52 protein-coding genes and 2 riboswitches (2 of these 54 running past the window's edge) are annotated in these 56,269 nt (G+C 66.0%); of the genes, 34 read left to right on the plus strand and 18 right to left on the minus strand.

Annotated features, from left to right (window positions below):
* The 3 genes in view from GT613_RS05940 to GT613_RS05950 are tightly spaced (each overlapping or abutting the next) and all read left to right on the plus strand, a layout consistent with a single transcriptional unit that may run on beyond the window.
* Positions 1 to 2,873 carry the 3' portion of an InlB B-repeat-containing protein gene (locus tag GT613_RS05940; protein ID WP_161172557.1) on the plus strand. It extends 2,632 nt beyond the left edge of the window, so only the last 2,873 of its 5,505 coding nucleotides appear in the window; the start codon falls outside the window, past its left edge; its stop codon occupies positions 2,871 to 2,873.
* Complete coding sequence (locus tag GT613_RS05945) at positions 2,873 to 3,601, plus strand: hypothetical protein (protein WP_035577314.1); 729 nt, start codon at positions 2,873 to 2,875, stop codon at positions 3,599 to 3,601. The genes GT613_RS05940 and GT613_RS05945 overlap by 1 nt, the downstream gene beginning before the upstream one ends.
* Positions 3,598 to 4,362: a hypothetical protein gene (locus tag GT613_RS05950; protein ID WP_009608884.1), complete on the plus strand. Its 765-nt coding sequence runs from the start codon at positions 3,598 to 3,600 to the stop codon at positions 4,360 to 4,362. The genes GT613_RS05945 and GT613_RS05950 overlap by 4 nt, the downstream gene beginning before the upstream one ends.
* Positions 4,363 to 4,434: 72 nt before the next feature.
* On the opposite strand, the gene queA is transcribed toward GT613_RS05950, so the two are convergent.
* From queA to GT613_RS05970, 4 genes are all read right to left on the minus strand, one after another.
* Entirely contained in the window at positions 4,435 to 5,520 is a 1,086-nt protein-coding gene (queA, locus tag GT613_RS05955; RefSeq protein WP_161172558.1) for a tRNA preQ1(34) S-adenosylmethionine ribosyltransferase-isomerase QueA, read from the minus strand.
* A 76-nt stretch (positions 5,521 to 5,596) separates the two neighbouring features.
* Positions 5,597 to 6,010 carry a type II toxin-antitoxin system VapC family toxin gene (locus GT613_RS05960; RefSeq protein ID WP_035577334.1) on the minus strand — a complete coding sequence of 138 codons (414 nt, stop codon included), beginning with the start codon at positions 6,008 to 6,010 and terminating at the stop codon, positions 5,597 to 5,599.
* Positions 6,011 to 6,019: 9 nt separating this feature from the next.
* Positions 6,020 to 6,253, minus strand: coding sequence for a hypothetical protein (locus GT613_RS05965; RefSeq protein ID WP_009608846.1), 234 nt, complete (start codon positions 6,251 to 6,253; stop codon positions 6,020 to 6,022).
* A 137-nt stretch (positions 6,254 to 6,390) separates the two neighbouring features.
* On the minus strand, positions 6,391 to 7,128 hold the full coding sequence (locus GT613_RS05970) for an epoxyqueuosine reductase QueH (RefSeq protein ID WP_009608902.1): 738 nt from the start codon (positions 7,126 to 7,128) through the stop codon (positions 6,391 to 6,393).
* Positions 7,129 to 7,207: 79 nt separating this feature from the next.
* Between GT613_RS05970 and GT613_RS05975 the strand changes: the two genes are divergently transcribed.
* The 3 genes from GT613_RS05975 (at position 7,208) to GT613_RS05985 (ending at position 12,033) form a co-directional block, all read left to right on the plus strand.
* Complete coding sequence (locus GT613_RS05975; RefSeq protein ID WP_009608879.1) at positions 7,208 to 8,017, plus strand: HAD family hydrolase; 810 nt, start codon at positions 7,208 to 7,210, stop codon at positions 8,015 to 8,017.
* 2 nt (positions 8,018 to 8,019) lie between these two features.
* Positions 8,020 to 9,165, plus strand: a complete 1,146-nt coding sequence (gene tgt / locus GT613_RS05980) for a tRNA guanosine(34) transglycosylase Tgt (RefSeq protein ID WP_009608811.1) — start codon at positions 8,020 to 8,022, stop codon at positions 9,163 to 9,165.
* 171 nt (positions 9,166 to 9,336) lie between these two features.
* Positions 9,337 to 12,033 carry a protein translocase subunit SecDF gene (locus GT613_RS05985; RefSeq protein ID WP_009608893.1) on the plus strand — a complete coding sequence of 899 codons (2,697 nt, stop codon included), beginning with the start codon at positions 9,337 to 9,339 and terminating at the stop codon, positions 12,031 to 12,033.
* Between the two features lie 47 nt (positions 12,034 to 12,080).
* Here the strand turns inward: GT613_RS05985 and GT613_RS05990 are convergent, their stop codons facing one another.
* Entirely contained in the window at positions 12,081 to 13,052 is a 972-nt protein-coding gene (locus GT613_RS05990; RefSeq protein ID WP_114516552.1) for a hypothetical protein, read from the minus strand.
* A 153-nt stretch (positions 13,053 to 13,205) separates the two neighbouring features.
* Positions 13,206 to 13,541, minus strand: coding sequence for a hypothetical protein (locus GT613_RS05995; RefSeq protein WP_139019519.1), 336 nt, complete (start codon positions 13,539 to 13,541; stop codon positions 13,206 to 13,208).
* A gap of 211 nt (positions 13,542 to 13,752) precedes the next feature.
* Between GT613_RS05995 and GT613_RS06000 the strand changes: the two genes are divergently transcribed.
* Positions 13,753 to 14,076 carry a DUF1292 domain-containing protein gene (locus GT613_RS06000; protein WP_009608865.1) on the plus strand — a complete coding sequence of 108 codons (324 nt, stop codon included), beginning with the start codon at positions 13,753 to 13,755 and terminating at the stop codon, positions 14,074 to 14,076.
* A gap of 13 nt (positions 14,077 to 14,089) precedes the next feature.
* Here GT613_RS06000 and GT613_RS06005 read toward each other — a convergent pair whose 3' ends face one another.
* Positions 14,090 to 14,284 carry a hypothetical protein gene (locus GT613_RS06005; protein ID WP_021410579.1) on the minus strand — a complete coding sequence of 65 codons (195 nt, stop codon included), beginning with the start codon at positions 14,282 to 14,284 and terminating at the stop codon, positions 14,090 to 14,092.
* A gap of 135 nt (positions 14,285 to 14,419) precedes the next feature.
* Here GT613_RS06005 and GT613_RS06010 point away from each other — a divergent pair, with 135 nt between their 5' ends.
* Positions 14,420 to 14,638 (plus strand): helix-turn-helix domain-containing protein, encoded by a 219-nt coding sequence (locus GT613_RS06010; protein ID WP_035577304.1) that lies wholly within the window; start codon positions 14,420 to 14,422, stop codon positions 14,636 to 14,638.
* Between the two features lie 4 nt (positions 14,639 to 14,642).
* Here GT613_RS06010 and GT613_RS06015 read toward each other — a convergent pair whose 3' ends face one another.
* Genes GT613_RS06015 through GT613_RS06035 form a run of 5 tightly spaced genes read right to left on the minus strand, consistent with a single transcriptional unit; the run spans position 14,643 to position 18,380 of the window.
* Entirely contained in the window at positions 14,643 to 15,062 is a 420-nt protein-coding gene (locus GT613_RS06015) for a pyridoxamine 5'-phosphate oxidase family protein (RefSeq protein ID WP_009608799.1), read from the minus strand.
* A 44-nt stretch (positions 15,063 to 15,106) separates the two neighbouring features.
* The gene (locus GT613_RS06020; protein WP_009608820.1) at positions 15,107 to 15,901 is read right to left on the minus strand and encodes an energy-coupling factor transporter transmembrane protein EcfT; all 795 of its coding nucleotides are present in this window, start codon (positions 15,899 to 15,901) and stop codon (positions 15,107 to 15,109) included.
* The gene (locus GT613_RS06025) at positions 15,894 to 16,973 is read right to left on the minus strand and encodes an energy-coupling factor transporter ATPase (RefSeq protein WP_009608831.1); all 1,080 of its coding nucleotides are present in this window, start codon (positions 16,971 to 16,973) and stop codon (positions 15,894 to 15,896) included. The genes GT613_RS06020 and GT613_RS06025 overlap by 8 nt, the downstream gene beginning before the upstream one ends.
* On the minus strand, positions 16,949 to 17,770 hold the full coding sequence (locus GT613_RS06030) for an energy-coupling factor transporter ATPase (RefSeq protein ID WP_114516553.1): 822 nt from the start codon (positions 17,768 to 17,770) through the stop codon (positions 16,949 to 16,951). Before GT613_RS06030 ends, GT613_RS06025 begins: the two co-directional genes overlap by 25 nt.
* Positions 17,771 to 17,774: 4 nt before the next feature.
* Complete coding sequence (locus GT613_RS06035) at positions 17,775 to 18,380, minus strand: ECF transporter S component (RefSeq protein ID WP_009608855.1); 606 nt, start codon at positions 18,378 to 18,380, stop codon at positions 17,775 to 17,777.
* A 138-nt stretch (positions 18,381 to 18,518) separates the two neighbouring features.
* Positions 18,519 to 18,694, minus strand: a riboswitch (FMN riboswitch).
* Between the two features lie 197 nt (positions 18,695 to 18,891).
* Between GT613_RS06035 and GT613_RS06040 the strand changes: the two genes are divergently transcribed.
* Together GT613_RS06040 and GT613_RS06045 are read left to right on the plus strand one after the other, a co-directional pair.
* Positions 18,892 to 19,389, plus strand: coding sequence for an L-2-amino-thiazoline-4-carboxylic acid hydrolase (locus tag GT613_RS06040; RefSeq protein WP_009304861.1), 498 nt, complete (start codon positions 18,892 to 18,894; stop codon positions 19,387 to 19,389).
* Between the two features lie 104 nt (positions 19,390 to 19,493).
* Positions 19,494 to 20,942, plus strand: coding sequence for a sodium:alanine symporter family protein (locus GT613_RS06045; RefSeq protein ID WP_009304860.1), 1,449 nt, complete (start codon positions 19,494 to 19,496; stop codon positions 20,940 to 20,942).
* A gap of 282 nt (positions 20,943 to 21,224) precedes the next feature.
* Here GT613_RS06045 and GT613_RS06050 read toward each other — a convergent pair whose 3' ends face one another.
* From GT613_RS06050 to GT613_RS06065, 4 genes are all read right to left on the minus strand, one after another.
* A complete protein-coding gene (locus tag GT613_RS06050; protein WP_009304859.1) occupies positions 21,225 to 21,914 on the minus strand; it encodes a membrane protein in 690 nt (229 codons plus the stop codon).
* A gap of 28 nt (positions 21,915 to 21,942) precedes the next feature.
* Complete coding sequence (locus GT613_RS06055) at positions 21,943 to 22,464, minus strand: cytochrome c3 family protein (protein ID WP_009608839.1); 522 nt, start codon at positions 22,462 to 22,464, stop codon at positions 21,943 to 21,945.
* Between the two features lie 64 nt (positions 22,465 to 22,528).
* On the minus strand, positions 22,529 to 24,814 hold the full coding sequence (locus GT613_RS06060) for a molybdopterin-dependent oxidoreductase (protein ID WP_161172559.1): 2,286 nt from the start codon (positions 24,812 to 24,814) through the stop codon (positions 22,529 to 22,531).
* Between the two features lie 13 nt (positions 24,815 to 24,827).
* Complete coding sequence (locus tag GT613_RS06065) at positions 24,828 to 25,619, minus strand: 4Fe-4S dicluster domain-containing protein (protein ID WP_009608863.1); 792 nt, start codon at positions 25,617 to 25,619, stop codon at positions 24,828 to 24,830.
* Positions 25,620 to 25,855: 236 nt separating this feature from the next.
* Here GT613_RS06065 and GT613_RS06070 point away from each other — a divergent pair, with 236 nt between their 5' ends.
* The 9 genes from GT613_RS06070 (at position 25,856) to GT613_RS06110 (ending at position 38,161) form a co-directional block, all read left to right on the plus strand.
* On the plus strand, positions 25,856 to 27,325 hold the full coding sequence (locus GT613_RS06070; protein ID WP_009304855.1) for a helix-turn-helix transcriptional regulator: 1,470 nt from the start codon (positions 25,856 to 25,858) through the stop codon (positions 27,323 to 27,325).
* 239 nt (positions 27,326 to 27,564) lie between these two features.
* Entirely contained in the window at positions 27,565 to 29,361 is a 1,797-nt protein-coding gene (locus tag GT613_RS06075; RefSeq protein WP_009304854.1) for a molybdopterin-dependent oxidoreductase, read from the plus strand.
* An 8-nt stretch (positions 29,362 to 29,369) separates the two neighbouring features.
* Complete coding sequence (locus GT613_RS06080) at positions 29,370 to 30,443, plus strand: molybdopterin-dependent oxidoreductase (protein WP_009304853.1); 1,074 nt, start codon at positions 29,370 to 29,372, stop codon at positions 30,441 to 30,443.
* Between the two features lie 130 nt (positions 30,444 to 30,573).
* On the plus strand, positions 30,574 to 32,097 hold the full coding sequence (locus GT613_RS06085) for a helix-turn-helix transcriptional regulator (protein WP_009608899.1): 1,524 nt from the start codon (positions 30,574 to 30,576) through the stop codon (positions 32,095 to 32,097).
* 207 nt (positions 32,098 to 32,304) lie between these two features.
* Positions 32,305 to 33,720: a sodium:alanine symporter family protein gene (locus GT613_RS06090; RefSeq protein ID WP_009304850.1), complete on the plus strand. Its 1,416-nt coding sequence runs from the start codon at positions 32,305 to 32,307 to the stop codon at positions 33,718 to 33,720.
* Positions 33,721 to 34,088: 368 nt separating this feature from the next.
* Positions 34,089 to 35,441 (plus strand): NAD(P)/FAD-dependent oxidoreductase, encoded by a 1,353-nt coding sequence (locus GT613_RS06095; protein ID WP_226844080.1) that lies wholly within the window; start codon positions 34,089 to 34,091, stop codon positions 35,439 to 35,441.
* Positions 35,434 to 37,140 (plus strand): NAD(P)/FAD-dependent oxidoreductase, encoded by a 1,707-nt coding sequence (locus tag GT613_RS06100; protein ID WP_009608825.1) that lies wholly within the window; start codon positions 35,434 to 35,436, stop codon positions 37,138 to 37,140. Before GT613_RS06095 ends, GT613_RS06100 begins: the two co-directional genes overlap by 8 nt.
* A gap of 236 nt (positions 37,141 to 37,376) precedes the next feature.
* Positions 37,377 to 37,673: a hypothetical protein gene (locus tag GT613_RS06105; RefSeq protein WP_009304848.1), complete on the plus strand. Its 297-nt coding sequence runs from the start codon at positions 37,377 to 37,379 to the stop codon at positions 37,671 to 37,673.
* 8 nt (positions 37,674 to 37,681) lie between these two features.
* Positions 37,682 to 38,161 carry a hypothetical protein gene (locus GT613_RS06110; RefSeq protein WP_009304847.1) on the plus strand — a complete coding sequence of 160 codons (480 nt, stop codon included), beginning with the start codon at positions 37,682 to 37,684 and terminating at the stop codon, positions 38,159 to 38,161.
* A 3-nt stretch (positions 38,162 to 38,164) separates the two neighbouring features.
* Here the strand turns inward: GT613_RS06110 and GT613_RS06115 are convergent, their stop codons facing one another.
* Both GT613_RS06115 and GT613_RS06120 read right to left on the minus strand, forming a co-directional pair.
* Positions 38,165 to 38,689 (minus strand): cob(I)yrinic acid a,c-diamide adenosyltransferase, encoded by a 525-nt coding sequence (locus GT613_RS06115; RefSeq protein ID WP_009608901.1) that lies wholly within the window; start codon positions 38,687 to 38,689, stop codon positions 38,165 to 38,167.
* On the minus strand, positions 38,686 to 39,084 hold the full coding sequence (locus GT613_RS06120; protein WP_009304845.1) for an MGMT family protein: 399 nt from the start codon (positions 39,082 to 39,084) through the stop codon (positions 38,686 to 38,688). Before GT613_RS06120 ends, GT613_RS06115 begins: the two co-directional genes overlap by 4 nt.
* 216 nt (positions 39,085 to 39,300) lie before the next feature.
* Here GT613_RS06120 and GT613_RS06125 point away from each other — a divergent pair, with 216 nt between their 5' ends.
* The 15 genes from GT613_RS06125 to GT613_RS06195 all read left to right on the plus strand — a co-directional run.
* On the plus strand, positions 39,301 to 40,779 hold the full coding sequence (locus tag GT613_RS06125) for an efflux RND transporter periplasmic adaptor subunit (RefSeq protein ID WP_009304844.1): 1,479 nt from the start codon (positions 39,301 to 39,303) through the stop codon (positions 40,777 to 40,779).
* A gap of 4 nt (positions 40,780 to 40,783) precedes the next feature.
* On the plus strand, positions 40,784 to 41,500 hold the full coding sequence (locus tag GT613_RS06130) for an ABC transporter ATP-binding protein (RefSeq protein ID WP_009304843.1): 717 nt from the start codon (positions 40,784 to 40,786) through the stop codon (positions 41,498 to 41,500).
* On the plus strand, positions 41,497 to 42,690 hold the full coding sequence (locus tag GT613_RS06135) for an ABC transporter permease (protein WP_009304842.1): 1,194 nt from the start codon (positions 41,497 to 41,499) through the stop codon (positions 42,688 to 42,690). Before GT613_RS06130 ends, GT613_RS06135 begins: the two co-directional genes overlap by 4 nt.
* Positions 42,691 to 42,923: 233 nt before the next feature.
* Positions 42,924 to 43,039: riboswitch (cobalamin riboswitch) on the plus strand.
* A 161-nt stretch (positions 43,040 to 43,200) separates the two neighbouring features.
* Positions 43,201 to 45,495: a prenyltransferase/squalene oxidase repeat-containing protein gene (locus tag GT613_RS06140; protein WP_161172560.1), complete on the plus strand. Its 2,295-nt coding sequence runs from the start codon at positions 43,201 to 43,203 to the stop codon at positions 45,493 to 45,495.
* A gap of 12 nt (positions 45,496 to 45,507) precedes the next feature.
* On the plus strand, positions 45,508 to 46,401 hold the full coding sequence (locus tag GT613_RS06145; protein WP_009304840.1) for a DUF4430 domain-containing protein: 894 nt from the start codon (positions 45,508 to 45,510) through the stop codon (positions 46,399 to 46,401).
* 140 nt (positions 46,402 to 46,541) lie between these two features.
* Entirely contained in the window at positions 46,542 to 47,417 is an 876-nt protein-coding gene (locus tag GT613_RS06150) for an energy-coupling factor transporter transmembrane component T (RefSeq protein ID WP_009608817.1), read from the plus strand.
* Positions 47,405 to 48,865, plus strand: coding sequence for an ABC transporter ATP-binding protein (locus tag GT613_RS06155; RefSeq protein WP_009304836.1), 1,461 nt, complete (start codon positions 47,405 to 47,407; stop codon positions 48,863 to 48,865). Before GT613_RS06150 ends, GT613_RS06155 begins: the two co-directional genes overlap by 13 nt.
* The gene (locus GT613_RS06160; protein ID WP_009304835.1) at positions 48,862 to 49,569 is read left to right on the plus strand and encodes an ECF transporter S component; all 708 of its coding nucleotides are present in this window, start codon (positions 48,862 to 48,864) and stop codon (positions 49,567 to 49,569) included. The genes GT613_RS06155 and GT613_RS06160 overlap by 4 nt, the downstream gene beginning before the upstream one ends.
* A 75-nt stretch (positions 49,570 to 49,644) precedes the next feature.
* A complete protein-coding gene (locus tag GT613_RS06165) occupies positions 49,645 to 50,253 on the plus strand; it encodes an L-threonylcarbamoyladenylate synthase (RefSeq protein WP_009608844.1) in 609 nt (202 codons plus the stop codon).
* Between the two features lie 358 nt (positions 50,254 to 50,611).
* A complete protein-coding gene (locus tag GT613_RS06170; RefSeq protein WP_009304833.1) occupies positions 50,612 to 51,586 on the plus strand; it encodes an alpha/beta hydrolase in 975 nt (324 codons plus the stop codon).
* Positions 51,568 to 53,070, plus strand: a complete 1,503-nt coding sequence (gene glpK, locus GT613_RS06175; protein WP_009304832.1) for a glycerol kinase GlpK — start codon at positions 51,568 to 51,570, stop codon at positions 53,068 to 53,070. Before GT613_RS06170 ends, glpK begins: the two co-directional genes overlap by 19 nt.
* A 108-nt stretch (positions 53,071 to 53,178) precedes the next feature.
* Complete coding sequence (gene rpiB / locus GT613_RS06180) at positions 53,179 to 53,619, plus strand: ribose 5-phosphate isomerase B (protein WP_009304831.1); 441 nt, start codon at positions 53,179 to 53,181, stop codon at positions 53,617 to 53,619.
* Between the two features lie 73 nt (positions 53,620 to 53,692).
* Positions 53,693 to 54,949: a serine hydroxymethyltransferase gene (gene glyA, locus GT613_RS06185; protein WP_009304830.1), complete on the plus strand. Its 1,257-nt coding sequence runs from the start codon at positions 53,693 to 53,695 to the stop codon at positions 54,947 to 54,949.
* A gap of 36 nt (positions 54,950 to 54,985) precedes the next feature.
* Positions 54,986 to 55,621: a uracil phosphoribosyltransferase gene (gene upp, locus GT613_RS06190; RefSeq protein ID WP_009304829.1), complete on the plus strand. Its 636-nt coding sequence runs from the start codon at positions 54,986 to 54,988 to the stop codon at positions 55,619 to 55,621.
* 224 nt (positions 55,622 to 55,845) lie between these two features.
* Positions 55,846 to 56,269 carry the 5' portion of a cytidine/deoxycytidylate deaminase family protein gene (locus GT613_RS06195; protein WP_009304828.1) on the plus strand. It continues 35 nt past the right edge of the window, so 424 of the gene's 459 nt are visible here — the first part of the coding sequence; the start codon lies at positions 55,846 to 55,848; its stop codon lies off the right edge, out of view.

A 56,269-nucleotide genomic window follows, 5' to 3' on the forward strand; every position in this document is an offset into this window, starting at 1 on the left:
TCGGCGGTGTATCGACTGACTATGCAATTGGGGTTGGTATCGACTTTCCTGGGGCAGGCTCCGTTGAGCTGCGTGGGGAGCCCTCGTTGACAGGGACCACGAGTGGAAGTGTCGAAGTCGAAACGAAGCCCGATTTAAGTGGGGACTACGTGTTTAGATTCTGGACAGGAGAGGGGACGAAGCTTAATCTCCAGTGGAGCGACTGGAAAGAGACGAATCGAGAAAAGACGTTTCATCCAAAGGGATCCGCTTATTCCGGTTCTCGCGCCTATTACTTTCAGGCTCACTACGCTGCAAACGTGAAGTTCGAGGGCGTGCTGAGGACCGATGGGGGTGAGTGGGCTGTTGAGCGCCGTTACGAAGAGCGGGTTCTGCTAAATCAAGACACCTCTAATGCGTACGGCTATCCGAAAGCGGGTTCGTCAACTGGGGTGTCGTTCACCTCTGCCGCTTCTCCCACGGATGCTGACATGCAGCGTGACGGGTATCGGTTCTTGGGATGGATTGACAAGTCTGCCATTGCTGCGGGCGAGATGACCCCGCAGGAATGGGGCTACGTTTTCGACGTGGCGGGCGACCAGTACTGCACCTCGCAGGCTTCCAGGGCGGTTCCCTATCTGCTGGCTGCCGATGCGGTTTGCACGCGGCCTATGGATCTGTATCCGGTGTACGTGAAGTACGACGTGACCGTCACTACGAACATCGCGCAGGCGGGCGTGCCCTCCGGCGCTGGCGTGAACATCCCGGCCGCGCCGACAGTAGCCGATGGGGGTGCGACGCCCAGCTTCAATCTGCCGTACAACACGTATACGCGCGATTCTGCCGATCCGGGCACTATCACCTTTGGACAGAACAACGCAAACGTGACTGTGAAGGACGACCAGACAATCGACCTCTCCCTGACGGCCGAAAACAACGCAACTCCTGTGGTAACGGACGGACAGGCGACGTATCTGCTGAAGTCGTGGACGATCGAGAAGACGTTCCAGGGGCAGACGCATACCGAGACGGTTCCCGTCAGCGATCCTGCCGTCGCTGGCGAAAACCCTCTGAGCTACACCATCGAGTCGGGCTCCTCGTACAAGTTCATAGCGAACTACGAGCCGCTGGTGGTGGTGTACCACGTGAACGACGGAGCTACCGAAACCGTGGTGCGCAACAACGGCCAGCAGCTGGGGAAGGGTCCCGATCCGACGTTCGACATCGCCGCCATTGATTTGACGAATGGTGGGATCCATGTGTTCGTGGGCTGGACGGCGACGCGTCCGGCGGCGGGGCAGTACGCAATCTGGAGCGAGGGCACCGCGATGGTGTCTTCGAGCACGATCGTGCATCGGTCGATGGAGCTGTGGCCGGTGTATCGCGCGGCTACGGTGAGCGTGAACTCGAACATCGACAAGGAGATTGAGGCCGCGGGCAAAAAACCCGAGAGCTACCGTTCGCTGAGCCGTTTGGACTCGATTGCTTCGGTCACCCTCGTTGCGGAGGCGAAGGACTTCCCCGGCTATCAGTTCGACCACTGGGCGACGGAGTACGACAGCACGACCGGCCAGGGTACGCCTGTGACTGACAACAACAACTTCGTGCTGAGGGGCAACAGGCCGTTCGAGAAGGACACGACGTACACGGCGGTGTACGTGAAGGTGCATGAGGTTCGCTACCACGACGCGCAGGGCAACGTGATATACACCGCCAACGTGAAGGGCAACGAGCGCACGTTCGTGCATGACGTCCTCGTTGGGACGGAGACGGCTCCCGATTCCGGCGGGGGAACGACTGCCGGCTCCGGAGGGACGACTCCGACGCAGCAGGTGCCGATCGACGTGGAGGCGTATCACAATATCGCCGTGGCCCTTGATGCTGCTGCGAACGCGGACGGGCGCGAGGCGTTCAGCAACTGGCGGTGGGACAACAACGGCACCATGGTTCCCTGGGAGCAATTCTTTGACAAGCCGATCACGACGGACATGGACTTGTACCCCGAGACTTGGCAGGTGAAGGCCACCGATGCGCAAGATGTCGCCATGACCGACCAGCTGACTTGGGCGATAGACGTGAGCGCTTTGGAAACTTCGAGCGCGCCTGCGGCGGAGGGGTCGGCCGCGACGCCGAACGCCGAGAAGCAGACCTATCCCATCCAAGCGTACTTCGGGCAGGGCAACTACTACGACCAGAAGCACCTGACGGTTCACGTGGAGAAGCGCTCCTACAAGCCTTCGAGCGAGCCGACATATCAACCGGGCAACCCGCTTCCGGCCGACCGCGATGCGTCTGCGGCGTTGGGCAAGCAGGTCGCTCTGTACGACGACAGAGCCACGGGCAACGTGTTGGCATCGCATGTCGACGCGGACGGCGGCTTCCGGGACTACCAGGAAGTGAGCACCAAGGGCACTTCGGTGTGCACGGTGGACGGCACTTCGTACACCACCCAAAACGACGGCGATGCCTTGTTCGTGTTCGGCGACATCAAGCCGCTCACCATCGTGAAGAAGACCACGGCCAAGGAGGCGGCGGGGGAGACGTTCCTGTTCACGGTGACCAACCTCAAGGACGGGTCCCTGCAGACCCGCTCGGTTTCGGTCAAGTGCCCCGACAAGCCGGACAAGGACGGGATCTACGCGGCCAGCGTGCGGTTGCAGTTGGGCCAGGGCGAATACTTCGTGAGGGAGGACAAGTCCTGGGCGTGGCGCTATGGGCAATCGTACCAGGTGAACGGCGTGACCGTCCCTTCCGGTGCCGACGGCGCGCGCGTGGTGGTCTCGCGTTCTCAGGACGGCTCGACCGTGGTGTGCGAGAACAAGCTGGAAAACGACGCGTGGCTGGATGACTCGGCTCGTGCGATCAACGAATTCGGACAGGGGGCGATCTTGTAATGGGCAGGGGAATGCATGCGAAGCCGGCTGATCGTCGGGCTGCGGCGTTCGATCTGCCGCACAAGCGCCCGGGACGCAAGCGCGCGGCGGTGGTTGCCGCGTGCCTTGCGGCCATGCTGTGCTGCGGGGGCGCGCTGGCGTGGTTCCATGCGGAGTCGGGCCTTTTCAACATGTTCAAGGCGGCGAATGTCACGCCGGGCGTGAACGAAACGTTCGACTCGCCGCACACGGTGAAGGAGAACGTGTACGCGACCAACAAGGGGAACGTGAAGGCGTACCTGCGAGCCTCGGTGTCGGTTCGCTGGGAGACCGGGAGCCAGGCTGGCGGTTCCGCCGTCGTGCTGGGCGACGTTCCGGAGCTTGGTAAGGACTACGCGATGCAGCGGGGCGCCGTCGCTTCGCCTGATGCAACCGCTCAACCTGCGGATTCCTGGATTCAGGGGACAGACGGCCTGTACTACTGGCCGAAGCCCCTTGCTCCCGAAAGCGATGCTACCGGAGGGGTTGCTCCTGAGCGAACGGCGAATTTGATCGCCAAGTGCGAAGCTTTTCCCAACACCTCGCATACGGATGGCCGCCATCTGGTCGTCGAGATCGACGTGCAGGCCGTGCAGGCCGATCCTGTTGACGCGGTTTCGGAAGCGTGGGGACCCGACCGTGGCGGCGCGGTTACGGGCGTTGCGACCGATGGCACGCTGACGGTTTCGAGCAAGGGAGGTGCTGCATGATGACGTGCAGACGTTCGAGGTGCGGCGTTCTGGCGTTCGCTGCAGCCGCGCTTGCGGTTGCAGCCGCGCTCGCCATGCCGATGTTCGCTCGGTCGGCTGCGGCCTATGCCGCGCCCGCGGGGCCGCCCACCGTGGTGTACGACAGCGCCGCACGCGAGTTCTTTGTGCGCAACGCCGATGGAGGCAGCCTGTTCGACACGCTGGAGAACCTGGTGCCGGGCGATTCGTCGTCGCACACCGTGGCGGTGCGGGTGGAGAACGCGCGCACGCCTGTTGCGCTGTACCTGCGCCCCTCGTGCGACCGTGCTGTCGCCGACGTGATAGGGCCGGTGCGCGTGGTCATGAGCGCGGACGGCCGGACGCTCTACGACGGCGAGATAGGGGAGCTGCTTCGCGAAGGGGCGCTTCCCGTCAAGATGGCCGAGCTTTCGGGCGGCCGGTCGGCGGACTTCACGCTGGACGTGCTGGTGCCCGTGACCTTGGGCAACGAGGCGGCGGGTTTGGAGAACCATGTACACTGGACGCTCATCGCCCAGGACGAGGGCGGCTCTGCGGGCGCGGGCGGTTCCGAGGGCTCGGAGGGCGAGGGCGGCTCCGGTGGTTCGAGTGGCACGTGCGGCGCGGGAACCGTGGAGGCCGACGTTTCGACGCTCACCAAAACCGGCGACTCCCCCTACGCTCTTGCGGCGTTGGCGGCGGCCGTCGGCGCGGCCGCCGTGCTGGCAGCGGTGTTCGTCCGCTCTCGCCGCGGTTCCCGGTAGCGCCGCGCCTTCGCTTTCCCGAGCGCCCTTCTTCTGCGGCTTCGGCTTGCCGCCTTCCGCCTGGCGGCGCGTCTAGCAGATGAACATGGCGTCGCCGAACGAAAGCAGGCGGTAGCGCTCTTCGATGGCGTGCTCGTAAGCGGCCATGATGTGCTCGCGCGAGGAGAACGCGGACACCAGCATCATGAGCGTGGAGCGCGGCACGTGGAAGTTCGTGACCAGGGCGTCCACCACGTGGAACTGCGAGCCGGGCAGCAGGTACAGCGACGTCGTCTCGCGATCGCGCGCGGTGACGGCGCCCGTCTCGGGGTTCCAGGCGCTTTCCAGGCTGCGCACGCTGGTGGTGCCCACGGCCACCACGCGCCCGCTGCGCTCGCGCGTCTCGGCGATGGCGTCGACGGTGCGCTGCGGCACGGTGTAGTACTCGGTGTGGATGACGTGCTTCTGGGGGGCGTCCTCATCCACGATGCGGAAGGTGTCCAAGCCCACTTCCAGCTCCACGGTTTCCCAGCGTACGCCCTGGTCGCGCAGGCGCTCGATGAGGGCGGGCGTGAAGTGCAGGCCGGCCGTGGGCGCGGCGGCCGAGCTTTCGCGGCGTGAGTACACGGTCTGGTACAGCTCCTCGTCGCCGGCGTAGTTCTTGATGTAGGGCGGAAGCGGCGTGTGGCCCACCGCGTGCAGCGCTTCGTCGAGGGAGGGCAGCGTCGTGGTCAGGCGCGCGAGGCGCTCGCCCTTCTGCGCGCCGTCGGCCCAGTCGACGATTTCCGCGGACAGCGCCACGTCGCCCTGCGCGTCGGCGAAGTCCACCACGGCGCCCGTGCCCGGCTTCAGGCGCTTGCCCGGGCGCACCAGCACCTCCCACAGCGCGCTTCGGTTCGTGCGCGGCTCGCGGTCGTGCACCTCGCGCAGCAGAAACACCTCGGCCGCACCTCCCGTGCCGCGCTTGGCGCCCAGCAGGCGGGCGGGCATGACGCGCGTCTCGTTGGCCACGAGCAGGTCGTTCGGACGCAGGTAGTCGACGATGTCGCGGAAGATGCGGTCTTCCAGCTTGCCGGTGCTGCGGTCCATGACCAGCAGGCGGCAGCCGTCGCGATCGGCGGCGGGCTCCTGCGCGATCAGCTCGGGGGGCAGTTCGTAATCGAAATCAGAGGTCTTCATGCGTGCGTCCTTCGTGCGTTGCGGTATAGGCGGTGCGAACCACTTATTATAGACCTTGATACAAGCCGACGGACGCTTATCCGTCCCACTCCATCTCGTACCAGCATTCCAAGGACAGCCCCGGCACGCGCTTGAATTCGTCCACGTTGTTGGTGACCAGCACGGCGTTGTTCGCCAGCGCCGTGGCGGCGATGAGCAGGTCGTTCGGCCCGATCTTCTTACCCGTCATCTCGAGTTCGCCGCGTATGCGCGCATAGGCATGCGCGCATTTCGAATCGAACGGCACCACTTCGAACGGCAGCGTGAATTCGTCGACGAGCCACCGGGCTTTTTCCGGCTGCTTGCTTTTTTCGATGCCGAGCCTCAGTTCGCCTTCCACGATGGCGGGAATCTTGAAGAGCTTCGGGCTGCTGTTGCGCATCATGTCGTAGGCGTAGGGAAGTTCTCCGCGCATGAAGTCGATGCAGATATTGGAGTCGAGAAGATACACGGCGTTCACCTACAGCGTTTTTCGAGGCGCGTCGAATTCCCAGGGAATCTCCGGCGGTTCGACGAACGTGTCGTCATCGCAGGCGCCGTACAGGTCGAAGAACCCATGCGGCCACAGGCCGTTCGTATCGCGGTCGCGCAGCACGCCCGCCACGAACTTCGAGAGCGTCTTCCCCTCGCGTGCGGCATCCCGGCGCAAGCCTTCCATCGTGGGCTCGTCCATGTACAGGGAAAGTTGAGGCATGGCGCGCTCCCTTCTTGACGTGCGCGGCAAATATACTTGTAAGTATACTTGCTAGATGCGCTGCACGCAAGGCGCTACGGGCGCGTGTTGTGACGCTGAGCCGACCTTGCGGCGCCATCTGCGCCGGCGTGCGAAGCCTACTTCCCGTCGCGCTCTTGCTCGCGCAGCGCCTTCAGCACGGCGCGCTTGCGGGCCTGCCTGGCGTCGTAGGCGGCGCGCTCGGCCTTCTTCGCGGCGCGTGCGGCTTCGGCGGCGGCGCGCTCCTCGGCATGCGCCGCCCGCTCGGCTTCGCGCTGGGCGGCCCGCTGTGCCTTGCGTTCGGAGCGCTCGGCGGCGGCTTCGTCATCCGAGAAGCGGCAGCCGCAGTAGTTCTGCCGGTACATGCCCATCTCGCGGCTGCGATGCGTGGCTTCGTCGTAGAAGGGGCGGTAGTCTTCGAACAGCGGCTGCACGCCCGCGGCCGAGGCGGCGCGTTCCAGCTCCTCGCGGATGACGTCGGTATATTGGTAGGGGCTCACCGACAGCGTGGTGCCCAGCGCGTCGAACCCCTGCTCGGCTGCCAGCGCGGCGGCCTCTTCGAAGCGCAGGCGGTAGCACGCCCGGCAGCGCGCCTTGCGGCGGGCGGGATCGCCCTCGGCGGCGCCCACGCGTCCGGCGCAGGTTTCCCAGGCGGCGGGGTCGTAGGCACCTTCCAGCACGTCCAGCTGCTCGCCGGCGGCCCAGGCGCGCAGTGTGGACAGGCGGTGCGCGTACTCGTCGGCGGGCGCGATGTTCGAGTTCATATAGGCTATGGTCAGGTCGTGCCCGGCGGCGCGCAGCAGGCGCACCGGTTCCAACGAGCACGGTCCGCAGCAGGCATGAAGCAGTATTTTCATCGGGTTTGCACGCTCCTTCGCAACGTGACGTATACTACCATGCCTGAGCAACCAATTCACCCGACCAAAGGATCGACGCATGGCATCTCGCACGTATCGCGCAATCTTCTTCGACTTGGACGGCACGCTGCTGCCCATGGAGCTGGACGAGTTCCTGGGCGCCTATTTCGAGGCCATCGCCGGCTTCGTCGCCCGGCAGGGACTGGACGCGAAGGCGTTCTCGGCCGGGCTCAAGGCGGGCATCGGCGCCATGGCGTCGCACGACGACGGCCGCACGAACCACGAGGCGTACTGGGAGGCGTTCTTCCGGCATGCCGATGCCGACGCGGTCGCGTGGGAGGAGCTGCTGACCGAGTTCTATGAGCACGAGTTCGGCGCTATCGGTGAGGGCTTCCAGCCCAACCCCGCGGCCGCGCGCGCCATCGAGACGCTGGCGGCGAAAGGCTACCCGCTGGTGCTGGCCACCATGCCCATGTTCCCGCGCCGCGCCGTGGAGTGGCGCCTGGCCTGGGCCGGGGTGGATGCGTCGAAGTTCGCGCGCATCACGTCGTTCGAGAACTCCACCAGCGTGAAGCCGAAGCTGGCCTACTACGCCGAGAACGTGGCGGCGTGCAGCCTTTCCGGCGACGACGTGCTCATGGTGGGCAACAACACAGTGGAGGACCTGGCCATCCAAGGGCTGGGCGCCGACGCATTCCTCGTGACCGACCATCTGCTCGATCCGACCGAGGGCTTCGATCTGGGCTCCGTGAAGCGCGGCACCATGGAGGAGTTCGCGGCCTGGGCCGAGTCGCTGCCCCCGTGCGCCGACCCCGCGCAGGGCGTCGAAGCCGGCATCGTGGCGGCCGCTGCGCGCGAGGCGGCGCTGTCCTTCGCGAAGGAGGGCTAGCCATGGCGCTGTTCGACTGCAAGATCCAAGCGACCAGCGGCCATGCCCGCGCGCTGTCCTACGAGACCGCGCACGGAACGTTTCAAACGCCCATGTTCATGCCGGTGGGTACCAGCGCCACGGTGAAGGGCGTCACCGCGGGCCAGCTGCGCGACCTGGACAGCCAGGTGGTGCTGGCCAACACGTACCATCTGTCGCTTCGCCCCGGCGCCGACGTGGTGGCCGAGGCCGGCGGCGTGCACCGCTTCATGAACTACGACGGCCCCATGCTCACCGACTCGGGCGGCTTCCAGGTGTTCAGCCTGGCCGACACGCTCAAGCTGGACGACGAGGGCCTCACGTTCCGCTCCATCTACGACGGCACGAAGGTGCGTTGGACGCCCGAGAGCAACATGGCCATCCAGGAGCAGCTGGGCGCCGACATCGCCATGCAGCTGGACCAGTGCACGCCGTACCCGTCCGAGAAGGCGTTCGTGGCGAAGGCCGTGGACCTGTCGGCCAACTGGGCGCGCCGCTGCCTGGCCGCGCACAAGCGTCCCGACCAGACGCTGTTCGGCATCGTGCAGGGCGGCATGGAGCTGGATCTGAGGCTTGAGTCCATCCGCCGCCTGCGCGAGATCGAGGACGAGAGCGCAGCCGCAGGCGGGCGCCGTTTCGGCGGCTTCGGCATCGGCGGCTACTCGGTGGGCGAGGACCACGAGGTGATGTTCCAGACGCTGGGCGAGGTTGCCCGCGCGTGCCCCGAGGATCGCCCGCGCTACCTGATGGGCGTGGGCAACCCCACCACGCTGGTGCGCGCGGTGCGCGAGGGCGTGGACATGTTCGACTGCGTGCTGCCCACCCGCACGGCCCGCATGGGCACGGCGTTCTCGTCGACCGGTCGCATGAACATGCGCAACGCGAGGTTCACGCGCGACTTCGGCCCGCTGGACCCCGCATGCACCTGCCCGACGTGCCAGAACCATAGCCGCGCCTACATCCGCCACCTCGTGAAGCAGAACGAGATGCTGGGCGGCATCCTGTTGTCCATCCACAACCTGCACTACCTCATCGACCTCATGCGCCGCGCCCGCGAGGCCGTGCTGGCCGACGCGTACGAGGAGTTCTACGAGCAGTGGATGGCAAGCTCCGCGGCGAAGGACTACTAAGGGACGAGATCGGGGAAGGGCACCGGGCTTTTCCCTGATCTTTTCAACACCCTTCCTTTCCCGTTCTCCTCGGTTGTGGCACAATAGGACAGTTAATGCGCAGAAGCCCTCGGCTTCGCGCGTCCAAGCATGCACGACAAGCGTACATAAGCGTACAAGGGAGAACGTCACATGGCGGCAACGCAGAAGACGACGAAGAAGAAACCCGCGCGGTCCACCGACCGGCGCAACATCTGGCTGCTCATCATCACGACCCTGCTGGTGTTGGGATCGGTCTTCATGTTCATGCCGCCGCAAGAGAAGATCAACCAGGGCCTCGACATCCAGGGCGGCCTGTCGGTGGTGCTCACGGCGAAGTCGACGGACGGCGCCGACGTGACCAACGACGACATGGAGAAGTCGCGCGCCATCATCGAGAGCCGCGTCAACGCGCTGGGCGCCTCGGAGGCCGTGGTGCAGGTGCAGGGCACCGACCAGATCCTCGTGCAGATCCCCGGCCTCACGAACACCGAGGACGCGCTGAACACCATCGGCAAAACCGGCAAGCTCGAGTTCGCGCGCCTCGACTCGTTCACCGACGAGGACGCGAAGACCAAGATCGAGAACGGCCAGTACGGCAACGAGGGCACGGTTTCCGACGACCTGGGCGTGCTGACGCTGCCCACGGGCGAGACGCAGCACCTCAAGGTGGAGGACGGCATGTACACGCCCATCGTTACCGGCGCGGACATCACGAAGGTGGACATCGGCAAGCCCTCCGAGACGTCCACCGACTACGCCGTGAACATCACGCTCGACGCGGAAGGCGCCAAGGCGTTCGCGGACGCCACGAAGGAGCTTGCGCCCACGAAGGGCAAGATCGTCATCATCCTGGACAACGAGGTGCAGTCTGCTCCCGCCGTCCAGTCCGAGATCCCCGACGGCAACGTGCAGATCACGGGCGGGTACTCGCTCGACGAGGCCAAGGCGATGCAGACCGTGCTGGAAAGCGGTTCGCTGCCCGTCAGCTTCGAATACGCCCAGAGCCAGACCGTGGGCCCGACGCTCGGCCAAGATGCGCTGGCGTCCGGCGTGCTGGTGGCGCTCATCGGCCTTGCGGTGGTCATGCTGTACCTGCTGTTCTTCTACCGCGGCCTGGGCCTCATCACCGCGGCGGCGATGATCGTGTTCGCGGTGCTGTACCTGGGCATCCTGGCCACGTTGTCGTCGTTCGGCCTGTTCAGCCTTTCGCTCGCGGGCATCGCGGGCATCGTGCTGACCATCGGCATGGCGGCCGACTCGTCCATTCTCACTATGGAACGCTTCCGCGAGGAGATCCGCATGGGCCGCAGCGTGCGCGCCGCGTCCGTGACTGGCGTGAGGCACGCCATCGTGACCTCCATCGATGCCGACCTCGTCACGCTCGTGTCGGCGCTGTCGCTGTTCTTCCTGGCCAGCGCGTCGGTCAAGGGCTTCGGCCTGACGCTGGCGTTGGGCATCGCGTGCGACATCGCCATGATGCTGCTGTTCAAGGCGCCGCTCATCCGTCTGCTGGCGCCGAAGGTCATTGCTCGCCATCCGGGCTTCTGGGGCATCAAGGACAGCCTGGCCGCATCGGAGGACTACGCGGCGCTCGCCGCCGCCGAGGGAACGAGCACGGCTGCGGCCGAAGCGGGCGAGGCCATCAACGCCGCCGAATCCGAAGAGGCCGCCCAGCGCGCCGAGGGCGCCGCGGGCGAGGCCGCTGCGCGTGCCGCGCGCAAGCCGCAGGGCAAGTTCATCAAGCACGACATCAACTTCTTGGGCCACCGCCGCGTGTTCTTGGGCGTGGCCGCGGTGCTGGTGTGCGTGTCGCTGGCCATCGTGGGCGTGAAGGGGCTGAACTTCGGCATCGAGTTCGTAGGCGGCACGTCGGTGTCGTTCCATAACACGGGCGACGTGAGCACCGAGCAGATGCGCACCGCGTTCGACGACGCCGGCGAGCCCGACGCCGTGGTGCAGACGACCACCGCAGACGGCGACCAGGGCTTCCTCGTGCGCACCACCACCACGAGCGCCGAAGAGGCCACGCAGCGCGCGAACCAGGTGGCGGACAAGCTGGGGCTGTCCACCGACAGCTTCGAGGTGACCACCATCGGACCCGACTGGGGCGCCAGCGTCATCCAGTCGTCGCTCATCGCGTTCCTCGTGTCCATCGTGCTCATCATCATCTACATCGCCATCCGCTTCGAGTACAAGATGGGCGTCACCGCCATCGTGGCGCTGCTGCACGACCTGGTGCTGGTCATGGGCGTGTACGCGCTGGTGGGCCGCGAGGTGAACCCGAACACCATCGCCGCGCTGCTCACCATCCTGGGGTACTCGCTGTACGACACGGTGGTCGTGTTCCACCGCATCAACGACAACATGCAGTCCGACGACATCAAGTGCACGTTCATGACGATGGCGAACCACTCCATCAACCAGGTGCTGGTGCGCACCGTCAACACGACGCTCACCTCGCTGATCCCCGTGCTGGCCATGCTGCTGTTCGGCGGCGAGACGCTGAAGGACTTCGCGTTCGCCATGGTGATCGGCCTGGTGTGCGGTTCGTACTCGTCCATCGCGGTGGCATCGCCCCTGTACGCGATGTGGAAGACGCGCGAGCCCCGCTACCAGAAGCTGGTGAAGAAGTTCGGGCCCGAGGTCGGCCGCTTCGAGTTCGGCAACCCGAACGCGATGGCGGCGGCGCTTTCCGGCAAGAAGGCCGTGAAGGCCACGGCCGCGGCTGCGTCCGCCGCGCCGGCGCCCGAGAAGCCCCAGGCCGAAGAGCCGCACGGCGCCACCGCCGCGAAGGCCGCGCCGAAGCCCCCGAAGGCCAAGCGCAAGAAGCGCCCCGAAAAGAAGTAGCGCCGAGCGGTCCCGGATATCCGGGACCGTTTTTTTGCCCGATCGGTCTAGTTCGAAACGGAGATGCGGCGTGCTTTCGTCCAGCTTGCTTTCAGGTCGTGCTCGGTGACGAGCGAGCGGAGGAGCTGTTCCCGTTCGCGAGGATTCCATCCTCGTTCGTCCCTGATGCGCACGTTCAGCATGGCTCCAACCTGATGAGCGATGCGGCTGAGCTTCCCGGCATCCATGACCTGCTCGCGCGTGGCGGTGATCGTCGTGATGCCCAAGGCGGTCAGATCGTTGCGCCGTTGGGCGTCTTCGGCGATGCGGGCGGATCCGGTGTGCTCCAAATCGCTGTCGTACTCGATGGCCACATTCGCCTCGGGCCAGAACAAGTCGCACAGGTAGTAGCGCTTGTCCGATGTGCCCCGACTGCCGCGTCGAGCTTCGATGCGGTAGTTCATGCGCGGAAGCGGAAGCCCGTAGCCTCCGAGGCGAAGGGGGAGGCAAAGAACGATGGCGAGGGCCGTTTCCATGGGCGAGCCGGAAGCGACCGCGATGTACCGAAGCGCTTTGCTGGCGACCGAGCAGCCGGCCATTCCCTCGCATCGGCGCAGGTAGGCTTCGAGCGCTCGGACGGTGGTGGGCGGCAGGACGCGCTCGTAGCCTGCTCGACCGTCGGGTTGCAGCGTGTAGAGCGCGCACAGCTCGTGACCCAGTTTCACCAGCTGGAGAAACGAAACGCGGCTCGCCATTTGGAGAAAGCACAGCTCCGGCGAGCAGAGGAGCAAGCCGTCGCTCACGCGAACGAAGGAGCCGCCGGGCAGCGCGTCGGAGCGCACATGGCACGAGGCGGATCGGATGGTGGCTGCGGCGCGCTTACCGGGTACTAGCAGATGCGTCGGATCGGACGTAAAGACGATAGCGCCTGTTCGCAGCTCCCGGACTTCGCGTGCGCTCGGCTTGCACGCGAGCGCTTCGCCTTCTCGGACGCTGCCGAACGCGAGCGCCTCGCGGTACGTGACGTCCAGGCGATCCATCGCCAGGATCGATGCGGTGTCCTCAACCTGGATCGACCCTGCCGGTCGATGCCGTTTGGAAATCGAAGGCCCGCCGAGCAGCGCGTCGAATCGTCCCGATCGCCAGCATTCCGTCGCGGTGGTATGTGAAAGGAAGATCGGCATGGTCGCATCCTAGTGTACGCGGAGGCTCGGATTGATGCCGCTTATTATACAAGCAAAAAGGTCATGGACAAAACTAGGGGCTTTTCCGTAGTTTTTCGTCCGATAACCGAATACGGGGAAATCGGAGATCGGATAATGCCTGATGAGGGGATCGAGCGTGAGGTTATACCTGATAAAGTATAAAGAATAGTCCCCATTTTTGTCCATGATGAAAACACTCATATAAATAAGGGCGGCTTCGAGGAGGCGCGGGGCGCATGAAGACGCGGTCGATGCCGGAATGCGAGTCGTCGCGAAGGGGGAGTGCGGCTGCTCGACGGCGGCCGCCGGGTCGTGGGCGGCCACGTCGATCCTCGTCATGGCCTCGGTTGAGAGGACCAGCCCGTCGCATCTGCCAAAAGCCGGGCGTGCATACGCAGCAGGAACTCATCGATCTGGTGGGGAACGGGCGCGGCTTCGTCTAACGCTTCTCTGTCGTCGGAGCCTTTGGATACGCGCGGCGTGGCGCTTGTGGTACCCTAACGCCAACGACCATGCGAGAGGTAAGGAGCACACGATGCGCGAAGGAAGCGCCCCCAATTTCTGCCCGCCGACCGAGGAGGGCATCACCCTCGTGTTCGAGGATGAGAGCGGTGATCGGACGGAGCTCGAGTTTCTCGGCCTCATCTTGCATAACGATCGCAGCTACGGCTTCTTCTTCCCGGTAACAGAGGACGAGCCCGTGGGCTCGTCCGGAGAAGTGGTGTTGCTTGAAGTGACCGAGCTCGACGAAGACGGTCAGCCTTCGGCCTTCGAGATCGTCGAGGATGAAGCCGTGGCGGCCGAAGTCTACGAGGACTTCCGCACCGCCACGAAGGATCTCTACGATTTCTCGGCGTAGGCTGCGCGCATCGCTATCGGCCGAGCGGGTCCCAGCCGCTGGGGGGCTTGACCCGCTCGGATTGGGCGATGGCTGCCACGTACATGATCTCGTGGTTGATCGCCTGCTCCAGGCGGCATACTTCCTCTTCTGTCTCGGCGTATTCGAAAATGCGCGCCGCCGTTCGTCTGATCGTGTCCATCAGTTCTTCATACTCGGTTCCGCTCATGTGCGACCTCCGGCGATCTTGCTCTCAAGCAATGACCCTCTCGATAAACTCATAGCACAAACCTCTTGTTTTATTGACGGTCTGTAAACTATAGTTTACGACTTTTCCTCCCGCCGGGACTAGCCTTTAACCGGCATGGAGAACACTTCACTAAAAACTCAGCTCGGAACCAATATCGCGAGGCTCCGCTCGGAAGCTAACGTGTCGCAAACTTCCTTTGCCCTCATGGTGGGCGTTAGCCGCAAGTACCTCATCGATATCGAAAGCGGGAAGGCGAACCCCACGGTCGACATGCTCGAACGCATCGCGGGAGGCCTCGACACTACCGTCGGTCGGCTCTTCGACGGGCTGTGAACCCCTAGCGTTCGAGATCGACGGGGTTCCAGCTACCGTCGATGTCGCACAGCCATGCCTCGGGTTCGCTCACGGTGAAGAACGTGAGCGTTTCGTCGCCCGGTCCCTCGTAGCTTTCGCCGAGCCCCGTCATATGCTCGTATCCTGCGCGACGCACGTCCTCGTTCGCCTCGTCCTTGAGGACGGCCTTGCCTCGCATGATAACCCAGCCGCTGCCCGGCTTCCAGGCGGTCAGCTCGAACTTTGGGTTGGCTTCCAGCTCGCGGTACACGTCTTTCGTGGTGGCGGTGCAGAACCAGATGTGCCCGTCCTGCACGGCGGCGAAGCTGAAGGGGCGCACGTGCGGCTGGTCGCCCTCGCACGTTGCCAGGTACCAGGCCGGGACGCTGGTCAGGTAGTCGACGATGGTGTTCGTTCCGTTCATGGGAGTTCCTTTCGGTTGGGAGATGGGGCGGTTTCGGGTCGATCTTACCAAGGGATGAAATTGGTTGCGATCACGCAGGCCAGCATCGCGACGATGACGAGGGTGCCGTTGCGATCGAGGCGCGTGAACGTTAGCGGATGCAGGCGCGTGCGGCCGATGCCGCCGTGATAGCAGCGCGCGTCCATGGCCGACGACAGCGTTTCCGCATGGCGGAACGCGCTGGTGAACAGCGGCACCATGAGCGATGCCAGCATGCGCAGGCGTCCCTTCGAGAAAGTGGCGCCGCGGCTGATCTGCGCGCGGTACACGGTTTGCAGCTCGAAGGTGAACTGGGGAAGGAAGCGCAACGCGATTCCCATCATCATGGACAGCTCGTGCGCCGGCACGCCGATGCGGCGAAAGGGGCGCAGCAGGTACTCGAACGCGTCGGTTATGTCGAGCGTTGCGGTGGTCAAGGTGAGCAGGCTCATGCCCAGCAAGAGCAGCAGCAAACGGCAGGCGATGAAGGCGGCCTGCCACAGGCCCGCCTCGCTGATGCGGATGATCCACCACTCGAACAACACGGCGCCGCCCTGCACGAAGAACACGTTGAGCAGCGCGGTGACCACCACGATGAACGCGAGCGGCGCGATGGACTTGAACGCCGAGCGCAACGGAATGCCCGCCAGCTTGAAGAATCCGAACACGAAAGCTGCGCATACCGCCAGCCCCCAAAACGACTGCGCGACGAACACCACGGCCATCAGCGCGAGCGCCAGCAGCAGCTTCGCGCGCGCGTCCATGCGGTGCAGCGGGCTCGTGCCCGGCCAGTAGCGTCCGATGACGGCGATGTCAGGCATGATGACGCTCCGAACGCCCACCTGCGGGGCGGGCGGTTCCGTCCGGAGCGGCTTCGCTCAGAAGCTGCGCAGCCTTCGCTTCGCCGCTCCGAACGGAACCGCCCTTGCCGGCGTCCGTCTCCGCTTGGGGATTGAAGGCGGCTGCGAGGTCGGTTGCGAGGGCTTGCGTGTTGTACAGCTTTTGGGGCAGGTTCACGCCTGCCTCGCGCAGTTCGCAGGCCAGCTTTTGGGGGGCGGGGACGTCCAGGCCGATGGCGCGCAGCTCGTCGCCGTGCGCGAACACCTCGGTCGGCGAGCCGAACGCGAACTGCCGGCCCTCGTTCAGCACGAGCACGCGGTCGGACAGGCGGGCGAGGTCGTCCATGCTGTGCGACACCATGACCACGGTCAGCCCGCCCGCATGCAGCTGGGCGATGAGGTCGAGGAACTCCTCGCGCGCCACGGGGTCGAGCCCGGCCACTGGCTCGTCCAGCACGAGGATGCGCGGCTCCATGGCCAGCACGCCCGCGAACGCCACGCGGCGCTGCTGGCCGCCCGACAGCTCGAAGGGGCTCTTGTCGCCCAGCTCGACGATGTCGAGGCGCACGCTTTCCAGAGCGGCTTCCACGCGGCGATCAACTTCGTCGGCGGGAAGCCCCAGGTTGCGGGGACCGAACGCCACGTCCTCGCGCACGGTGGCGGCGAACAGCTGGTACTCGGGATACTGGAACACGAGCCCCACCTTGCCGCGGCAGGCCTGCGCCGCGCGCTTGTCGGCCAGATCCTGCCCGTCCAGCAGCACGCGCCCGCGCGTGGGATGCACGAGGCCGTTCATGTGCTGGATGAGGGTGCTCTTGCCGCTTCCCGTATGCCCGGCGATGCCGAGGAACTCGCCGTCGTCCAGCGCGAACGTGATGTCGCGCAGCGCCCAGACGGCGTCGGGGTCGGCGCCCCAGGCGGGTTTTCCGTGTTCAAGAGAAGGGGGATTTTCGATCACGCCCGCCTCGCGGCGGCGCTTCACGCGCGACTTCCGCTTCTCCTGGCGGGCGGGGTCGGCGTACGAGTAGCTTACGCCTTCGAAAGCAATCGGCACAGCTCCTCCTTCAACGTGGTCGTCTCGATGTGCATGCCCACGGGCACGCCGCGCCGCTGCAGCTCCAGCGACAGCTCGGCGGCTAACGGCAGGTCGAGGTTCAGCCGTTCCAGCAGCTCGGCCTGTACGAGCACGTCCTGAGGCGCGCCGTCGCAGGCTACGTGGCCGTCTTCCAGCACGATGACGCGGTCGGCCTGCGCGGCCTCCTCCATGAAGTGCGTGATCATGACCACGGTCATGCCGCGGTCATGCAGCTCGCGGCACACGCGCATGAGACCCTTGCGCCCGCGCGGGTCCAGCATGGCCGTGGCCTCGTCCAGGATGAGGATGGCGGGCTCCATGGCCAGCACGCCGGCGATGGCCACGCGTTGCTTCTGCCCGCCCGACAGCGCCGCGGTCTCGCGCTTGTCGAAGCCCTGCAGCCCCACGTCGGCCAGCGCGTCGGCCACGCGCTGGCGCAGCTGGTCGGTGGGCACGCCCAGGTTCTCGGGGCCGAAGGCCACGTCGTTTTCGATGAGGCTTGCCACCAGCTGGTCGTCGGGGTTCTGGAACACCATGCCGGCGTTGCTGCGGATGAAGTAGGTGGAGCGCTCGTCGCGCGTGTCGCGGTCGAGCACGGTGACGCTGCCCTCGTCCGGCACGAGCAGCGCGTTGACGTGCTTGGCCAGCGTCGACTTGCCCGATCCGTTGCCGCCCAGGACGCACACGAACTCGCCCCGCTCGATGCGTGCGTCCACGCCGTCCAGCACGAAGCGCTCGCCGTCGTACGTGAAGCCTGTTCCCTTGAACTCGATCATGCGGCTAGCGTCCCTTCACCTGCTTCTTCTTGGGCGTGATCAGATTGGAGATGCTCTTGTACACGATGAGCGTGAGCACCGCGTTGATGCCCGCCTTCGCGAGGTTGAACGGGGTGAGGATGGGCAGGATCATGGCCACCACCGCGTCCAGCGGCACGCCCAGCCACATCGGCGTGATCACGAGGTTGCCCAGGATGGCCATGACGGTGGCGGCGACGGCGCTCAGCACGAGGCCGATGACGCCGCTTTTGAACGTGCGCGAGCGGCGGTACACCAGCGCGGCGGGCAGGATGAAGCCGGTGACCACGAGGATGTTCATGATGGCGCCCGAGAAATCCGCCATGAGGATGCCGTGGATGATGGCGCCCACGTAGCCCACCGCGAGGCCGGCGGCCGGCCCGAAGGCGAAGCCGCACACCATGGCGGGCATGGCCGAGGCGTCGTATTTGAGCCATGTGACGCCTGGTAGCAGCGGGAATTCCACGAACGACAGCAGCACGCCGATCGCGCACATGAGCGCCATGGTGACGAGCTGGCGGGTGTCCCACTTGTTGGTGTTGGTGAATTCGTACGTGTCCTGGGCGTTCGTGCCCGGTGCGTTGCCGGTCATGGCAACCCCTTTCTCTTTGCAGGCCATGACGTTCGGGTCAGGTTTTCCGGCCTAAAGAGAAAACGAGCCCGTATGAATTCCTTCCATACAGGCTTCTTGGGGTCCGCGCCGATGCGCGCGAGGCGCGGGCGACGCGGATCTCTGCCTCTTCCATCCGGACTATACCGTTGGTTCCGGGATCCAACCGGAATCAGCCTGCAAACGCGATCCCTATCGGGGGCGCTTGCAGGGTCGCGGACTCCCGGCTCGCTCGGCGTTTCGCCGACGGCCGGATTACCGCCAGTGAGGAATCGCACCTCGCCCTGAAACAGAATCCATGCGCTGCATTGTAGCCGCCTTGTTGCCGTATGGCAACCGTGCAGCGCAAAGCAGGGGGACAATGCGCAGGTTTTGTGGGTTGGGCGGCCGAAAGTGCCGAGGCGGAGCTTCGCGCCCGCGCGCCTCGTGCGAACTCCTCGCATGCCGTATAATCGTTGCGACGAAGAGGGAAGCGCCGGAAAGGGGAGACGTCATGGCAAGCAAAGTGGTCAACGAGCCGCGCATCAAGAATCCGCTCATCAAAGCCATTCGCGAGCTGTTGGAGCATCGAGCGCTGTGGCTGTACCTGCTCACCGACGAGGCGGCGAAGGCGGGCGCCGACCCGGCCGCGTTCGCTCCGGCGGCGGTGAAACGCTGCGGGCTGTTCCAGGGCGCCGAGCTGGTGGCGAAAGGCGGCGGCACGAACAGTCTGAAAAGCCTCAAGAAAGGCCTGTTCGGCAAGCCGGCGCAGATGGTGTTCGAGATGGATGTCAAAGACGTGCAGGACGACCGCTTCGAGTTGGAGTTCCACTACTGTCCGCTCGTAAAGGCGTGGCAGAAGCAGGGCTGCACCGACGAGGAGATTTCCAACCTTTGCGACTGGGCCATGTGCGGCGACCGCGGCATCGGCGAGGCCTACGGCTGCGAGCTCGACCTCCCCAAGACCATCGCCCGCGGCGACGACGTCTGCCACCTCATCTACCATCGCTGAAGCGAGCCGTCAAAAGCGTCGTTGCGCGCGAGCGGGTAACCGTTTGTGGACGGCAGGCGTTGTTTTTCCTGATCGGGCGAACTCCGGGGTAGAATAGCGGAATTATGTTCGAACTACTCAACACCATCGACGCATTCGTATGGGGCCCCGCGATGATCGCGCTTCTGCTGGGGTCGCATCTGTTCTTCACCTTCAAGACGGGGTTCATCCAGCGCAAGCTGCCGATGGCCATCAAGCTGTCGCTATCGAGCGACCCGGAGGGCAAAGGCGACATCAGCCACTTCGGCGCGCTGGCCACGGCGCTGGCGGCCACCATCGGCACCGGCTCCATCGTGGGCGTGGCCACGGCCATTCTCGCGGGCGGGCCGGGCGCGGTGTTCTGGATGTGGATCACCGGCGTGTTCGGCATCGCGACGAAGTACGCCGAGGTGTACGCGGCCGTGAAGTACCGCGTGCGCGACCACAACGGCGCCATGCTGGGCGGTGCCATGTATATTTGGGAGCGCGCGTTCAGGCGCAACGCCGAGGGCAAGCGCGATCCCAGCCCCGGCGGGCATACCCCCTGGTGGGCGAAGCTCGGCGCTGTGGCGTTCGCCGCGTTCGCGGCCATCGCGGCCATTGGAACTGGTTCGGCCGTGCAGGCGTCGGCCATGTCCGGCATCATCACCTCGAACGTGGACGTGCCCGCGTGGATCGTCGGCGTGATCATCGTGGTGCTGGTGTCGGTGGTCATCTTCGGCGGCGTGCAGTCCATCTCGAAGGTGTGCGAGCGCCTCGTCCCCATCATGGCCGTGGCCTATGCGGGCGGCTGCCTCGTCATCCTCGCGTTCAATTGGGCGCTGGTCGGCGACGCGCTGGGCCTTATCCTGGAATGCGCGTTCACTTCGAAGGCCGCGTTCGGTGGCGCCGTGGGCTCCGGCATCATGATGGCGCTGCAGTTCGGCTGCGCGCGCGGCCTGTTCTCCAACGAGTCGGGCCTGGGCTCGGCGCCCATCGTGGCGTCCGCGGCTTCCACGCGCAACCCGGCGCAGCAGGCGCTTGTGGCGATGACCGGCACCTTCTGGTCCACCGTGGTCATCTGCGCGCTCACGGGCATCGTGCTGGTGTCCACGATGCTGGCGAACCCCGATATCGCCTCCGACATCCTGGCGAATCCCACCGTCTACTCCGGCGCGATGCTGGCCAGCGAGGCGTTCTCGAAGATCCCCTACATCGGCACGCCCATCCTGGTGCTGGGCATGGTGGCGTTCAGCTATACCACCATCCTGGGTTGGTCGTACTATGGAAACCGGTGCATCACGTATCTGTTCGGCCGTTACGCCATCCGCCCCTACCAGGTGGTTTACGTGGCCGTGGCTTTCCTCGGCGCCATCGGCGTGGGCGACATAGTGTGGACGATCTCGGACATCGGCAATGCGCTGATGGCCATTCCCAACATCGTGGTCGTGCTGCTGCTCAGCGGCATGATCGCGCGCGAGACGCGCCACTATGTCTACGACGGCAACCTTGACGAGCCCGATGACGCGCCCATCCCGCAGCTGGAAGGGAAGTAGCTCAGCCGAGGCTCGGTGGCGCATCCCCCCTCCTTTTTTTGGGCGCGAATCGGCATCTATGGCAATGTGCGCCGATACGTTTCGCGATACGTCGCCTGAAGAAATCTCGCCATCTGGGGTTTTGAACCCTATCGTTGCCTGATGCCGTGCGAAGCGGATGCAGAAATTGCCATGAGTGCCGATTCGCGCCCAGGTTGGCAGCGCGGCCCTCCTGCATGGATGTGCGAGAGCCGTCCTTTCGCGCCCGGCTTCGAGCGCGCTCGAAGCCGGGCGTTCGAAGTGTTACGACGTTGAGGGTCGCGTTCGCTTCGCACGCAGGTGCGTTGCCGTGCGCAGCACAACGTAGACCAGCATGACCGCCGTGTACGCGGCGATGCTGAACGCGGCTTTCTGCCCGCTCGAGGAAACGGTAGGCGCCAGCACCAGCACGAGGTGCACGTACGTCAGCCCGAAGAACGCGTAGGCGGTTTTCTGCAAGCGCTTCCACGCATCCGAGTTCATACGGGTTTTCACCGTGTTGAACGACGTGACGGTGAGCGCCGCCAACAACACGATGAGCAGGCTGGACACGATGAACGACGCGATCATGCCCGCCGACATCCCCGCGAACCCCGACAGGATGTCGGCCAGGTACGTGCCCAGGTAGTTCGCCACATGCCCGATGGTGAAAATGGCGGCGATGATGGACAGTTCGCCTCGGATGGGCATGAGCATTTGGCGCGCCTTCGATCCCTCGGGCAGCGCTCCGACGTACATGACGAGCGCGAACAGGGAGAACCCGAGCAGGCAGCGCGTGAGGTACGGGTACACCGCGGCGGCGAACTCTCTCGACACGCCGAACAGCACTCCCGACAGGAACAGCACGTCGGCGGCTGCGGCTACGATGTAGAACGACACGGCGTAGCGCTTGATCTGCTTGCGCAGCGCGAAAGCGAACAGCACGCTGATGACGATCGCCAGCAACACCTCCATGAGAACCTCCTTTCCAGCCTTGCGGCCGCTATCGAACGACCCAGCCGGCAGGGACGTCGGCGTCGCTGTGGCACTGCGCGCACTGCATGACCGATGCGGTGTGCGACTTGTGGCACGTGCCGCACGCCAGTTCCTCGTGGTAGTTGCTATGCGGGTTGTACTCCCGTTGCGCGGTGATCTGCGCGAGGCTGCCCTGTCCGATAGCGTGGCATGAACCGTTCATGCAGAATTCGTCGTCGAACTGCCGCTGTTCGAGCGGCAGTTCGTAGCCTCCTGCCACCCATGCAGCGCCTTCGGCCAGCTGTTCGCCGAGCGTGGGCACATGGCAGTCGAGGCAGCTGACGTCTGCAACGCGATGCGAGGTCGCCAGCAGCGTCGCATCGTCGGCGTAGTAGGCTTCCACGTACGAGTCCATCGGCGTGTGGCAGACGGCGTTGCAGAAGCTGGGCTGCTCGTGCCATATCCAGAATCCCGTGCCGGCCGCAACGATGACCACCGCCGCGACGCCGAGCGCAACGAGCCCCTTGCGGCTCTTTTTCCGTTCTTCCATGGTTCCTCCTTGGAGCCCCGCCCGCACGGAACGCGGTACAGGCGGGGCCGTTTCCGTTGGCTGGCTATTGGCTGACGAGGCGTCCCTTGCCGGTGGCCTCGACTTCGCACAACCCGCACCTGAACGGCGGAAAGCCGGTGATGGGATCGAAGTCCCGCGTGGTCAGGGGGTTCACGTTCGCCTGGTGCCATCCGTGAAAGATGTCCACCATCCCGGCGTGCACGAGGTTCGTCACCTCGGCCTTCATCTCTATCTCGTTCTGATGGTTGAACACGCGTACCATGTCGCCGTCGCTGATGGAGCGATCGCGCGCGTCTTGAGGGTGCAGGCGTACGACGGGTTCAGGCATGAATTGGTTGAGCCAAGGGATCTCGCGCAGCTTGGAATGCGTGTAATAGGGCAGGCGCGAGCCTGCGTTCAGAACGAGCGGGTAGCGCTTGTCCTCCTCGGTGGGCGCGTAGGGGGTGTGCACCGGCTCCTCGTACACGGGAAGCCCCTCGTAGCCGAAACCCTTGAGGATCTCTGAGTCGAACTCCAGCTTGCCGGACGGCGTGTTGAAGCCGGGCTGCCCGTCCTTGCGCAGCTTGCCGCTGGCGTGCTTGCCTTCTTCGTTCTTGTTGCCGGGAATCTCCAGGCCCTCGGGGTTGGCGCGTAGGTCATCCACCGTGACGTCGAGGCCCGCCGTCTGCAGGATGTTGTCGAGGGCCGCTTCCACGTCGCCGCCGAAGCACTGCTCCTCGTAACCCAGCTTGCATCCCAGATCGAGCATGATCTTCCAGTCTTCGCGCGCCTGCCCGGCAGGCTCGACGCACGGTTCGCGGAAGAACAGCTTGCGGCCGTAGGCGGCGAAGGGGGCCATGCGCTCGTGGCACATGGCGGCGGGCAGCAGGATGTCCACGTAGTCGTGGGTCCAGGGGCGCTCGTAGTAGTCCACGGCGGCCACGAACTCCAGCTTGCCGAGGGCTTCCTGGTAGCGGTCCGATTCGGGCCAGATCATCACGTTGCTGGCCACGAGGATGGCGGCCTTGATCTTCCCCTCGTCTATGTACTCGGGCAGGCGAGCCGTCTGGAAGTGCTTGGTGAACGATACCCAGGCGGGGAAGTCGTCCTTATCGACTCGCTTGTCGGCGAATCCCTGTTCGGCGTAGATGTCTTCGGCGCGGAACTTCGCGGTTGACGCGCTCACGTCGAGCGGCAAGCCGCCCGAGGCGAACATGACCCCGCCCTTCTTCTCGATCATGCCCATGAGGGCGGGGATCATGAACACGGCGCGCAGCGCGTGCCCCACGTTCGAGGAATGGGCGAGCCCTGCCGAGCTAGTGACCAGCGTGCTGGGCGCGTTTTCGGCCAGCAGGTGCACGGCCTCTTCCAGCTTGGTCGCGGGCACCCAGGTGATCTCCTCGACTTTCTCGGGCGGATACTGGGCTGCCAAGTCGGCGAGGCCTTCGTAGCCGTGCGTCCATTCCTCGACGAACTGCTTGTCCACGAGCCCGTCGCGGATGAGGATGTTGATGAACCCGAGGGCGAGCGCGCCGTCGGATCCGGGCCGCAGCTGCAGATGGATGTCGGCGAGGCCCATGACCGTGGGCGTGATGCGCGGGTCGACGATGACGAACTTGCAGCCGCGCTCTTTCTGATCCATGAACTTCGCGTGGCGGTTCGGCTGCGACCAGGCCGCGTTGAGGCTCCAAATCATGCAGCTGCCGGTGTCGTCGGTGGGGTCGGATCCCGACGAATTCTGACCGCGTCCGTACACGAGCTGGGACGTGATGTTCGTGGCAGTCGAGCACAGCGAGCTTTCAAGTCCGTATGTGGAGCTGCCGAACAGCGTTGCGACGCGCTGGATAGGCGGGCGTGGCTCCTTGGGGTCGCCGCAGTAGAACATCACGGCATCCGGGCCGTCGGCGTCCTTGACGCGGTTGAACTCGCTTACGATGGTGTCGTAAGCCTCGTCCCAGGTGATGGGCTCCCATTGGGACTGCCCGGTGCCCTTGGGATTCGTGCGGCGCAGCGGCGTCTGCAGGCGCTTGGGGTCGTAAAGCTCCTGGATGCTTGCCAGGCCCTTGGCGCAAAGGGGCGTGGTGGGATGGGGCGTTCTCGATTCGACGCGCACGATCTTGCCGTCCTGGACGTACGCGGTCATGCCGCACTTGGGAACCTGATTGCACATGTCGCAGTACGTGTAGCGTTTCTCGACAGGGGCATCGGGGTCAACTGTGCCCTCGGCGTGCGCGATGTCGAAGCTGAACGCGCTGGCCAGCGCGCCTCCGGCGGCCAGGGCGGACGCGCCCTTCACGAACGAGCGGCGGCTGATGGTGTGTTGCATCGCTGTTTCGTCAATCGTAGTCATGAGTGCGCCCTCCTTATTCGCTCTTCGCTTCGGTTTTGGCTTGCGCTTTCGCCTTGTCCTTCGACTTCTTCACTCCGACGCCCACGCCCACGCCGACCGCGGCTACCGCGACGACGCCCACCGTCGCTGCGACAGGGTCGATGCCGGGCGCCGCTTTCGAACTTTCTGCGAAAGCGCCTCCTGCGGCCGTGGGCAGCAGGTCTTCGTCCATGCCGTTCATGGGCACGTAATAGAACGATGTCTCGTCGACGCGCACGGCATCGCCTAGGGCGATGCGTTTGCTCACGTCGCTTTCAGGGTCGTCGAGATCGCCGAAGAAGCGTGCGTGCGCAGGGCAGTTGAGCACGCAGGCAACCGGAAGCCCCTCCTCTGCGCGCTCATGGCAGAAGATGCATTTCTCGACGACGCGCGAGCGCTGGACGCCGTAAGCCTCGTAGGGCGCTTGAGCGTACTCGTCGAAATAATTGCCCTTTCCTTCGTTGAGCACGCGGGCGCCGTAAGGGCACGCGGACATGCAGTAGCCGCAGGTGATGCACGCGTCGTAATCAACGATGACCACGCCGTCGTCGAGCTTCTGGCTGGCGCCGGTCGGGCAGACCGATACGCATTCAGGATTTTCGCAGTGCATGCAGGCGTGCGGAAGGTAAGCGCGTCCCGCCTCGCCTGCGGCCTCGCCCCATTCAACCGTGTCGAGCTTCACCCAGGATACGCCCGGGCTCTGGTTGTTCTGCAGCTGGCATGCCACGACGCACGCCCCGCACCCTGCGCAGCGCTTGAGGTCGATGAGCATTCCCCATTTCGTCATACGTGACTCCTCTCCTCGATGTCCCCGTGCCCTGCGCCTCGGTGCGGCGCAGGACGTTACGAATACTCTGGCAAATCGCTGGGGAAAGAGGTATCGGAAGCGGTGGATGAGCGTGCGAAACCGCATCGGTTCCGTTATATGATCTTTCGTTTTCCCAGGTGGCGACACGTTGTTCGGACGCATGCTATTGGGGTAGAATGGGAAGCGGAAGATCGTAGGGGATACGGGGGTCTTCCATGGGGAATCGCACTGCTCTGAAAGACGCGTGGTCGAAGGCGGTCACGCGGGCCAATGTGACGCTTGCCGTGGGATTCGGCTGCGCGGTGTCGATCTCGCCAACGTTGCTCACGGCGGCCACGCCGGACAACATGATGAGCGCGCTCGTGAACAAGCCTCCCCATGGTGCCTGCATGCCTTCGCTCGTGGCGGCTGCTCTGGCATGCCTCGTGATATTCCTAGGCGGACGACGCCTGTTCGCGGTGCTCGAGCGCACGGTGAAGCCGCTCGCGCTCGGCGTGGCCATGGCGCTCATGGGCGCCGTGCTGGTTCTGCCGCTCGTTACGAGGAACTCCGTGTCGGTAACGGGCGACGTGGTCATCGCGGTTGCAGGGTCGCTGTCGGTTTTGCTCTACCTGTTCTGGATGCAGTTGTTCGGCAGGCTATCGGCGCAGAGCATGTTCCTCACGCTGTTCCTGTCGCAAGTGCTGACCTGCGCCATCAACGCCATCATCTCGATCGCGAATATCTACACGGTCGTCGCGACATCCATCGCGTTGCCCCTGGTGTCGACGATCTGCCTGCGAGTTGGGCAACGCGAACACGCAGATGAACGCCCGTCGAGCGAGGTTCCCGCCTCGCAAGAGGGGCACGGAGCGTCGACGCTGATGCTCGTGAAGCTGGCGGCCATCGTGTTCGCATGGGGCGTGATCGACCATCTGTTCCGCAGCGAGTTCGATGCGTTCATGCGCACGCAGGTGACGACTTCGCCCTTCGCGGTGGCGTACCATGCTGCGGCGTTCGTCGTGGTAGTGGCGGCTGTCGCTTTCGCCTACGCGCTGCTGGCGTATCGCGAGCGCTTCCAGTTCGGGCATCTGTACCGCATGATATTCCTTCTGGGCCTTGCCAGCATCCTGTTGCTGCCCATCGTGCTGGCAGGGCAGGCGACTATCGTGGGCTACACGTGCAGCGTCATCATGTACCAGCTCGTGTTCCTGCTCGTCTGGGTCATCGCAGCGTCGGTGTTCCGCGATTCCCCGACTCATGCGCCTGGGTTCTTCGGGCTCGTGTACGGATTCTGGTCGCTGGGGTCGCTAGGCGGTGCGCTGTTCAGCTCGGTGTTCGTGCAGCACCTCACCATGGACAACGTGCATCTGATCGTGTTCGCGGCCGTGCTTGCGGTGGCGGTGGGTTACGCGGTCATGTTCACCGAGGCCGATGCGAACGCGCTCGTGCAAATCGTCCCGTACAAGCGTAAAGCGCCGTTCAAAGCGAAATGCCAAGCGGTTGCGCAGGAGTACCAGCTCTCGCCGCGGGAAACGGAGATCGCCATGCTCATCGCGCAAGGACGCGACTCGGCGCATATCGAGAAGAAGCTGTTCCTGTCGCGCAGCACCGTGCAGACGCACCGCATGCACCTCTACCAGAAGCTCGACATCCACAACCGCCAGGAGCTGCTCGACATCATCGAAGCCGCCGATGCGAGCTAGGGCGGATCTGCCCTCTCCCTCCCGACGCGCACGACTTCAGCGAGCGGCCCTGCATCTGCGGGGCCGTTTTGCCTGTTCGGCGGCATCCTCCGGTTCGGACGATGCCGCCGAATCCCAAAGATGGTTCGCTTCGACGATGGCGCGCGCCGCCCCTGTTTCCTTACGATGCCTTCCGCGCGGAGGGGTCGGCTGAGCGTTCGGCCGCCGCGCAGGACGAGGAAACGGAAGGAAGGAGACCGATGCACGCACAACGCAGGATCGCGCTGGTCACGGTGTGCGCCTTGCTGGGGACGGTCGGCATCGCCGGCTGCGCTCCCCAAGCGAACGAGGCGCTTGCAACGGACGATCGGCAAGCCGCGCAAGCGGAGGAGCGGAACTACACCGACGAACAGAAATCGATCATCGCCGGAGAGGAGGGCACCACCTACGACGGCATCTCGCTCGACGCCTACCCGGGCAAGGGCTACCTCGACGACATGCACGACATGTGGGACGCGAACGTCGATCAATGGGCGCCCGAGCTGCGCACGCTGCCGAGCGGCCAGATCGTGCAGCGCACCCCCAGCGAGCTGACCGAGCGCGCCCGTCAAGGCAAGACGCCGTACAACATCTACCGGCTGAACAACGACAACCGCGGCTGCAACAGCTGCCACGCCGACCTCGACGCGACGCTGCAACACCTCGCGCAGACCATGCATCCCTCGCCGAACAGCCCGGCGCTCGATGCCGAGATGACGGTGGACCAGTGCCTGTTCTGCCATACATACTCGCCGGGCTACATCCCCACGCAGTACGAGTTCGGCACGCTCATCCACAACGTCCACTACGGCTTGGTGTCCGACGGTCGGTTCGAGGACGAGTACAAAGGCAACTGCTACTCTTGCCACGATGCAACCAACGACGGCGAGGGCATGGCGCTGTGGGATCAGACCAAGTTCGAGCGCCTGCGCGGCGTGACGAAGGTCGAGAACGTGGAGGGCGACTTCTCCATCGACCAGGAAACCACGATGGCGCAGGAGGACATGTTCAACATGGACGCCTGGAACCGCCTGTACGACCGTATGCGCTCCGGCGCCGAGTACGCCGACACGCCCATGCCCCAGAGCCTGTTCGACAGCTGGCCCATCACGGTGGACGGCGAGGTGAACAGCCCCTACACCGCGCTTCTTCCCGACCTCGTGAAGGAAGCGGAGGAGGCCGGCGTCGTGGTGACGAAGGTTTCGAAGGAAGTGTGCAACTGGAACGGCACCGGCGCCGGCTCGGTGAGCAACGTGGAGATCACTGGCATCCCCGTGAGCTGGCTCATCGAGCGTGCGGGCGGCTACACCGACAACGCCGACATCAACGGCGTGCGCGTCATGCGCGCCGACGGCTCGTCCAAGCGCGCCATGCCGCTGGACAAGGTGGACGGCGGCGAGGCCTTCCTCGTGTACAAGATCAACGGCGAGCAGCTGACCGCGGCCAACGGCTTCCCCTGCACGAACTGGTGCGAAGGCGTCGACCCTGAAGTGAACTCCAAGCAGATGAGCGAGTACAAGGTGGCCACCGACGCGCCCGACTTCGACGACCACGTGTACGAGTTCGAGCATCACGACGGCAACCCGAACGGCTGGATCGACGCCGAGGGGAACTGGACGAACAAGCCCAACGCCACCATCCTGGGCGTGCCCGAGGGCCTCGTCATCCAGAACGGCCAGCCCTATACGTTCCACGGCTATCTGGACGCCTACGACGAGAAGATAGCGAGCGTCGAGTTCTCGATGGACTTCGGCAAAACCTGGACGAAATACGAATTGGGCGACACCGACGTCAACAAGCTCGTCTGGTTCGACTTCACCTGGACGCCCCAGGAGGAGAGCGCCTACTGCCTGCAGCTGCGCGCCACCACGGAAAGCGGTCTCGTGAGCCCGCAGATCCAGACGGTCATGGTGAACGCGAAGGACACGATGCCGACCGCCGATCAGACCGTCGTCATCGACACCCCGTCGCTCGTCGCGCCGAAGGCGGCCGTCGACGCGACGGAAGGAAAGGAGTAAAAGCGCTCATGAACAAGCCAGCTCAGAAGATCATGGCCGGCGTTGCGGGCGCGGTGCTGCTCGCATCGGGAACCGGCGCGGCCCTCGCGGCCCAGCAGCCCGCAACCGCCGAAGAAGGCTCCCGGCCCGCCGGCGCAACCCACACGGTGGCCGATTTGGACATCCGCGCCCAGTGGCTGGGCGAGGAATCCGACTACGTGCGCGTTGCGGACGTGCAGGGGTCGTTCACGTTCAACCAAGAGGGCGTCACCCCCAACGACGAGCTGTTCAACGTGTTCGGCACGGCGATCCTCTCGATGTGCTCCAAGCCCGCGCCCGAGCTCGCCGCCGAGCAGGACGGCGTCGCCAACTACTATGTGAACGTGGGCGGCCAGGTGAAGGAGAACTTCACGGTGAACCTGTCCGAGCTCGACGACGAGGAGCAGGAAGCGCTCATGGGCTGCTCGTGCGCCACGGGCTCGCCCTTCGGCCAGGCTGCCGTCATCGGCGTGCCGTTGGCATCGGTGGTGGGCATGGCCGAACTCGAAGACGGCGTGAACACCGTGACGGCCTACGGCGCCGACGGCTACGGCGAGCCGCTGCCGTTGCAGTACGCGCTCGACAAGAACGCGCTTTTGGTGTACCGGGTGAACGGCGAGGAGCTGAAGGCGTCGGAGGGATCGAGCGTGCAGCTGTGGATGCCCGAAACCGTGGCGCGCTACTTCACGCGAAACATCGCAAGCATCGAGCTCACCCGCGAGGACGCCGTGCCCGAGGTGGCCTCGGTCGACCCCATGTACCGCAACAAGATCGAGATCAAGAACACCTCCGACGGCTGCGTGTTCGAGGCGGGCGACGAGATCACGTTCGAGGGCGTGGCCGACGACTGCGGAAGCCCCGTCGCGGCCATCGAGTTCTCCTTCGACGGCGGGCGTACCTGGACGGCGTGCGAGACGGACGGCGCCACCGCCGACAAGTGGGTGAACTGGCGGTTCACCACTTCGTTCGACGAGGCGGGCGACTACGAGATGACCGTGCGCGCCCGCACGGCCGACGACGTGGTGTCGCCGCTGTCCGCCAGCCTTTCCTTTGCGGTGCGCTAGCCTCCGCGATACGCTGCATCTTTCCATGAGCGGAGCCGGCATCTTCCGGCTCCGCTCAGCGTGCGCTCCCGCCGATGCGCTATACTGCGTGCAGAAACGCAAGGGGAACGCGAAAGGGGAGCGCTGCGGCATGGAGCATCGGCGGGGAATCGTGAACGTATGCGGGGCGGCGTCGGCCGCCGGGCTCTCGCTCATCTTGCTGTGGTGCACGCTCATGGGGCACACGCCCGGCTTCCTGCTGTCCTCGCTCGGTCTGGCGGAGTGGGCGAACGCCCGCACGTTCTGGCTGACGGGCATCCTCGTGCTGGCCGCGGTGCTGGCGGCGGCTCCGCGCTGGGTGGCCGCGCACGATCGCAGCCTCGCGTTCGTGATGCCGGTGATGGCCGCTGTGGGCACGGGATGCTTCGCGCTGTCGTTCCATCAGGACTTCTTCAGCCCTGCCGTCCTGGCCACGTTCGGGCTCGTGCTGGCAGGGCTCGGCTACTTCTGGTTCGCGTCGCGCTTCGTCATCCTGTTGGCGAAGACGCAGGGGTTCGCATGCGCGGTGTGGTGCATCGTGGCGGCGTTCCCGTTGCGCCAGCTGATGAGCTTGGCGCTCGACGGCTTCATCGATCCTGCCCAGCAGGTGGTCGTGGCCATCGCCCTGCCTTGCTTGGCGGCGGCGTGCTTCGAGGCGGCCCGCGCGGCCGACGGCCGACGCGGCGCGACCGACGCGTCGGGGGCGAAGGACGCCGTGCCGTCTCCGGCCGTCGGCGCGCCCGCCGCCGAGCCGAGCGTGCGGCAGCGCCAGGCGGCGGGCGACATGGTGGCCGTGCTGGTCATGGCGGGCGTGCTGCTGGCCATGGTGCGCATCTTCGGCCCCTCGGGCGCATGGGGGGATTCGAACACCACGTACTTCGACGCGCTCGGGCGCATCCCGGCCATCACGGTGCTCACCTTGTGCCTGGCGGCGTTCGCGTGGCTCGCCCTGCTGCTCATGGCGAAGCAGCCCGCGTCGGTGCGGTTCCAACCGCCCATCCTCGTGGTCATCGCCGGGCTGTTCGTCGTGGTGGTGCGCGCCCAGCTGGGCGATGCGCCGAACGCGCTGCTCGACAGCATCGTGCAGTTGAACGACCCGTTCGCCCACCTGCTGTTCTGGTCGGCGATCGCGGCCGCCTGCACGTTGTTGCCGCTGTCCGAGAACCGCATCGTCGGCATCGCGGGGCTTGCGTACGCCGCAGCCTCGGTGGTGTGGGTGGTGTTCCTGCGCGGCAGCGCCGTCGTGGAGACGACTGTCATCCTCGTGGTGGTGGCGCTCGTGATGAACCGCTCGTGGCTGTCGTCGCTCGCGCGCGGACGCGGCAGGGGCCGGCAGGTTGCGGAGGGCGCCCTCGACGACGAGGCGGCGGGCGACACGGCCAGCCGTCTGACCCAGTCCATCGTCGAGCGCTGCCAGGAGGTGGCCGCGGCTTACGCGCTGTCGCCGCGCGAGACCGAGGTGTTCACGCTGTTGGCGCAAGGGCGCACCTGCTCGTTCGTGCAGGACGAGCTCGTGCTGGCCGAGAGCACGGTCAAAACCCACATGTCCCATATCTACGGCAAGCTGGGCGTGGGCGGCCGTCAGGAGATGATGGATCTCCTGCTCGACGAGACCAAGGGGAAAGACGACGCCTAGGGCGCCTATCGATGCCGCTCGCGGACGATTTTCCCTTTGTTGACGAACCGTAAAGCGCCGCGTCGCTATAATCCGACTACTTTAGCGTGCGAAAGTACCTCTGCCGAAACGGCTTCGTCGTGTGCCGGAGGCGTCCGGAATCTGCTTCGGCGCAGGCTCTTTCTCTCGCAAGGGGATTCGTTGTACAAGAGAAGAGAGGGGATGTGCATGGATATCATCCAGTTCATCAGCGACATCGACGCCTTCGTGTGGGGTCCTCCGATGATCGTGCTTTTGCTGGGATCGCACCTGTTCCTGACGTTTCGCACCGGGTTCATCCAGCGCAAGCTGCCCACGGCTATCAAGCTGTCGGTGACGAAGGATCCGGATGCGCCGGGTGACATCAGCCAGTTCGGCGCGCTGACCACGGCGCTGTCGGCCACCATCGGCACCGGCAACATCGTGGGCGTGGGCACCGCCATTCTGGCCGGCGGCCCGGGCGCGGTGCTGTGGATGTGGCTGACCGGCGTGTTCGGCATGGCCACGAAGTACTCCGAAACGTTCGCCGCCGTGAAGTACCGCGTAAAGGACCACAACGGCAACATGCTGGGCGGCGCAATGTACGCGTGGCGCCGCGCGTTCGAGAAGGACGGCAAGGCGCCGTGGTGGGGCCTCTTGGGAGCGGGCGCGTTCGCGCTGTTCGCGGCCGTCGCCTCGTTCGGCATCGGCTCGGCGGTGCAGTCCAGTGCCATGACCGGCATCATCACGTCGAACGCACCCGGCGTGCCCACCTGGGGTATCGGCCTGGCCATCGTTATCATGGTGTCCCTGGTCATCTTCGGCGGCATCAAGATCATCTCGAAGGTGTGCGAGAAGCTCGTGCCGTTCATGGCCATCGCCTACGCGTGGGGCTGCATCGTGATCATCGGCATGAACTGGGAGTTCGTGTGGCCCGCCATCTGCCTGATCTTCGAGTGCGCCTTCACGCCGAAGGCCGCGTTCGGCGGCGCCGTGGGCTCCGGCCTCATGATGGCGCTGCAGTTCGGCTGCGCGCGCGGCCTGTTCTCCAACGAGTCGGGCCTGGGCTCGGCGCCCATCGTGGCGTCCGCCGCCTCCACGCGCAACCCGGCGCGCCAGGCGCTCGTGTCCATGACGGGCACGTTCTGGGACACCGTGGTCATCTGCGCGCTCACGGGCATCGTGCTGGTGTCCACGATGATCGCGAACCCCGGCATCATGGAGAGCGGCCAGATCTCGGCCGGCGCCGACCTCACCAGCGCGGCGTTCGCCTCCATTCCCTACATCGGCACGCCCATTCTGGTCATCGGCATGATCCTGTTCGCCTACACCACCATCTTGGGCTGGTCGTACTACGGTAACCGCTGCGTCACGTACCTGTTCGGCAAGCGCGCCATCCGTCCCTACCAGGTGCTGTACGTCGTCGTGGCGTTCTTGGGCGCCATCGGCATCGGCGATTTGGTGTGGACCATCTCGGACATCACGAACGCCCTGATGGCCGTTCCGAACATCATCGTGGTGCTGCTGCTGTCGGGCTTGATCGCGCGCGAGACGAAGCACTACGTGTGGGACAAGAACCTCGAGGAGACGGACGAGACGCCCATTCCGGTGTTGGAATCGAAGTAGCGCCGCGCGCGGATAGCGCGACGGCGAGGGCCCCGGTGTCGAAAGATGCCGGGGCCCTTTCGCGTTCGGGGCGCGCTGCCGGCGTGTGGTCCGGCCGCGTTCGGGGCGATACCAGCGTGTGGCCTGTCCGGCGTTCGGGGCTCTTCCAGCGTGTGGTCTGGCCGGTCTGTTGTTGGCACAGAATGAACGCTATGCGCGATTCTGCACTGGCCTGAGAAATTGCGACCTGGGGTTTCTTTCGCCGGTAATCAGAAAAGTGCCGAGAAATCGTGCATAGCGTTCATTCTGTGCCATGCGCGTGCGCGCGAGATCGCAGAATCGGCCTTCGCCCGTGCCCAACGCGCATGCGATGCGGTATCATGGCGGGCATGAAGAAACTGATGATCATAGGCGGCGGCGCGGCGGGTCTCGCGGCAGCGGTGGCTGCGACCGACGCGCTGCGTGCGCACGGCGTGCGCGTGGGCGCGGACGGCGGCGCGGACGCCGTCGAGGTGACGGTGTGCGAGGCCGACGAGCGCGTGGGCCGCTCCATCTTGGCCACGGGAAACGGGCGGTGCAACTTCTCGAACGTCCGTGTCGATGCGGGGCTCTACCGAAACGCCGAATTCGTCGGCGCGGCGCTGGCCCAGCTGCGCGCTCAGGGCGGGCATGCGGACGGATGCGAAGAGCCCGGACGCAAGAAAGCCGTCCGCTCGACGGACGCGGCCCTTCCCGCCGATGCCGTCTGCCCCGATCCGGTGCACGCGTTCTTCGCAGGCTTGGGGCTCGTGTGGCGCGAAGAGGGCGAAGGCCGTCTGTACCCGCTGGCGAACAAGGCTGCCAGCGTGCTGGACGTGCTGCGCGCGGGCGCGCGGGACGCGGGCGCTCGCGAGCTGTGCGGCTGCGAGGCGGTGCGCATCGATCCGCCGTCCCATGCGGGCGATCGCTTTCATGTTCGTTTCGCCGGCGGAGCGGTGCGCCATGCGGAGGCGGTCATCGTGGCCACGGGAGGTCGCACGGCGCGCGGCTTGCTGCCCGAGGGCTTCGAGGCGACGGAGCCGCGCCCGGTGCTGGGGCCGCTGCGCACCGACTCCCGCCTGGTGAAGGCGCTCAACAACATCCGCGTGCGCTGCGCGATCTCGCTCATGTCGCCCGACGGCGATGCCAAGGCGCGCGAGGAGGGCGAGGTGCTGTTCCGCGACTACGGCGTGTCGGGCATCGCGGTGTTCAACCTGTCGAGGTTCGCCGAGGCGGGCGACATGCTGCGCATCGACCTGCTGCCGCGGATGGACGCGCCGATGCTCGAGCAGCTGCTGCTAGAGCGCCGATCGCGCCTGTTCGCGCGCGCTGGATCGTGCACGGGCGACGACGTGCTGCGCGGCATGGTGCTGCCGGCGGTGGGTCGCGGCGTGCTGAAGGCGGCCGGGCTGCGCGCCGAAGGGCCGTTCGGGAAGCGCGATGCCGCGCCGCTCGCGGCAGCGCTCAAAGGACTCGCGCTCGAGGTCCGAGGCGTCGGCGAGCCGCGGCAGTGCCAGGTGCGGCGCGGCGGATTCGCGGTGGAGGCGTTCGATCCGCGCTCGTGCGCGTCGCGCACGATGCCGGGCCTGCACGTGGTGGGCGAGGCGCTGGACGTGGACGCGCCCTGCGGCGGCTACAACCTGCATTGGGCGTGGGCTAGCGGCATGCTGGCGGGTCGCGCTGCCGCCGAGCGCCTGATGAAGGAGGCGGTCGATCATGCTTGAGGTTTCGAACGTGAAGTTGCCGCTTGACGCGGGGCTGCCCGAGGGCGGGGGGCTCGTGCGCGCGGCGGCGGCCGCGGCGCTGGGGGTGGCGGAAGGCGACGTGCGCACGGTGCGCACGGTGAAGCGCAGCGTGGACGTGCGCAAGAAGCGCGACGTCCATTTCGTGGCGACGCTCGGCGTGGAGCTGGTCGACGAGGCGGCCGAAGAGCGAGCGCTTGCGGTCGCCATCGCGCGCGGCGGCGCTGGGGCGATCGTGGGAACGCACGTGAAGCGCCACGAGCCGTACGAGCCGCTGGACGTGCCATTGCGCGCTGCGGCGGCCGCGAATGCCGGCGAGCCGCGCCCGATCGTGGTGGGCGCGGGCCCGGCCGGGCTGTTCTGCGCGCTCTATCTGGCGCGGGCCGGGCTGCGGCCGCTCGTGCTCGAGCGCGGCGGCGACGTGGACGAGCGCCTGGCCGCGGTGGACGCGTTCGCGGCGGGCGGCGATCTCGACCCGCAGACGAACATCCAGTTCGGCGAGGGCGGCGCGGGCACGTTCTCGGACGGAAAGCTGACCACGAACATCAAGAACCCGATGGCGCGCCACGTGCTGCGCTGGTTCGTGGACGCCGGCGCGCCCGAGGAGATCCTTTGGCAGGCGAAGCCGCACATCGGCACCGATCTGCTGGTGGACGTGGTGCGCACGATGCGCCGCCAGATCGAGGACGCGGGCGGCGAGGTGCGCTTCCATGCGCAGCTTGCAGGCGTGCGTTTCGCGGGCGGCGCGGTGACGGGCGTCGACGTGCTCGACGGGCGCACGGGCGCGGCGGAGCGGATGGCTGCGCGGCGCGTGGTGCTGGCCTGCGGGCATTCGGCGCGCGATACGTTCGAGGCCGTGCACGCGGCGGGCGTGACGATGGAGCAGAAGCCGTTCTCGGTGGGCGTGCGCATCGAGCATTCCCAGGAGGCGGTGAACCGGGCGCAGTGCGGCGACGCCGCCGCGCATCCGGCGCTGGGGGCCGCCGACTACAAGCTGTCCGCGCACCTGCCGAGCGGGCGCGGCGTCTACACGTTCTGCATGTGCCCCGGCGGCGAGGTGGTGTGCGCCGCCAGCGAGGAGGGCGGCGTCGTTGTGAACGGCATGAGCCGTTTCGCGCGCGACGGATCGAACGCGAACGCGGCGCTGCTCGTGGGCGTGGGTCCCGAGGACTTCGGGAGCGACCATCCTCTGGCGGGCGTCGAGCTGCAGCGCCGCATGGAGCAGGCGGCGTATCGCGCGGCCATTGCCGCAGGCGGCGCCGCGTACCAGGCTCCGGCGCAGACGGTGGGAGATTTCCTGGCCGGACGCGCCGGCGGCGCGAGCGCGAAGGTGCGGCCGACGTACGCGCGCGGCGTGGCCTGGTGCGACCTGCGGGAGTGTCTGCCGGGATTCGCGGCCGACGCCATCGCCGAGGCCCTGCCCCTGCTCGATCGTCGGCTGCGCGGGTTCGCGGACGAGGATGCGGTGATGACCGGCGTGGAGACGCGCAGCTCGAGCCCCGTGCGCATCGTGCGCGACGACGCGCTGCAAGCGCGGGTGGAAGGCGCGCCCGACGACGCGCCCGAAAGCGGCCTCTACCCCTGCGGCGAGGGCGCGGGCTATGCCGGCGGCATCATGAGCGCCGCCTGCGACGGCCTGCGCGTGGCCCGCGTCCTCGCGGACGCGTTCGAATCGCGCTAGATCCGCGTTGGAATCCTGTCGAATCCGCGTTGGAAACGAAGGCTGCTTTCGTGGAAACCGCGTTGGATTCGCGTCGGATCCGCATAAGGTTCCGTGGTGCTTTTCGCTAGATCTGCGCCATCGAAACGTGAGACGGGCCCTCTATACTAAGAACGTGGAGCAGGTGCGCTGAGGATGCTATAGTGAGGGAGGCCGTCATGGGATCGAGTGTTCTTTTGGATCGAGAGGGGCAAGCGATGGATGTGAAAGAGGCTGCGAAGAAGGCAGCGGCTTACACGGCGGATATGGAAACGCTCACGAAGCCGGATGAGAAAGCCTTGTTTCTCAGCGGATCGGGATTCGCCATCGAATCGACGCGTTTCGACGATTCGCATAATTGCTGGGAGATCGGCGTCGGATTCGTCCGCGAGATCGACCGCCGGAGCAATGCGAACGGCATGGTGTTCGGCAACCAAGAGCCTCTTCGTGACTTGCGCACGTACAAGACGGTGACGATCTCGGACGATAGCGGCGAAGTCGTCTCGTACGAGTAACGGGCGTCATGAAAGGGATCATCGACGCAAACCTGCTGCTCGTACTCGTGGTGGGTTTGAACGATCCTCGGTTGCTGGGACGAAAGAAGCATGTCGCTGAATACTGCAAGGAGGACTTCGACGTTCTTTGCGGTGTTCTGAACGATTTCGATCGCTTGCTGGTCACACCCAACATCATAACCGAGTGTTCGAATCTGATTTGCGGAAAAGACGGGCATGGGGCAAATTCCAGTGAAGCGACCATCCTCGCCGAGCTGCTTGATGAAGGAGCCGTCTACCGCCTCGACGAGCGATATGTCGAGAGCGTCGTAGCGGCGAATCGAAACGAGTATCGCTATTTGGGCGTCGGGGACTGCTCGCTTCTGCACCTCGTTGATGCGCAGCATGCCGTCGTGACGGCGGACGGTGCCTTGGCTCGTGCAGCGCAGTCCATAAACCACGCTTCGGTCAACTTCAACCATGTTCGAACAGGCGCACTGTTGTACTGATCGCTAGAACTCGATGCCGCGGCGGGCGAGGACGCCCTCCTCGTAGTAGTGCTTCACTTCGCGCATCTCGGTGACGAGGTCGGCGACGGCTGTGAGCGTGTCGCTTGCTCCGCGGCCCGTGACGACGAGCTCAACGTTCTCGGGCCGTTCGAGCACGAGGTCCACCAGCGCGTCGGGCCCGAAATAGCCCAGGCTGTCGGCGACGTTCGCCTCGTCGAGCACCACCACGTCGTACGCGCCGCTCAGCATCATGTCGCGCGCGACGGCCAGGCCCCGCTTCGCCGCCTGCGCGTCCGCCGTCGCATCGGGTGCGCTCAACTCGTCGCCCGTTCCGAACTGTTCGCACGCAATGAGATCGCCGAACAGGCGAAACGCGTCGAGCTCGCCGGTGGGGCCGCACTTCATGAACTGGCAGAAGCACACGCGCAGGTTTGCGGCAGCGGCCCGCATCGCCAATCCGACGGCAGCCGTGGTCTTGCCCTTGCCGTCGCCGGTGTACACCTGCACGTATCCCTGCTCCATCGTCATGCTCCCAGCTCCCGTTCCCAATCGAAGTCCTCGGGCGGCGCCATGGGCAGCGTCGGGTCGTCGGCGTCGTCCATGCGGCCGTCCCACAGGCAGGCGCCCATGTCCACGTGCGCATCGTCGGCGAACGCGACCCCTTCCGCTTCCAGCATCTCGCGCTGAACCTCGGGGCCTCCGAAGGCGAACCCCTTGCACAGGCCCCCGTCCTTGAACACCACGCGGTGGCAGGGGATGCTGTTGACCTCGGCTCCCGGCTCGGGGTTCGCGCGCAGCGCATATCCCACGTAGCGCGCCGACCGCGGCGCTCCGATGAGCCGCCCCACTTGCCCGTACGTGGCCACCTTCCCGCGCGGTATGCGCCGCACCACCTCGAACACCCTGTCGGAGAAATCCCCCATGCCTTCTTCGCTCCTCGCTTCCGCCCGTCGTTTCGCTTCAGTATACGGCAACCTTGTACGGCGCGTGAGCCTTGCGCGCCGCCGTTGACGCTTGTCTGGCGCGAGCACGAAACGAACAGACGATTGCGGGTTCCCTTTTCCTACGATCCCCCTTATGATTGAGGCACGGCTGTTCCTCGAGAACCGCCCCCGCTTCTTTCGCACGGGAGGTAGTAGATGGATCCGATCAGCAACCGTCGTCCGGGGGGCTCGGATGGCGCCGAGCCTTTGAGCGCTCAGTCGAGCGCCTTCGATGCAATTGGGAGCTTTCCAAGGCCAACCGATCTCGTCGACGCCGAGGCGCTCGCCGACATGCGGGCGTTCAACGATCTCAAGGCGAAGCGCAAGAAGCAGCGCAAACGCAAGATCGTCGTGGGCATCGTGTCCGCGGTGGCGGTGCTCGCCGTGGCGGGCGGCGCGTTCGCCTGGTATTCCGCCGATCAGGCGGCCAAGGCGCTGGAGAATATGGCGCCGCAGACGGCCTTCGTCGAGCAGGGCACGTTCGTCGAAACGGTGTCGGCTTCCGGCAACCTGCAGCCCGTCGCCTCGGTGAGCGCCACGTCCGAGGTTGACGGTATCGTGGGGGAGGTGCTGGTAGCCGAAGGCGATGCGGTGGCCGAGGGCCAGACGCTGTTCACGGTGGTCAACGACGATCTGGACAAGGCCGTGAAGCAGGCTGCCCAGGGCATCGAAGAGGCCAAAAACGGCGTCGCCCAGGCTCAGAACGCTGTGAACGACGCCTACCATGCCAAGTCCGCCGGCCAACAGGCGGCGGCTCGGGCTCAGGAGCAGGCGCAGGCCGCCGCCGCAGCCGCCAAGGAAGCGGGCGCGGCAACACCGGCTTCCGACGCGTCGGGCGCCTCCTTCGACGAGGCCGGCGCCGATTCCGCCATCCGCAACGCCGAGCTGGCGCTCAGCAGCGCGAACCTGGCGCTGCAGAACGCCCAGAGCGCCTATGACGAGGCCGTCGCGCGCGCCGCCAAGCGCACCGTCACGGCGTCCATCGCGGGAAGCGTCGTCGCGGTCAACATCGAGCCCGGCAAGGCGCTGGGCGCGACGGCGAACGCGGCCGCCTCGCCGGTGCAGATCGCCGATCTGTCGCAGATGACCGTCTCCATCAACGTGAACGAGATCGACATCCTCAAGATCACCGCCGACCAAACCGCCGAGGTCGCGTTCACCGCGGCCCCCGACCTCACGCTGCCCGCCACTGTGGTCAGCATCGCCACCACATCGGCCGGCTCCGGCGACGCGGCGGGCGGTGCCATGTACGGCGGCATGGGCGGCGCGGTCACGTACGCGGTGAAGCTGCTCATCGCCGAACCCGACCCGCGCCTCAAGCCCGGCATGACCGCCAAGGCCACCATCACCACGACCACCATCGAGAACGCGCTCAAGGTGCCCATCTCGGCCGTGCAGTCCGACGGTGCGGGCGGCAGTTTCGTCATGGTGCTCACCGATCCTGAGACGCAGGGAACGGAGATGCGCGAAGTCGAGGTGGTCGCGTCCGACGGTCTTACGTCCGTCGTGAAGGGCCGGGTGAAAGCCGGCGACGAAGTGGTCGTGAGCGGCGGCATGGGCGGCGCGCCGGACGGCATGGGCATGGCGGTCGATGGCGCTGCCTCGGCCGATTCCGCCGCCGTTGCGGTGGGATAGCGCTATGGGATACGTCGTGGAAGCCGTCGACCTGCATCGCATCTACGAGAGCGCTTCGGGCTACACCCATGCCCTGCGCGGCGTGACGCTGTCGGTGGCGCAAGGCGAGTTCCTAGCCATCATGGGACCCTCGGGATCGGGCAAGTCGACGCTCATGAACCTGCTTGGCTGCCTCGACACGCCCACGCGCGGCCGTTACCTGCTGGAGGGTATCGACGTTGCCGACTATCGCGAGGACGAGCTGGCCGAGATCCGCGCCACGCGCCTGGGTTTCGTGTTCCAGTCGTTCAACCTTCTTCCTCGCGCCACCGTGCTGCGCAACGTGGTGCTGCCGCTCATCTACACGGCCTGCCCGCGCAAGGAGCGCGAGCTGCGAGCGCACGCGGCGCTACGCAGCGTGTCGCTGGACGAGCGGCTGTACGACCATCGCAGCAACGAGCTGTCGGGCGGCCAGATGCAGCGCGTCGCTATCGCCCGCGCCCTCGTGAACGATCCGGCGCTCATCCTGGCCGACGAGCCCACCGGCAACCTCGACACGGCCACGGGCGACATGGTGCTGAACACGTTCAAGCGCCTGCGCGACGCGGGCAAGACCATCGTGCTCATCACGCACGAGCCCGACGTGGCCGCCCACGCCGACCGCGTGGTGCACATCCGCGACGGGCGGCTGTACGAGGGCCCGCAGCCGAGCGCCGCCGGTCGGGAAGGGGCGCGCCCATGAAGATAGGCGATCTGTTCTACGAGACCTGGCACGCGCTGTCCGCGAACAAGGGCCGTTCGTTCCTCACCATACTCGGTATCGTCATCGGCATCGCGGCCGTCATCGCCATGACCTCGCTCATCGCGGGCGTGCAGAACATGCTCATGGGCGAGATGGGGCTGTCCCAAGCGCGCCAGGTGTCCATCAGCGCCTACTCGCCGCAGGGCATCACGTTCGACGACCTGGACAAGCTGGAGCAGGGGATGCCGGAATACGAGGTCATCACAGGTGCCTCGTACGCATCGGCCGAGATCACGATGGCCGACGGCCAGAAAAACCACGCCACGGTCATCGGCGCGCGTCCCGATTACTTCACAGCGAACGGGACGAAGCTTAAGGAGGGCCGCTTCTTCACCGAGAGCGAGGAGCAGAACGCCGCGCGCCTCGTGGTGATGGGCGGCGGTGAGATGACCGTGCAGATGCTCGGCGTCCCCGACACCGAGGCGGTGGGGAAGACGGTGCGCCTGGGCAACGACGACTACACGGTGATCGGCGTGTTGGAAACCTCGTCCTTCATGGGCGGCGGAGGGACGTTCTACGCGCCTTACACCACGGTGGAGACGCGCATCGGCAATGCGAGCGGCATCCAACAGATCGTCGGCTTCGCGCGCGAGGGCACCGACATGGATCGGCTCGTCGAGACGACGCAGACCTTTGTGGCGCAGTACTTCAATCTGGAGCCCGAGAACGTGTACGTGTCGTCGCTCGACGCCGTCATCAAGCAGATGGAAACGATGATGACGTCGTTCTCGCTGCTCATGGGCTCGGTCGCGTCCATCTCGCTGTTCGTGGGCGGCATCGGCATCATGAACATGATGCTGACCAACGTCACCGAGCGCATCCGCGAGATCGGCCTGCGCAAGTCGCTCGGGGCGCGTCGTCGCGACATCACGAAGCAGTTCTTGCTCGAGGCTATCATGCTGTGCGTGGCGGGCGGCGCGTTCGGCATCCTATTCGGCTTCCTGGCGGCGTTCGGGCTGGGCCAGGTGATCGGGGCGGTGCAGGCGGGCATGACCGTCACGCCGGTGCTCGCGCCGGGCGTGGTGTTCGGCGCCGTGGCCGTGTGCGTGCTTATCGGCGTCGTGTTCGGCTACTACCCGGCTCGCCGCGCCGCCAAGCTCGACCCGGTGGAGTCCCTGCGCTACCAGTAGAAGCGATGTCTGCCCCGCCGCCTTGGCGCAGGCGAGGGCCCTAGTCTGTCATCCTGAGCGAGCGAAGCGAGTCGAAGGATCCCGAGCGGCGTCAGCGGGAAAGGCCGTGGCCGGCTCCTCGCGGGATCCCTCGACTTCGGCCTCCGTTCAGGATGACGAGGGCATGCCGGCGGTCGGCGGAAACGTTCCTGTTCGCGTCGTTCGCCGACCCAAGAGATGGTAGAATGCTTTGAGCATGAAGAAGACGTCTCGGATCGTGGGAAGCCGGGTGAGAATCCCGCACGGTACCGCCACTGTGTTTCGGTCTTGCCGATCAGCCAGAATACCGACCGAGAAGCGTGTGTGCGCAAGCGGCGAGTTACCGCGAGCGCTACCCGTCGGGCCCGAGCGCCCTCGGCTTGTCTGCGTAGCGAATACGGGCTGCGCGATCTCCCTGCTCGGGAGGTCGCGCAGCCTTTGTTTTGCTGTCTTTCTTCTGCGAAGCGAACGTACGAAAGGAGAAGGAAGACAGTGAAAGAACATGCAAGCACGCGTGCGGGGATAGCGCAGCGGGCCTGGGCCCTCTTGCTGGCCGTCGCGCTCTGCCTGGGCCTCGTGCCCGGTGCAGCCTGGACTGCCGAAGGTCAGACTGCTGCAGCGGGGGCGGAAAACGCTCAAGCGTCCGCCGGTACGGTCACGCTGACCGTCACCGCCGGCAGCAAGAACGACTACGGCACGGGCGAGGTCACGTACCCCACATGGGTCAACAAGCAGTACGCCCTCGGCGAGGTGCTGAAGACGGCCCAGGCCGCGGGCGGCACCGGACACGGCAAGGGCGATCTCACGATGGAGGACCTGCTGGACACCGCCGTGGCGAAGGGCGACCTCAAGGCTTACGACGCCTCGGAGTCCTCGTACGGCAAGTACCTCAACTCCGTGACCTCGAAGGACGGCGCGAAGCTGGCCGGCTGGAGCAGCGACGACTCTTCAGCCGGCCTATATTGGTCCCTGTTCGACAACGGCGGCTTTGCGAACTCTTCGTTCGACCAGGTCAAGCTTGTCGGCGGGAATTCCTACCAATTCTGCTGGGCTTCGTATTCTTCGGCGACCGCTCCGTCCGACTGGAAAGCGTATTACGAGAAGAATCCTGCCGACCAGGCGAAGGGCGACGATGGCTTGCCGATTTCCGAGGTTGCGACCCTGACGGTCACCTCAGGGAGCAAGACCGACTACGATGCGGGGGAGACGACGTACCCGGCGTGGGTCAACAAGCAGTATGCACTCGACGAGGTGCTCAAGGCGGCCCAAGCCGACGGCGGCACCGGGCATGCGAAGGAGGATCTCACGATGGAGGACCTCCTGAACGCAGCCGTGGCGAAGGGCGATCTGAAAGGCTATGATGCCTCTTCGTCTTCATACGGCGGGAAGTACCTCAACTCGATCACCTCGAAGGACGGCGCTGTGCTTGCGGGCTGGAACAGCGACGATTACTCGCTCGGCCAGTTCTGGGCCGTGTTCGCCGCCGGCGTCTCGTCGAGCACCCCGTTCGACCAGGTGAAGCTTGAGGAGGGTGCGTCCTATCAGCTTTGCTGGGACACCTTCTCCTCCGCGGTGGCTCCTTCGGACTGGACGGCCTACTACGCTGAGAATCCTCCTGCGAAAGCAGACGCGGGCGACGGTTCGACCGATCCTGGCGATGCGATCGATCCGCCCACCGACAACAATATCGCACATGGTATCGATCTGTCCGCTATGGCTTCTTTGATGAACGGCATTGCGGCCTCGTACGAGGGAACGACCGAGGCCTGGAAGGTCATGGACATGGCGGCGATGGGACGCCTGGCGGCGGCTCAGGCGAGCGCGTTCATTCCGGTTGGACTTGAGGGCATGAAGAACCCCGCTCCCGATTCGGCTGCGACCGCGTTTCAGCGCAATATCATCGCGTTGAGCGCCGTTGGCGTCGATGCTACTTCTGTGCCCGACGGCGGTGGCGTGTACGATGCGCTGGATGCGATGGCTCAGAAGGTGACGGCGGCATCGCCCGTGAACGTCCAGGCGTTCACTCTGCTGGCGTACGCGAGCAATGCCTATGAAGTGCCAGTCGATGCAAAGCTGTCCGAGGATGCTCTGATCAGCGTATTGTGCGGAAGCCAGCTTTCCGATGGCGGCTTCTCCTACAGTGGATCGAAGGCCGATGCGGATATGACTGCAATGGTGATCACCGCGCTTTCGCCCTATGCTTCAAACGATGCAGCCGTTCGCAATGTCGTGAACAGGGCGTTGAACGCTCTCAAGGGTTTGCAGCATGATGATGGGGGTTTTGGAGCGACCGGGATCGGCGTTGATTCCGGCACCAATACCAATTCCACCGCGATGGCCGTTGTCGCTCTGTGCGCCGCCGGTATCGACCCTTCCACGTCGTGGGCTACCGAAAGCGGTGCCACGCCGTTGAGCGCACTGCTATCCCAGGCCGCCTCCGATCGTTCGGGTTTCATCTACCAGGGTTCGGTAAACGATTTCGCCACCGAGCAGGGCTTCCGGGCGCTGGTGGCTTACCAGGGTCTCAAGAACACCGGTGCCGCGTACAACATCTACACGCAGGCTAAGCTCGGCCAGGCGGGGCTGCCCGCCGAGAAGCAGGAAGAGGAGAGTGCTCCCGCTCCTGCTGACAAGCCTGTGGCCGACAAGAAGGCGCTTGCCAAAACCGGAGACGGCTCTGCGCCGTTCGCGGCCGGTACCGCGGTGCTCGCGCTCGGCGCGCTTGCGGCGGGTATCGCCGCCACGCGGCGCATGCGCGTTTCCGACGAGCTCTCGTTGCGTCGATAGGATCACGGCGGTATGAGCGAAGATTCGAACGAGAAGACCGGCGGCTCGGGTGTCGAAACGCTCGAGCCGCGTGAGCGGGCCGAAGCGCCCGACAACCGCATCGCCCCCTCCGCGCCTCGCGGCGAGGAGGGGGCCTCGGTGGGCGGGGCATCCGCAACGGCGGCGTCCGCGCCCTCGTCTCGCCGACCTCGCAAGGCGCTGCTCGCCACCGGCGTCGTTGCCGCTGCGGTGGCCCTGTGCGCCGTCGTGGCGAGCATGGGCTTCGCCACCGGATGGCTCGGCAACCCTGCGCCGTCCGATCCGGTGCCGATGCCCAGCGTCGTCACGGATGCGCCCTCTGACGGAGACGACGCGTCGAAGGACGACGAGACCGATCGCAAGGATGCCGCCGAAGAGGCTTCGGAGGGCGCGGACGGGGAAACGGGCGCCGTCGTCGAGGGCGAAGGCGCGGCGGGTGCCGACGGCTCGGCCGCTTCGACGGCCGGCGAGGCGCCATCGGGCACCGACCTTTCCGCGTCGGAGGGCGCTGCTGCACCGGCTCCGGAGCCTGCTCCCGAACCGGCCCCGGCTCCCTCGGCTCCCAGCACCGTCACGGTGACGGTATACATCGACAGCTCCCGCGCCGCGTCCAATGGCTACCCCTCATCCTTGGGCGGCGGCACGGTCACCCTCAACCAGGGCGCATCCGTCTACGATGCCCTCTGCGCTACCGGAGCGTCGGTGGGCGGGTCGAGCGGCTACGTCAGCTCCATCGGCGGCCTTGCGGAATTCGCTTGCGGTCCCGGCAGCGGCTGGCTGTATTTCGTCAACGGATCGTCGCCCGGATACGGGTGCGGTTCGTATATCCTAAGCGGTGGAGAAAACATTACGTGGATATACACCTGCGATTTGGGCAACGACCTGTAGATGTGCGGCTAGAGGAAAGTGGGGTACCGTGTTCAGCAATCCGAAAGTGGCCAAGATCATGGCTGCATTGGCGATCTTCTTCGCCGTGCTCGTGGTGATCTCGATCTTCCAAACGGTGCACGCCTAGGGGCGCGCCTCGTATGAAGCGCACGGCGTTCGACCTGTTCCATCCCGTCGTGGCGTTCGGCTACTTCGCCGTCATGTTCGCGCTCAGCATGACGGCGATGCAGCCGGTCTACTTGGCCATCTCGCTTGCAAGCGTGCTCTCCTACAGCGCGGTGCTGTGCGGTTGGCGGGCGACGGGTCGCTCGCTTCTCTGGCAGCTGCCCCTCGTCGCCGTCGTCGCGCTGGCGAACCCGCTGTTCTCGGCGTCCGGCTCCACCGAGTTGTTCCGCCTCGGGCTGCGCGCGTTCTACCTGGAGAGCTTCGTGTACGGCGCATGCATGGGCATCATGCTGATCAGCGTGATCGTGTTGTTCTCGAACGCCTCCCAGGTGCTCACGTCCGACAAGGTCATGACGCTGTTCGGCGGCGTCGCGCCCACGATAGGCCTCATGCTGTCGATGACGGCGCGCCTCGTGCCGCAGTTCGTGCGGCGCGGCAACGGCATCGCCGACGTGGAGCGCGCGTGCACGGCGGCGCGCCCTGCCGAGGAGCCCGCAGGGAAGCTCGCTGTCATGCGCGGCTACCTGCGGAGGACTTCGGTGCTCATGGGCTGGGGCATGGAAGACTCGCTCGAGACGGCCGGCGCCATGAAGGCGCGCGGCTGGGGGGCCGCCGCGCGGCGCACCACGTACGCGCGCTACCGGTTCCGTCGCTTCGACGCCGCGGCGCTCGTCTTCGGCGGCGCGCTCGCGTTGCTGGCCGCAGCCGCCGCCTGGGCGGCATGCGCGCAATTCCGTTTCTATCCGACGATCGGCGGGCTCGCGCCTTGGTGGAACTATCTGCCGTACGCGCTGTTCGCGTGCCTGCCGCTTGCGATCACCGCGAAGGAGCATCTGAGATGGCGAGCGTGAAGGCGATCGAGGCGCGCGGTTTCTCGTTTCGCTACCCTGAGTCGACGGCCGGCATCGGCCCGCTCGATTGGGCGGTGGAGGAGGGCGCGTTCCAGCTTCTGGTGGGCGCCACGGGCAGCGGCAAGACCACGCTGCTCGGTAGCTGCAAGCCGGCCATCGCGCCGGTTGGAGCGCGCGCGGGCTCGCTGCAGGTGTTCGGACGATCCGTGGAAAAGCTGGATGCGCGCGAGGCCGCCGCGACGGTGGGTTACGTGGCGCAGAGTCCCGAGAACCAGATCGTGTGCGACAGCGTGTGGCACGAGCTGGCGTTCGGGCTGGAGAACCTCGGCGTGGAACAGGACGAGATGCGCCGCCGCGTGGCCGAGGTCGCTCACTTCTTCGGCATAGAGCCGTGGTTCCGCCGCTCCGTCGCCGAGCTGTCGGGCGGCCAGAAGCAGATGACCACGTTGGCCGGCACGCTGGCGATGCAGCCGCGCCTGCTGCTGCTTGACGAGCCCACCGCCCAGCTCGATCCCGTGGCCGAGAAGAACTTCCTGCACGCTCTGTTTCGCGTGAACCGCGAGCTGGGCATCACCGTCGTCGTGGCCACCCACGCCCCCGAGGCGATGGCCGAGTACGCGACGGACATGGTGGAGCTGCGAGAGGGCACGCTGATCCGCCGCTTCGAACCGCGCGCCGGGGTGTCGGCCCTCCGTCGTTCCGAATCCGTCCCGGTGGCGCCCGCCTCCGCTCAGGATGATGAAGCCGCATACGCCGTCTCGTTGCACGACATCCATCTGCGCTACGCACGCGATGCCGACTGGGTTCTGCGCGGCTGCGATCTGCGCGTCACCGCCGGCAGCATCCACGCCGTCGTAGGCGGCAACGGCTGCGGCAAGTCCACGCTGCTGCGTGCCATCGCCGGGGTCGTCAAGCCGGAGCGCGGCCGCGTTGAGAACTGCCTGGCCGCGCGCCAGGCGCTGCTCCCGCAGGATCCGAAAACCCTCTTCGTGTGCGATACGGTGGCCGAGGAGCTGCGCGAGTGGCAGGCGAACTGCGGCTACGACAACGCTGCGATCGATGGCGTTCTCGCGCGCTTCGGTCTGGACGCGCGCGTCTCCAACCATCCTTATGATCTGTCGGGCGGCCAGCAGCAGTTGCTCGCGTTCGCGAAGCTGCTGCTGGCCGATCCCGACCTGCTGCTGCTCGACGAGCCGACGAAGGGGCTCGACGCGCCGTCGAAGCTGCTGGTCGCCCGCACCCTGCGCGATCTCGCGCAGGCCGGGGCGACCGTCGTCCTCGCCACGCACGACCTGACGTTCGCCGCGCTCGTCGCCGATGCCGCCACCATGCTGTTCGACGGGGAGGCCGTGTGCACCGAGCCGGCCGCCGCGTTCTTCGCGGGCAACCTGTTCTACCGCCCGACCGAGGATGCGTTCTCCCGGCTGTGGCGCGAGGAACGCTCGTGACGCGCCCGCCTTCCCGCGCGGCGGCGCGCCTCCTCGCGCTGCTCGAGGTGCCGGCGCTCGCCGCCGTGCCTCTCGTGCTGGGCGTGTGCGCGTACTTCCAGGTGGAGCAGGGCGCGCTGCTCACCGTGGTCGTGGCCTTCGCGGCGGTGGGCGTGTTCTTCGCCAGCTTCGAGGCCTCGCGCCCGGCGTTGCGCCAGATCATGCCGACCGTGGTGTTGGCGGCTCTTGCGGCGGCAGGTCGCATGCTGTTCGCTCCCGTTCCCGACTTCAAGCCGGTGTCGGCCATCTGCATCCTCGCGGGAGCCGTGTTCGGCCGCCGCAGCGGCTTTCTGGTGGGCGCGCTCGCGGCGCTCGTGTCCAACTTCTTCTTCGGCCAAGGGCCGTGGACGCCGTGGCAGATGTACGCTTGGGGCCTCGTAGGCTACCTGGCCGGCGTCCTGGCCGACCGTGGCTGGCTCGACCGGCTGCCCGTGCTGTACGCTTACGGGTTCCTGTCGGCCCTGCTGTACGGCCTGCTGCTGAACGGGTGGTACGTCATCGGCTTCGTGCAGCCGTTCTCCTGGCCGGCCGCGCTCGTCGCGTTCGGCGCCGCGCTGCCGTTCGACGCGACGCATGGCGTGGCCACCGTCGTGTTCCTCGCGGCGCTCTACGTTCCCTGGCGGAAAAAGCTCGAGCGCATCAAGAGGAAGTACGCGCTGATCTGACGGATGCCGCCGATTGCGGCGCGGCGGCCGTGCGCGTGCTACAATGCCTCCCGATCATCGAAGAAGGGAGCTCCCATGCCGCCACTGTCCAGCTCGAAGCGCGAAGCCGTCGCCGCCCTCAAGCGCGGCGAGGCGGTCATCTTTCCCACCGAGACGGTGTACGGCCTGGGCGTGTCCGTCGAGGCGGCGGCGAGCCCCGAGGCGCTCTACGATCTGAAGGAGCGCGACCGCGGCAAGCCCGTCTCCTGGCTCGTGGGCGGCGTCGACGACCTCGATCGCTACGGAGCGCACGTGCCCGACCTGGCCCGACGTCTGGCACGAGCGTACTGGCCGGGCCCCCTCACGCTTATCGTGGAAGCCGGCGACGCCGTGCCTGCGGCCTTCCGCTCGGCGGCGGGCTCCATCGGCCTGCGCATGCCCGACAACGATACGGCCCTCGAGCTCATCGAGGCGGTCGGCTGCCCGCTGGCCACCACGTCCGCGAACATCTCGGGTCTGCAAGCGCCGGGGGCCTTCGACGCGCTCGACCCCCGCCTCGCCGCTCGCGTCGGCGTGGTGGTGCCCGACGACACCGACGACGATAAGAGCGGCGTGGCGTCCACCGTCCTCGACTGCACCGTAAACCCCCCGCGCATTCTCCGCGAAGGCGCCGTCGCTGAAGCCGATATCCGCGCGGTGAGGTAGTCTCTCGGCCGCCGCCGCGGCGGTCGGCGCGCTCTCCGCATCCGCCCTCCCTGCCCACACGCCCCTCTTTTTTGGCACAGATTCACCGCACGATTTTCGGCGCATGATTTCAGTGCGTGCGCATAAAACCCCAGGTCAGATTTTTCGCATCAGGAAAAAATCGTGCATAACGGTGAATCTGTGCCAGCAAGGCGACGGCTCCCAAGCTCCACCCTCGTTTCCCTCGCCTCCTCAAGCCTCCTTGAGCCTTCCGCCTTGCCGAACGCGCCCGGCTCGGCGTCGACGTTCGCGTAACGCTTCCCTCCGAGCGAGCCGCGCTTGGGTATAATGGTTGAAAACTCCTGGGGAGGGGATTTGTATGGATACAACGGTCGCAGTCGCGCCGATCGGCTTTTTGTCTCATGACGGAACGTCCACCATCAAAGGCCTCGTGTGGGAGCCCGAGCGCACGAGGGGCAGCCGCCGTGTCGCGCCGCGCGGCGTCATTCAGATCGTCCACGGCATGGTGGAGCATGTGGGCCGCTACGACGAGTTCGCGCGCTTCCTCGTGGAACAGGGCTTCGTGGTGTGCGCCGCCGATCACATCGGCCACGGCAAGAGCGTGGCCAGCGCAGACGAGCTTGGCTGCCTGCCCGTCGACGGCAAGGAGACGCTCATCGAGGACGTCCACGAACTGCGCAAGACCGTCACCGCCCGCTACTCCCGCCAAACCCCTTACATCATGTTCGGCCATTCCATGGGAAGCTTCGTCACGCGCGCCTACCTGGCGCGCCACGGCGAGGACGTGGCGGCGGCCGTCATCTGCGGCACGGGCCAACAGCCCCTCGTCCTGTCGAAGGCGGGCAACGCGCTGGCGCGCTTCCTCGCGAAGACGAAGGGCGCCGACTACCGCAGCAAGCTTCTGGACGGCATGGGCGTGGGCGCGTTCGCCAAGCAGATCGAGAACCCGCGCACGCCGCACGACTGGGTCTGCACCGATCCGGCCGTCGTGGACGCCTACATCGCCGACGAGCTGTGCGGCGCCATGTTCTCCGTCGGCGGCTACGCCACGCTCACCGACCTCACGGGCGAGGTGGTGTCGCCGTCGTGCGCGGCGAAGGTGCCGAAGGGATTGCCCGTGCTGTTCGTCGCCGGCGCCGAGGACCCGGTGGGCGCGTGCGGCAAGGGCGTGCGTGCGGCGGCCGACCTGTTGCGCCGCGCCGGTGTGCGGGATGTGGAGGTGAAGCTGTACGAGGGCATGCGCCACGAAATCCTCAACGAACCGGGGCGGGCTCAGGTTTATACTGAGGTGGTCGGTTGGATTGAGGAGCATGCATGCCAAAGTACGTCGTAGCGCTCGACCAGGGTACCACCTCGTCGCGCGCCATGCTCGTCGACGCGAACGGATGCGTCGTCGATGCGGTGCAGAACCCGTTCCCGCAAGTCTACCCCCAGCCCGGCTGGGTGGAGCACGACCCGCGCGACATCCTGTCGTCGCAGCTGGGCGCGCTCACCGAGCTTCTGGTGGCGCACAACCTGGGCGCAAAGGACATCGACAGCATCGGCATCACGAACCAGCGCGAGACCACCGTGGTGTGGAACCGCGAAACGGGGGAGCCCGTGATGAACGCCATCGTGTGGCAGTGCCGCCGCACGGCCCCCATCATCGACGAGCTGACGGCCGACCCGCAGACGGCGCGCATCATCGCCGACAAGACGGGCCTCGTGCCCGACGCCTACTTCTCCGCCAGCAAGATCAAGTGGATCCTCGACCACGTGGAAGGCGCGCGCGAAGACGCCGAAGCCGGCAAGCTGGCCTTCGGCACCGTCGACACGTGGCTCATCTGGACGCTCACCCAGGGCAAGGTACACGCCACCGACGTGACGAACGCCAGCCGCACCATGCTGTACAACATCCACGAGCTGCGCTGGGATCCGTGGCTGCTCGACCTGTTCGGCATCCCGGAGTCCCTGCTTCCCGAGGTGCTCCCTTCGTCGGGGGAGTTCGGCCGCACGGCTTCCGCGGGCATCGTGCCGAACGTGCCCATCTGCGGCGTGGCGGGCGACCAGCAGGCGGCTCTGTTCGGACAGTGCTGCTTCCAGCCGGGCCAGGCGAAGAACACGTACGGCACCGGCTGCTTCCTGCTCATGCACACCGGCGGCGAAGCGTGCCGCTCCACGAACAACCTCATCACCACCATCGCCGCCTCGGGTCCGGGTGCCGGCCCCGAGTACGCGCTCGAGGGCAGCGTGTTCATGGCCGGCGCGCTCATGCAGTGGCTGCGCGACGACATGGGCGTCATCGACGACGTGGCCGAGACCTCGGCCATCGCCCGTAGCGTGAGCAGCACCGACGGCGTGTACGTGGTGCCCGCGTTCACCGGCTTGGGCGCACCCTATTGGGACGCCGATGCGCGCGGCGCCATCTACGGGCTCACGCGCGGAACCGGCCGGGCGCACATCGTGCGCGCCGCGCTGGAGTCGCTGGCCTACCAAGTGCACGACCTCGCGGTGGCTATGGAGGCCGACGCGGGGGTGCGCTTGAGCGTGCTCAACGTGGACGGCGGCGCGTCCGCGAACGATTTTCTCATGCAGTTCCAAAGCGATATCTTGCGCACGCCGCTGCGCCGCCCGCAGAATGCCGAGACGACCGCGCTCGGCGCCGCGTTCCTCGCAGGGCTCGCCACCGGGTTCTGGAAGGACGCGGAAGCCCTGTGCGCCCTACGCTCTTCGGACGACGTGTACGAGCCGGGCATGGAGGACGAGCGCCACGCGAAGCTGCTGGAAGGCTGGGCTCGCGCCGTGAAGCGCACGATGTCGGACGCCCTGTCATCCTGAGCGGAGCGCCGAAGGAGCGAAGTTCCGACGCAAAGCCAGTCCTTTAGGGAAAGATCCCGTGCGGCGCCAGCCGTCACGTGACGAAAGAGAAGAGGAAGGGAACCTCACATGAAGATCAGCATTGCAAGCGACCATGCGGGCTTCGAGCAGAAGCAGGCGCTGGTCGGCTACCTGGCCTCCAAGGGCCACGACGTGATCGACCGCGGCCCCGACTGCGACGACCGCGTCGACTATCCCGACTATGCGGCGCGCGTGGCGCACGATGTGGTCGACGGCATGGCCGAGCGCGGCGTGCTCGTGTGCGGCACGGGCATCGGCATGGCCGTGGCCGCCAACAAGATCGACGGGATCCGCGCCGCCAACGTCACCAGTCCGCTGTTCGCCGCCCTCGCGCGCGAGCACAACGACGCGAACGTCGTAGCCGTCTCGGGTCGCTTCATCGACGAGTCCGTGAACCGCGAGATCCTCGACGCTTTCGTCTCCACCTCCTTCGGCGGCGGTCGTCATGCAGGTCGCGTCGAGAAGATCGCCGCTCTCGAAAACGAATAGCCCGCACGCGCGCAGCGCGGATCGCGCTGTGCTAGCATGATCGCTTCGCCTCGCCCTCATCGAAAGGAACACCATGGCCCTCCAGTACGTATCCCAGACCGATCCCGCCGTCGCCGATGCCATGCGCCAGGAGCTTACGCGCGAGCGCGACTCCGTCGAGCTCATCGCTTCGGAGAACTTCACGTCGCCCGCCGTCATGGAAGCCGTGGGCAGCGTGCTCACGAACAAGTACGCCGAGGGCTATCCCCGCAAGCGCTACTACGGCGGCTGCGAGAAGGTCGACCTCGTGGAGGACCTCGCGCGCGAGCGCGCCTGCCAGCTGTTCGGCTCGAACTTCGCCAACGTGCAGCCCCATTGCGGCGCGAACGCGAACCTGGGCGCGTACGAGGCGCTCATCGAGCTGGGCGACACGGTGCTGGGCATGAGCCTGGCCGAGGGCGGCCATCTCACGCACGGCTCGCCGGTGAACTTCAGCGGCCGCCACTACGACTTCGCCAGCTACGGCGTGGACGCCCAGACCGAGACCATCGACTACGACGAGGTGGAGCGTATCGCCAAGGAAGTGCGCCCCAAGCTCATCGTGGGCGGCGCCAGCGCCTATCCGCGCGTCATCGACTTCGAGCGCATGGCCGCCATCGCGCGCGAGGTGGATGCGTACTTCATGGTGGACATGGCTCACATCGCCGGCCTCGTGGCCGCAGGCGCGCATCCCAGCCCCGTTCCGCATGCCGACGTGGTGACGTCCACCAGCCACAAGACCCTGCGCGGCCCGCGCGGCGGCTTCATCCTGTCCAACGACGAGGACATCGCCAAGCGCATCGACAAGGCCGTGTTCCCCGGCTCGCAGGGCGGCCCGCTCATGCACGTCATCGCCGGCAAGGCCGTGGCGTTCGGAGAGGCCATGCAGCCCGCCTACAAGGAGTACATCGACCACGTGGTGGAGAACGCGCGCACGCTGGGGCAGGGCATGATGGACGGCGGTTTGCGCCTCGTGTCCGGCGGCACCGACAACCACCTGTGCCTCGTGGACCTCACGCCGGCCGACGTCACCGGCAAGGATGCCGAAAAGCTGTTGGAGAGCGTGGGCCTCACGGTGAACAAGAACTCCATCCCCAACGAGCCGCGCAGCCCGTTCGTCACGAGCGGCATCCGCGTGGGCAGCGCTGCGGCCACCACGCGCGGCTTCACGGCCGACGACTTCTACGAGGTGGGCCAGCTCATCGCCGCCACGGTGTTCAACGCCGAGAGCGAGGCGAAGCTCGCCGATGTGCGTGCGAAGGTGGACGCCCTCCTTGCCGCGCACCCTTTGTATCCCGAGCTCGATTACTAGTTCCCGAACCGGATCGCAAGAAAGAAGGCTTATCCCATGCACTACGACCGCGTCACCGTCGTCGACCACCCGATGGTCCAGCACAAGCTGTCCAAGCTGCGCAACAAGAACACGTCGTCGAAGGACTTCCGCGCCCTCGTGCGCGAGCTTGCCATGTTCGAGGGCTACGAGGCCACGCGCGATCTGGCGCTTGAGGACGTCGAGGTTGAAACGCCCATCTGCAAGGCTGCGTGCAAGCAGGTGGCCGGCAAGAAGATGGTCATCGTCCCCATCCTGCGCGCGGGCCTCGGCATGGTTGAGGGGCTGCAGGAGCTCATGCCCTCCACGTTCGTCGGACACCTCGGCATGTACCGCGACCCCGAAACCCATGAGCCGCACGAGTACTACGCGAAGCTCCCCGACAGCATCTCCCAGCGCGACGTGCTGGTGGTGGACCCGATGCTGGCCACGGGCGGTTCGGCCACGGCGGCCATCCACTATCTGCGAAAGCTCGGCGTGAAGAACATCAAGCTCGTCGTGCTCGTGGCGGCGCCCGTCGGCATCGAGGCCGTGCTGTCCGCCGACCCGGACGTGCAGATCTACACCTGCGCCATCGACGAATGCCTGAACGAACATGCCTACATAGTCCCCGGCCTCGGCGACGCCGGCGACAGGATTTTCGGCACCAAGTAACAGAAAAGCCGCAGGTAGGATCTCCCTTTCTGAAGATCGCCCGCAGAATGGCTGTTGGCTTGGGAGCGGGGCCGGTGTTTTCGGCTTGGCGGTTTCGATAACCTTGAAGGGTGAGCGGCGGCGCGGCGCCCACCAAGCGAGTTCCGCAGCGAAGCGAGGACTGTCCGAGCGACTGGGCGTTGCGCCGCCGCCCACCCGGTCGCGCAGGTTGAAAGAGGTAAGCAATGGAACCACTCGACCATCGCCCCAGCTGGGACGAGTACTTCATGACGCTGGCGAACGAGGTCGCCACGCGCACCACGTGCATGCGCCGCGCCGTAGGGGCCGTCATCGTGAAGGACCGCCGCATACTGGCCACCGGCTACAACGGCGTGCCTACCGGCATGCGCCATTGCGCCGAGACCGGCTGCCTGCGTCAGCAGCTCGGCGTGCCCAGCGGCCAGCGCCACGAGATCTGCCGCGGCCTGCATGCCGAGCAGAACGCCATCATCCAGGCGGCGCGCTACGGCATCAACATCACGGGGGCGTCCATCTACGTCAACACGCAGCCGTGCATCGTGTGCGCCAAGATGCTCATCAACGCCGGCATCGACGAGATCGTCTACCAGAACCCGTACCCGGACGAGCTGGCCATGTCCATGCTCGAGG

Origin of the sequence: Eggerthella sp. BIOML-A4 (assembly GCF_009875575.1) — a bacterium.
Lineage (GTDB): Bacteria > Actinomycetota > Coriobacteriia > Coriobacteriales > Eggerthellaceae > Eggerthella > Eggerthella lenta.

Excerpts from the sequence above, each read along its gene's own strand:
- GT613_RS05945 (WP_035577314.1), top strand. The coding sequence starts at position 2,873 with ATGGGCAGGGGAATGCATGCGAAGCCGGCTGATCGTCGGGCTGCGGCG.
- GT613_RS05950 (WP_009608884.1), top strand. The coding sequence starts at position 3,598 with ATGATGACGTGCAGACGTTCGAGGTGCGGCGTTCTGGCGTTCGCTGCA.
- queA (WP_161172558.1), bottom strand. The coding sequence starts at position 5,520 with ATGAAGACCTCTGATTTCGATTACGAACTGCCCCCCGAGCTGATCGCG.
- GT613_RS05965 (WP_009608846.1), bottom strand. The coding sequence starts at position 6,253 with ATGCCTCAACTTTCCCTGTACATGGACGAGCCCACGATGGAAGGCTTG.
- GT613_RS05970 (WP_009608902.1), bottom strand. The coding sequence starts at position 7,128 with ATGAAAATACTGCTTCATGCCTGCTGCGGACCGTGCTCGTTGGAACCG.
- GT613_RS05975 (WP_009608879.1), top strand. The coding sequence starts at position 7,208 with ATGGCATCTCGCACGTATCGCGCAATCTTCTTCGACTTGGACGGCACG.
- tgt (WP_009608811.1), top strand. The coding sequence starts at position 8,020 with ATGGCGCTGTTCGACTGCAAGATCCAAGCGACCAGCGGCCATGCCCGC.
- GT613_RS05985 (WP_009608893.1), top strand. The coding sequence starts at position 9,337 with ATGGCGGCAACGCAGAAGACGACGAAGAAGAAACCCGCGCGGTCCACC.
- GT613_RS05990 (WP_114516552.1), bottom strand. The coding sequence starts at position 13,052 with ATGGATCGCCTGGACGTCACGTACCGCGAGGCGCTCGCGTTCGGCAGC.
- GT613_RS06000 (WP_009608865.1), top strand. The coding sequence starts at position 13,753 with ATGCGCGAAGGAAGCGCCCCCAATTTCTGCCCGCCGACCGAGGAGGGC.
- GT613_RS06005 (WP_021410579.1), bottom strand. The coding sequence starts at position 14,284 with ATGAGCGGAACCGAGTATGAAGAACTGATGGACACGATCAGACGAACG.
- GT613_RS06010 (WP_035577304.1), top strand. The coding sequence starts at position 14,420 with ATGGAGAACACTTCACTAAAAACTCAGCTCGGAACCAATATCGCGAGG.
- GT613_RS06015 (WP_009608799.1), bottom strand. The coding sequence starts at position 15,062 with ATGAACGGAACGAACACCATCGTCGACTACCTGACCAGCGTCCCGGCC.
- GT613_RS06020 (WP_009608820.1), bottom strand. The coding sequence starts at position 15,901 with ATGCCTGACATCGCCGTCATCGGACGCTACTGGCCGGGCACGAGCCCG.
- GT613_RS06030 (WP_114516553.1), bottom strand. The coding sequence starts at position 17,770 with ATGATCGAGTTCAAGGGAACAGGCTTCACGTACGACGGCGAGCGCTTC.
- GT613_RS06035 (WP_009608855.1), bottom strand. The coding sequence starts at position 18,380 with ATGACCGGCAACGCACCGGGCACGAACGCCCAGGACACGTACGAATTC.
- GT613_RS06040 (WP_009304861.1), top strand. The coding sequence starts at position 18,892 with ATGGCAAGCAAAGTGGTCAACGAGCCGCGCATCAAGAATCCGCTCATC.
- GT613_RS06045 (WP_009304860.1), top strand. The coding sequence starts at position 19,494 with ATGTTCGAACTACTCAACACCATCGACGCATTCGTATGGGGCCCCGCG.
- GT613_RS06050 (WP_009304859.1), bottom strand. The coding sequence starts at position 21,914 with ATGGAGGTGTTGCTGGCGATCGTCATCAGCGTGCTGTTCGCTTTCGCG.
- GT613_RS06055 (WP_009608839.1), bottom strand. The coding sequence starts at position 22,464 with ATGGAAGAACGGAAAAAGAGCCGCAAGGGGCTCGTTGCGCTCGGCGTC.
- GT613_RS06060 (WP_161172559.1), bottom strand. The coding sequence starts at position 24,814 with ATGACTACGATTGACGAAACAGCGATGCAACACACCATCAGCCGCCGC.
- GT613_RS06065 (WP_009608863.1), bottom strand. The coding sequence starts at position 25,619 with ATGACGAAATGGGGAATGCTCATCGACCTCAAGCGCTGCGCAGGGTGC.
- GT613_RS06070 (WP_009304855.1), top strand. The coding sequence starts at position 25,856 with ATGGGGAATCGCACTGCTCTGAAAGACGCGTGGTCGAAGGCGGTCACG.
- GT613_RS06075 (WP_009304854.1), top strand. The coding sequence starts at position 27,565 with ATGCACGCACAACGCAGGATCGCGCTGGTCACGGTGTGCGCCTTGCTG.
- GT613_RS06080 (WP_009304853.1), top strand. The coding sequence starts at position 29,370 with ATGAACAAGCCAGCTCAGAAGATCATGGCCGGCGTTGCGGGCGCGGTG.
- GT613_RS06085 (WP_009608899.1), top strand. The coding sequence starts at position 30,574 with ATGGAGCATCGGCGGGGAATCGTGAACGTATGCGGGGCGGCGTCGGCC.
- GT613_RS06090 (WP_009304850.1), top strand. The coding sequence starts at position 32,305 with ATGGATATCATCCAGTTCATCAGCGACATCGACGCCTTCGTGTGGGGT.
- GT613_RS06095 (WP_226844080.1), top strand. The coding sequence starts at position 34,089 with ATGAAGAAACTGATGATCATAGGCGGCGGCGCGGCGGGTCTCGCGGCA.
- GT613_RS06100 (WP_009608825.1), top strand. The coding sequence starts at position 35,434 with ATGCTTGAGGTTTCGAACGTGAAGTTGCCGCTTGACGCGGGGCTGCCC.
- GT613_RS06105 (WP_009304848.1), top strand. The coding sequence starts at position 37,377 with ATGGATGTGAAAGAGGCTGCGAAGAAGGCAGCGGCTTACACGGCGGAT.
- GT613_RS06110 (WP_009304847.1), top strand. The coding sequence starts at position 37,682 with ATGAAAGGGATCATCGACGCAAACCTGCTGCTCGTACTCGTGGTGGGT.
- GT613_RS06115 (WP_009608901.1), bottom strand. The coding sequence starts at position 38,689 with ATGACGATGGAGCAGGGATACGTGCAGGTGTACACCGGCGACGGCAAG.
- GT613_RS06120 (WP_009304845.1), bottom strand. The coding sequence starts at position 39,084 with ATGGGGGATTTCTCCGACAGGGTGTTCGAGGTGGTGCGGCGCATACCG.
- GT613_RS06125 (WP_009304844.1), top strand. The coding sequence starts at position 39,301 with ATGGATCCGATCAGCAACCGTCGTCCGGGGGGCTCGGATGGCGCCGAG.
- GT613_RS06130 (WP_009304843.1), top strand. The coding sequence starts at position 40,784 with ATGGGATACGTCGTGGAAGCCGTCGACCTGCATCGCATCTACGAGAGC.
- GT613_RS06135 (WP_009304842.1), top strand. The coding sequence starts at position 41,497 with ATGAAGATAGGCGATCTGTTCTACGAGACCTGGCACGCGCTGTCCGCG.
- GT613_RS06145 (WP_009304840.1), top strand. The coding sequence starts at position 45,508 with ATGAGCGAAGATTCGAACGAGAAGACCGGCGGCTCGGGTGTCGAAACG.
- GT613_RS06150 (WP_009608817.1), top strand. The coding sequence starts at position 46,542 with ATGAAGCGCACGGCGTTCGACCTGTTCCATCCCGTCGTGGCGTTCGGC.
- GT613_RS06155 (WP_009304836.1), top strand. The coding sequence starts at position 47,405 with ATGGCGAGCGTGAAGGCGATCGAGGCGCGCGGTTTCTCGTTTCGCTAC.
- GT613_RS06165 (WP_009608844.1), top strand. The coding sequence starts at position 49,645 with ATGCCGCCACTGTCCAGCTCGAAGCGCGAAGCCGTCGCCGCCCTCAAG.
- GT613_RS06170 (WP_009304833.1), top strand. The coding sequence starts at position 50,612 with ATGGATACAACGGTCGCAGTCGCGCCGATCGGCTTTTTGTCTCATGAC.
- glpK (WP_009304832.1), top strand. The coding sequence starts at position 51,568 with ATGCCAAAGTACGTCGTAGCGCTCGACCAGGGTACCACCTCGTCGCGC.
- rpiB (WP_009304831.1), top strand. The coding sequence starts at position 53,179 with ATGAAGATCAGCATTGCAAGCGACCATGCGGGCTTCGAGCAGAAGCAG.
- glyA (WP_009304830.1), top strand. The coding sequence starts at position 53,693 with ATGGCCCTCCAGTACGTATCCCAGACCGATCCCGCCGTCGCCGATGCC.
- upp (WP_009304829.1), top strand. The coding sequence starts at position 54,986 with ATGCACTACGACCGCGTCACCGTCGTCGACCACCCGATGGTCCAGCAC.